This is a genomic window from Acinetobacter sp. TR3, assembly GCF_027105055.1.
Lineage (GTDB): Bacteria > Pseudomonadota > Gammaproteobacteria > Pseudomonadales > Moraxellaceae > Acinetobacter.
Map to the genome: position 1 here is coordinate 230686 of NZ_CP114264.1, position 57671 is coordinate 288356.

Genomic DNA, 57671 nt, shown 5'->3' on the forward strand with positions numbered 1-57671 from the left:
AATATTCGCTTGTAGTGCATAACGTTTAATCGCATACCAAAAATTTTGCCGACTCATGATGCCGCCATGTTGCGTCAAAAATAAATAATCCGTACTACTTTTATAGAGTTGTGGACGTGATTCAGTTAAATATTTTTCGATCCAGTCGCAAGCATGTTGTCCAAGTGGGACAAGCCGTTCTTTATTGCCTTTACCCGTAACCCGTAAAAAACCTTGTTTTAGATTAATCAGTTCTAAACGTAAATTCAGTAACTCTGTCACACGTAAGCCACAGGCATATAACACTTCGAACATCGCACGATCGCGTAGACCTAGCGCAGTATTGATGTCAGGTGCATTGATCAAAGCCTCAACATCTTGTTCTGATAAATCTTTGGGTAAAGCACGTCCAATTTTAGGAGAACGATGGTTTGCAACGGGATTATCATCTCTGAGTTTCTGTTCTCTCAGAAATTTATAAAATTGACGTAAAGCAGACAAGCAGCGTGCAATGGAGCGTGGGCTTTTGCCTGCTTTAGTGAGTGCAATTAATACATCAGCAATATCATCACTCGACCATTGCGTTAATGTCACATTTGGATGTAACTCAGCACATTGAATAAGATCTGATAGATAGGCATTACGTGTATGTGGACTCACGGTTTGCGCCACTAAATAATCACGGAAACCGTGTAAAAAACTGAGATGTTCTGGAATTGTGACTGCAGTTGGTATACGAGGTTTTTTATTTAACATAATCAGAAAAGTCCTTCATTCAACTGCACTGTAAAAGAAAAATGAATTGTTGTCGATCTGTCACAGAAGCGAATGCCATTGAGATTGTTTTTGGTAATTATTCTCATTTGTCTGTATACTCTAGGAGAAAAGAGTTTAGGGTTAGAAGCGGTGCGATTGTCAGCATTAAAAGTCAAGCAAACGGCGATGATTACTAAAGTGAATCGCTTAGTAGATGATGCCGAACAGCCAGACCTTGTGGCTATTCGTTTAGAGAGTTTAGGCTTTGTGCCTGGTACACAAGTACAGGTGATTACCAAAGGTATTTTTGGTGGTGACCCGATTCTAATCCAGATTGGTTTTACTCGTTTTGCATTGCGTAAAGCTGAAGCCGATAAAATTGAAATTCAACGTGAAGGAGCGCCTGCATGAGTGATGCGTTACGTGTTGCCCTTGTGGGAAATCCAAACTGTGGTAAGACCTCTTTATTTAATCATCTGACAGGAACACGTCAGAAAGTTGCCAATTATGCAGGCGTTACGGTTGAGCGTAAGGTTGGGCATTTTCAACTCCCTTCTGGAAAAGCTGTACGTGTGCTGGATTTGCCAGGCACTTATAGTTTACAGGCAACAAGCCCTGACGAAGAAATTACCCGTGATGTGTGTCAAGGCAAGATTGCTGAAGAAGGGCAGCAAGATGCATTTTTATGTGTCATTGATGCGACTAATTTAAAGCTTCATCTCGGATTGGTGCTAGAAATTATTGAGTTAGGTCGTCCCATCCTTGTTGTGTTAAACATGATGGATGAAGCACGTCGTCGTGGAATTCAAATCAATACTCAAAAATTATCAGAGCGATTGGGCGTTCCCGTGGTCGAGACAGTCGCTGTGCGTAACTCAGGTATTGAGAACTTACTGCACGCATTAGATCAACAAAAATATACAGTGCCGCATACCGAACTCAGCGGATTAACGGGCGAGCATCATCAGAAAATTCAAGTTATTTTTAAAGATGTCGTTCACTTTGTTGATCAGGAAGATAAGCGTACTGATTTTCTCGACAAAATATTTTTGCATCCTGTATTGGGCTTATTAAGCCTTGCTGTGATGATGTTTATTGTGTTCCAAGCTGTATTTGCTTGGGCAGCTCCATTTATGGATGGGATTGAAAGTCTTTTTGGATGGTTAGGTACGACACTTGGTGCCCATATTTCACAGCCTTTACTCCATAGTTTAGTTGTTGACGGGATTATTGCGGGTGCAGGTGGCGTTGTTGTGTTCTTGCCCCAAATTTTGATTCTGTTCTTCTTTATTTTAGTGTTGGAAGAGTCTGGGTATTTACCACGCGCAGCTTTTTTGCTCGACAAATTAATGTTTAAAGCAGGCCTCAGTGGTCGTGCGTTTATTCCGTTACTTTCAAGCTTTGCGTGTGCAGTGCCGGGCATTATGGCAACACGTAGTATTAGTGATCCGCGTGATCGTTTTACCACGATTATGGTTGCACCATTAATGACTTGTTCAGCACGATTACCCGTCTATGCTTTATTGATTGCTGCTTTCATTCCAAGTCAAATGGTATGGGGGATTTTTAATCTACAAGGCTTGGTACTCTTTGGCTTATATATGTCAGGGATCGTAAGTGCATTGTGTGTTTCGATTGTGATGAAATTTCTACAAAAAGATAAATCACAACATGCGCTATTACTTGAGTTACCAAGTTATCGTATTCCAGATTTAAAGAGCGTTGGGATTGGTTTACTTGATCGTGCCAAAATCTTTTTAAAACGTGTGGGTGGGATTATTTTTGCTCTTTCGATTTTACTTTGGTTCTTATGTACTTTCCCACAAGCCCCAGAGGGTGCGACACAACCTGCAATTGATTATAGTTTTGCGGGGATGTTAGGTCACTTGATACAACCAATTTTTGCCCCAATTGGTTTCAACTGGCAGATTTGTATTGCATTGATTCCAGCAATGGCAGCACGTGAAGTAGTCGTTGCAGCATTAGGTACAGTCTATGCTTTATCTGGCGCTGATGATGATGCAGTGGCACAAGGCTTATCACATCTGATCAGTATGGATGGTACAGGTTGGTCGCTGGCAACGGGTTTATCTTTATTGGTTTGGTTTATTTATGCGCCACATTGTTTGGCAACCTTAGCAACGGTACGCCGTGAGACGGGTTCATGGAAACATGTCGCAGTGATGACGACTTATTTATTTGGCTTAGCGTATTTAATGTCTTTCTTTACTTACCAAATTGCATCACGCATTTGGGGTTAAGCAAGCAATCTCACCGTGAGTTGCCATAACGGTAGCTCATCCCTTTAAAACGGGAGCTAATGATTGGAGAGTGGTTTATGTTTGAATACTTGATTATTGCTGTATTGGTGCTGTGGAGCGCGCTTGTTGTCTTTAAAAAAGTGTTCCCTAAAACCGCAAGTTCGAGCTTTCTTGCCTTATCGAATCTCTGTCAGCGTTTGGGTTGGCACCGTTTGGCAATGTGGTTAAAGCCTAAAATCGTGGTGGGTTGTGGCGGAGGTTGCGGCTGTACTGTCGATGATAATAATGAACCCAAGAAACAAGAAACTATTCAAGCGGTCAAATGGCGTTAAAAGATAATGAGTGCTCATATTCTAGGGTATGGGCAATTTTTTAATGACCTAAGAATTAAAATAAAGAGTCATCGAATGAATCAACTAGAAAATATAGAAACAAAAGTATTAAGCCTTAAACATAAGTTAATTTTGTTCGGTTTCATCGTATTGCTGAATATTTTTGCTATTCTAAATTGGTCGTAAACTCATCATTTAAAAGCAATTTTATCCAAATAGCCGTAAAACCTCGCCCTTCAGGGCGGGGATATAAGGCTGCAATCCGCTAGTCCCCCTTGTGAGGGTGAGGAACGATTAAAGTTCCGCAAGAGGATTGCTAATGCGGTGTCTGTGTTAACACGTCAACTGGTGTCGTATTAGTGTGTTTTAGATTGATGATTTAGTACAATAATTGCTAAAATAACGTTATGAAAACACTTAAATTACGTATAAAAGACAAACATTGCAAGATGCTAGACCAACTAGCATCCGAAGTTAATTTTGTCTGGAACTATGTCAATGATTTGTGTTTCAAGCACCTACAGCGTAAACAACAATTCTTTTCAGCATACGATATTGCTCAATACACCAAAGGCACATCAAAAGAATGTAACTTGCATAGCCAAACCATACAGGCAGTGACAGAAGAACTCATCACAAGGCGTAAGCAGTTTAAAAAAGCTAAATTAAAATGGCGTGTCAGCAATAAGAAATCAGCAAGACGCTCACTTGGTTGGATACCTTTCAAAAAAGTTGCTGTGAAGTATGCTGATGGTTATGTTCAATATGGCAAGCATCAATTCAAACTATGGGATAGTTACGGACTATCAAAATACAATGTCAAAACAGGCTCATTTGTAGAAGATAGTCGTGGACGTTGGTATGTATGTCTTGTGGTTGATGCCGTCAAAACAGAAAAAACCACTGCTAAAACCTCAATAGGCATAGATTTAGGCTTAAAAGATTTAGCCACTTGTTCAGATGGCGTAAAACTTAAAGCTCCTAAAATCTATCGACAATATGAACAAAAACTAGGAATTGCACAGCGTGCAAGAAATAAAAAGCGTGTCAAAGCAATCCACGCCAAGATTAAAAATATACGTCAAAATATGCTGCATCAATTCAGCCATAAACTAGTCAATGAACATGCAGCCATCTTCGTTGGCAATGTGAATGCCAAAGCACTAGCACAGACAAAATTAGCCAAGTCTGTATTAGATGCGAGTTGGACAACACTAAGAACCATGCTCAAGTATAAATGCGAGAACGCAGGGGTATGGTTTGAAGAAGTCAATGAAGCCTATACCACCCAAACTTGTTCGTGCTGTGGCTCACGCTCCAGTAGTCCGAAAGGTAGAGTAGGACTTGGAATAAGAGAATGGCAGTGCATGGAGTGCGGTACACTCCATGATCGAGATATAAACTCGGCACTGAATATTCTTGCGCTCGGACATGAGCGTCTCGGAGGAGGAATCCCCGTTCTTTAGGTCGGGGAGGATGTCAAGGTTAAGACCTGAGATTATTCATTTTCAGCTACGAAATGCCACAGCCAAGAAAATTGATGGGATAATGTATGTTGCGATCATCTTATGGGTATTTTCTTATTTTATCCCTGATTAATTGGGAATGGTGAGCATTTTAGTCACAGCCCTACAGAGAACCATTGTTGTTGTCACTGCGTTATCTTTCTTCATTCAGAATGACTAAATCTCACGAAACGTATTTTTATCTCAAAATTTTGCGCTATACGGTTCATATTGCAAACATCTGTTGAATGTGAACAATTCTCTATACACGATATAGATTCACTTTTACGCACTGACACAAAAAAGCCTGAATAAAACGAAAACTGAAAAAGCATTTAAAACAGTAAAGTGCTAACATTTTTGCCATTCTGTAATCTGCAAAAAATGGGGCAAAAATGTTAATACAACGTGGTGGATTAAAAGTTGTGGCTGGTTTGGGAATTTCGGGTGTTTCAGCAGTCAACTTCCTACATGAACAAGGCTACCAAGTTGCAGTAACGGATTCTCGGGAAACACCGCCAGGGCATGATCAAATCCCTACAGGTGTGCGTACCAGTTTTGGGAAATTAGATACAGAACTTTTATTACAAGCAGAAGAAATTATTCTTAGTCCAGGGCTTGCACCTCAGTTGCCTGAAATTCAACAGGCGATAGAAAAAGGTATTCCAGTTGTTGGTGATATTCAACTGCTACGCCGTGCTACAGAAGTCCCCATTGTCGCGATTACAGGCTCAAATGCAAAAAGCACCGTCACCACTCTCATTGGGCTGATGGCGCAGGATGCAGGTAAAAAAGTGGCGGTTGGAGGCAATCTTGGACGTCCAGCATTGGATTTACTCAAAGATCAGCCTGAGTTGATTGTTTTAGAGCTATCGAGCTTTCAGTTGGAAACAACTTCACATTTAAATGCAGAAGTGGCTGTTTTGTTGAATATGAGTGAAGATCATTTGGATCGTCACGGTGATATGTTTGGCTATCACAAAGCCAAACATCGAATTTTCCAAGGTGTAAAAAAGGTTGTTTATAATCGTGATGACAATTTGAGTCGTCCGCTTGTACCTGATGTTACACCAATGCAAAGTTTTGGTTTAAATGCACCTGATTTAAATCAATATGGTGTGTTGCGTGATGCAGATGGCACGATGTGGTTAGCGCGTGGCAGAGAGCGTTTGATTCAAACTTCTGAAATGTACATTCAAGGCATGCATAACGTTGCCAATGCGCTTGCATGTTTGGCACTCGGTGAGGCGATTGGTTTAGCAACGGCATCTATGTTAGAAACACTTAAACACTTTAAAGGTTTAGAGCATCGCTGTGAATACGTCAAAACAGTTGCAGGGGTACGTTATTACAATGATTCTAAAGGAACCAATGTCGGTGCGACTCTTGCTGCAATTGATGGTCTAGGTGCTGCTATTGAAGTAAAAAAAGGCAAACTAGCCTTGATTCTAGGAGGTCAAGGCAAAGGACAGGATTTCAAACCATTACGAGATGCGATTCAAAAATATGTAAAATCAGCGATTCTGATTGGTGAAGATGCTGCTGTAATTGAACAAGCAATTCAAGGTACAACCTTGATTCAACATGCAGCAAGTTTAAAAGAAGCCGTTGCACTCGCTCAGAATGGCACACAAGCTGAAGATGTGGTTTTATTATCACCTGCCTGTGCGAGCTTTGATATGTTTAAAAGCTATAATGATCGCGGACAGCAATTTGTGGCATGTGTACATGCCCTGAATGAAAATAAAAATTAGGAACAGATTTATGGCTGATTTAGCCCAAAATACGGTACAAAAGATTTCGCAATTATTGAATCGGTTGCCCAAGCTTCCCGCAGAAATGACAGCACGTAATATTCTCATTTTTTGCGTCATTTCTTTGCTGTGTTTCGGTTCGGTCATGGTGGCATCCGCATCGATGCCATATGCCGAATATATTCATGAGAACCCATTTTATTTCTTGGTTCGTCATGGTATTTCGATTGTTGTTGCCTCCATCGTTGCATTTTTAACTTATAGAGTTTCTTTGAATTTATGGTTCAAGAATGCTTTTCCTTTATGGCTAGTAACGATGGTCTTGTTGTTGGCTGTACTGGTTGTTGGCTCAGAAGTGAATGGTGCTCACCGTTGGATTAAGGTTGGTGGTTTTACATTGCAGCCAACAGAGATTGCTAAAATTGTGATGGCAATTTTTACCGCAGATTATGTGGTTCGCCGTGCTAAAGAAGTTCGAACGCATTGGAAAGGTTTATTGCGTTTGAGTGGAGTAATGGCATTAACGGTTGGATTTATTGTCGCAGAACCAGACTTAGGGGCAACAGTTGTAATTGTACTCATGATGGTTGGTGTGTTTTTCTTGGCAGGCGCACCCGCAACACAATTCCTAATTATGTTAGGAGCAATTCTTGCAGGGATTACAGCACTTATTTTATTTGAGCCTTTCCGTTTTCAACGATTAATTTCTTTTACAAACCCTTGGGCAGACCCATTAGGAGTCGGTTATCAGTTATCAAATGCTTTGATGGCATTTGGACGTGGAGAGTGGACTGGAACAGGCTTAGGTCATAGTGTGCAAAAACTTTCCTATCTTCCTGAAGCACATACGGACTTTATGTTGGCTGTCCTTGGTGAAGAGTTTGGTTTTGTTGGTGTGACCTTGGTGATGGTTCTGTCCTTTACTATGCTGGCATGCTGTATTCGAATAGGACATCGTGCTTTGCAACATAATTACTTGCGTGCAGGCTATTTGGCATACGGTATCAGTATTATTTTTCTCATGCAGATTTTGGTAAATGCGGGGATGAATATGGGCTTAATGCCAACCAAAGGTCTGACTTTACCCTTCATTAGTTATGGGGGAACATCTTTAATGATGTGTGCTGCAATGATTAGTCTAATCCTGAAAATTGATGCATCAACGCAAGAACTCAATCCAGTTAAAGAAGAATCAAATTTCTAATCGTATCGAAAATAAAAAGCTCTACTTTAAGTAGGGCTTTTTTATGGCTTATAAGAAAGTACCTGTGAGATGGATGCCTCTAGGAATTAAATTGATATCCCATTGTTGAACAGCTTGTTGCAGCATGATACGTGGCTGGTCAAGTTCAACCAACGGTTGCCCTAAAGCTAAAATGGCTTGCTGTAATAGGTTTGATGCTTTGCTGATATCTAGTGCTTGTGCCAGATTTTGTTTAGACAGTTTTTGCCCTTGATCATTCATTGCAAGCGGTAAATGCATATAGCTGAGACTGGGATAATTGAGTAAAGAACCCAACCAGATTTGTCGAGCGGTGTTATCCAATAGATCTGCGCCACGTACCACATGAGTAATGCCCTGTAGATCGTCATCTACGACCACAGCCAATTGATAGCTCATAATGCCATCACGGCGCTTAAGTACGAAATCACCTAGATCATGTTTTAAGTTGGAAGATTGCTGACCTTGTAAGCGATCCTCAAAACAAATCAATTGATCAGCAACTTTCAAGCGAATAGCTTGATCATTGAAATCCAGATGTAAATCGCGGCAAGTACCAACATAAATATGATTTGAACCGAGCATTTTACGGGTACATTGACAGGCATAGATCGCATCTAAGTGTTTTAACTGCTCAAGAACTTGTGCATAAATATCTAAACGATCTTTTTGGCAAATAATTTCTGCATCGGGTTCAAACTGAAAGGCATCAATACAAGATCGGATGTGGTTTTCACTATTGGGATAGATACGAGGAATATCGGTATCTTCAATTCGAACTAGCCATTTGCCGTGGTTGGCTTTGGCATCACAGTAACTTGCGACTGCGGTGAGTAGGGAGCCAAAATGCAATGGGCCAGTTGGAGAGGGGGCAAATCGTCCGATGTAAGGCATAAAGATTTTATGGTTGTGTATTTCAATCCTTCTCCAGTCCCTCCTATAAAGGAGGGGAAATACTCGAATATCATAAATCTTTCAATTCGTAGTATTCCTCCCTTTTCAAAGGGAGGTTGGGAGGGATTATTAACCGTTATTTTGCTTTTCTTTGATTTCAGCCAAAGTCTTGCAATCGATACATAAAGTCGCTGTTGGACGTGCTTCTAAACGGCGCAAGCCAATTTCGATACCACATGTTTCACAGAAACCGTAATCTTCGTTTTGAATTGTTTCAAGTGATTGTTCGATTTTGCGAATGAGTTTGCGTTCACGGTCACGTGTGCGTAATTCAATCGCAAACTCTTCCTCTTGCGTTGCTCGGTCGTTGACATCAGGAAGTGCGCTTGATTCATCTTGCATTGTGTTCAATGTACGATCAACTTCAGACATTAACTCAGCTTTCCATGCATTCAAAATTTGGCGGAAATGCTCAAGTTGTCCTTCAGACATATATTCTTCATTTTTCTTCGGCTGATAAGGTGCAATTCCAAATAAGCTTGCAGTTGTACCACCTTCTGAAGCTTTTGATTTGGTTTTACGTACGCGTTTCACAGCCGATTTTTGATCGTCGATCACTTCTGTCTGTTCGTCCAAGACTTGATTTTGGTTGTCATTCGCCATATAGGGCATTCCTCATCTTACACGTACTATCTATACGCAAAAAATATGGTGATATGCAAGTGTTTTTATAGAAACCTAAGATGGTTTTTTCCATCAAGGGTCGACATCATATAGAGTTTTTCAGCAAGATGGTAGTCATTCCCGTCCAGATTTTGTGAGAAAACGATAATGTATTTTGTAATCAAAAGTTTAGTCATATCCCAAGACTTCAGAGCTATTCATTCGCTGTGAAGTTGATAAACGATAGACCTGAGTTTCGATTTCTCCATTTGCTTTAAGCTTAATAAAGCGGTAACCCGGATGTTCTTCATCAAGTGCAAACTTATCACTTTTAGGTTTGAACTGTATGCAGGTTGATGGCGTTGATAAAAATTGAATATCTTGCCATGTGTTAATAGAATCTTGGTGGACATGACCACAGATAATGGCTTTGATATTTGAAAAAGGTCGAATCGTTTCGAGTAAATCAGATGAGTTCTTTAGTTTATGTTGATCAATCCAAGCAGATTCCATCGCAAAAGGATGGTGATGGCAGGCAATCATAATATGGCGATCATGATGTTTTTTTAATAATTCTGTTAATTGTTCAAGGCCAGCCACTGCAATTTTGCCATCAATTCTTGTTGGCTGTGCGCTATTAAGTAAAATAATGCACCAATCGCCAATTTCTACCACAGTAGGTTGATGTGGATCTGCTCCATGAAAAGGGAAGTGAGATACATCATCATGATTGCCAGGCGTCTGAAAAAAGGGAATACCTATACTCTGCATATGCTTAAGATAGCGATCATAAGTCACAGTTGTTGGGTTTTGTGCTAAATCCCCAGTATGTACAATCATATCGATCTGCGGATGTTGTTGGCGCATCAAGTCAATTACTGCATGAAAGCTTTGTTCAGGGTGCATCCCGACAAACTCTAAATGCGGATACTCCAATAGATGAGTATCAGTAATTTGTATAATCACAAAATCTTTTTGTGATAATTTTGAGACTTGAAAAGTCACCGTCTTACCCCTTTCAGATTTATTGTCGTTGTATATGTTGACTAAGCCATTGTAATGCCATGATGACAGGGGCATTCTTCAAGCGATTATTTTTGAATAACATCGTGATTTCAGCGTAATCAAACAAATGGAGTTGAATATCTTCTCCTTCATCTGGAACGCCAAAGATGCCCCCACTGCTTGGTAAATCAACTTCTGCAGCATATAAATGAAAAAACTCAGCGCATGCGCCAGCAGAAGGATAAAAACTAAATAAATGCTGCAATTCATTAATTTCGCAGCCTGATTCTTCTAGACTTTCACGACGAATACAGGTTTCTGGAGATTCATTTCCATCCAGTACACCAGCAATAATCTCAAGTTGCCATGCTGACTCGGAGTCATTTAATGCACCAACACGAAATTGTTCAATCAGTGCGAAACGTTGTTGCTGATTGTTATAAAGTAAAACGCCAGCAGCTTCTGGACGATGTATAAGTTCACGCTGAATAATTGGTGAATATTCAGATCGATGAAATAGTCGGTGCGTAAGATTCACTTTCTCAACTTGAATGAATCCTCGGAATAAAAACTCTCGAGATTCTATCGTAACGTCGGATGCTGAATAGCTGGCGTGGTCAAGAATATTCATCTTCAATCAGGATGAGATTGTACATATCTCATCCTAACCGAGAATGATTCGTGGGCAAATCTTTTTTTAGTCGATTTACAGTTTGTGGTACAGTTTTTGACCATGTTCCTGATAAGCGGTTTTCATCGCATTGAGACCTGCTTCAACATCTGTTTCAGCATCATTTGATTGTTTGGCATTGTGCTGATTTTGGGCATAATCCCGCACATTCTGCGTGATTTTCATCGAGCAAAATTTTGGTCCGCACATAGAACAGAAATGTGCAGATTTGTGTGCTTCTTTGGGTAAAGTCTCATCGTGCATGCTACGTGCTGTATCAGGGTCTAAGCTGAGGTTGAACTGGTCATCCCATCGGAATTCGAAACGTGCTTTCGACAATGCATTATCACGAACTTGAGCACCCGGATGACCTTTGGCTAAGTCTGCTGCATGTGCTGCAATCTTATAAGTGATAATGCCATCCTTAACATCTTTCTTATTTGGTAAACCTAAGTGCTCTTTCGGTGTGACATAACAGAGCATTGCTGTGCCATACCATCCAATCATTGCAGCACCAATTGCAGAAGTAATATGATCATAACCTGGTGCGATATCCGTGGTGAGTGGGCCAAGTGTGTAGAATGGTGCTTCTTTACATACTTCAAGTTGTAGATCCATATTTTCTTTAATCATATGCATAGGCACATGACCGGGACCTTCAATCATGACCTGTACATCATGTTCCCAAGCACGATGTGTGAGTTCACCTAAGGTTTTAAGCTCGCTAAATTGAGCCTCATCATTGGCATCTTGAATACAACCCGGACGTAAACCATCACCTAAGCTAAATGAAATGTCATAGGCTTTCATGATTTCACAGATTTCATCGAAATGCGTATACAAGAAGTTTTCTTGATGATGCGCAAGACACCACTGCGCCATGATTGAACCGCCGCGAGATACGATTCCTGTTAAGCGGTTTGCGGTCATTGGGACATAGCGTAGTAATACACCTGCATGAATGGTGAAATAATCAACGCCTTGTTCAGCTTGCTCAATCAAAGTGTCTTTAAAGATTTCCCAAGTGAGATCTTCGGCAACGCCATCTACTTTTTCCAAAGCTTGGTAAATAGGCACAGTACCAATTGGTACAGGCGAGTTACGGATAATCCATTCACGGGTTTCATGGATATTTTTACCTGTTGATAAGTCCATGATGGTGTCAGCGCCCCAACGGGTTGCCCATGTCATCTTAGCGACTTCTTCATCAATTGAAGAACCAAGTGCAGAGTTACCAATATTGGCATTAATTTTAACCAAGAAATTACGACCAATAATCATTGGTTCAATTTCAGGATGATTAATGTTGGCAGGAATAATCGCACGACCTGCGGCAACTTCTTGACGCACAAATTCAGGTGTGATTTCTCTTAAATTCTGAGCACCAAAGTTTTGTCCTGCATGCTGACGCATGTCTACGCCGTCACCTTGGCGTTGATTTTCACGAATTGCAATATATTCCATTTCAGGCGTAATTATGCCCTGTTTCGCATAATGCATTTGCGTAACATTTTTCCCTGCCTTAGCTCGACGAGGGTTTTGAATATGAGCAAAACGAATGTCAGCCGTACGAATATCTTTTAAGCGGGCTTGACCAAAATCAGAACTTAAACTTGAGAGTACATCGGTATCATCACGTTCTTCAATCCAAGTTTGGCGGACAGAAGGTAAACCTTGATTTAAATCAATTTGTACATCAGGATCGGTATAAACACCTGATGTGTCATAAACCATAACAGGTGGGTTGTATTCACCCCCTAAACCTGTCGGTGTTTCTGTCAAGCTAATTTCACGAAATGGAACTTGGATATCGGGGCGAGAACCTTCAACATAAACTTTGCGTGAAGCAGGTAAAATACGGGTTAAATCTTTAGCATCTTGCTCATGTTGAGCGGAAATATCAGCAGAGGGAAGATTCGTTAATTGGTTCATGGCATGATCCTTATGTATTACATTAACGAATCAAGCACGAGCAAAAACGATAGCGAATTTATCTCTTTGATAAATAAAGGCGAGGCTTTTGTTGGGCTTGATTCCTACGCAGGTGTTAACCTGATCAGGTTCAACGGTACTCATCTTTAAATCTTGCGATTAAGATAATCTCAGCAGTTAATTAACTGCGCTCCGTCAAGCTATATATTTAGACTAACAGATTTTTAGATTTTTGTTTTATCAATTCACACCAATCGACTTTTGACTCAGCTGTGTTATTGTCATAAAAGTTTCATCATTGCTGTGTTTTAATCACCAATCATTTTCCCATGTGTCTAGTGGAGGCATACTGTGAGTCCAAGCAATCCTGTCTTAAGTCACCATATTTCTTCACAATTTAATGAAGACTTACAAGATGTACATACTAAATTTATGACCATGGGTGGTTTGGTAGAGCAACAGGTTGCGAATGCAATTCATGCTTTATTAGACACGGATGAAAATTTGGCGATTGATGTGCAATTTAAAGATAACGTTGTTAATCAATATGAGCGTGATATTGATGAAGGCTTAACTTTAATTTTAGCTCGTCGTCATCCAGCTGCAATTGATTTACGTATGGTAATCGCCATGAGTAAAGCCAATACCGATTTAGAGCGTATCGGTGATGAGGCAGCAAAGATTGCTCGCATTGCTCAGAATTTATGTGAAGAAGGTCAGTCACCACGCGGTTATATGGAAACACGCCATATTGGTAACCAAGTACGAGTGATGATTCACGATGCTTTGGATGCTTTCGCGCGTTTAGATGTTGATCAGGCTTTAAAAGTGGTGATGGCGGATGTAGACATTGATCGTGAATATCAGTCGGCAACGCGCACTTTAATGACCTATATGATTGAAGATCCACGCCATATTTCACGTGTGATTAATGTAATGTGGGTGCTACGTTCGTTAGAGCGAATTGGCGATCATGCCCGTAATATTTCAGAGCAAGTGATTTATATGGCAAAAGGTATGGATGTACGTCATACCAGTATTGAAGAAATTGAACAAAAAGTGAATCAAAAATAATCACCAAATAAAGATTTAAAGCTGCTACATAATGAGCAGCTTTTTTTATCCCGATACGTTGCATAAAGTCATCGGAAATGAAGTAATCATTAGGTAAATTTCAAGAGTAGTCATCCAATAACTTCTCAAAATCCTAAGATATTTTTATTGTAGGATAGGCGTAATTTGAACAATGTTGATGAGGCAATGTATTGTCCCAATATAATCGCGAATATAAATTTATATCATACAAATAAAAAAATCCCAGACTTCGGGGGAAAGTCTGGGAGAGAAATATCATGTGTTGCCTGAGACATCTAACTATCTCTTTGTGTTTCTGTTATTCAATATAAGCGGAGAGTGTCGATCTGTCATGTAGACAACTGTGTATACTCTGTAATCCTTTATTGCTTATGTAAATGTCACGTAAAAAGAGAGCTATATTCAGCTCTCTTTTATTCAGTAGTGTTAGTTGAAATGATTTACTTTTGTTCCGTCCAACCTTCTGCTTTTTCAACACTTTCGTCATTGTTGAAGAACTTCTCACGTTGCTCTTCAAGAAACTTCTTCGCATCGGGTTCGAATACATTGAGTCGTTTTTCATTAATAAGCGTGGTTTGGTGTTTTAACCATTCTTGCCAAGCCTGTTTTGAAACGGTTTCAAAGAACTCTTGACCTTTTGCACCTGGGAATGGCGCAAAGTCTAAACCGTCAAGCTCTTGTTTATATTTGCGGCAAAATACTTGTCTAGTCATGATTTATCCTTAAGCGTACAACTGTTCTAGGCGAGTGTGTGCACGAGTAATAGCTGCTTCAACTTGTTTTGGTGATGTCCCGCCGATATGATCACGCGCATTTACAGAAGCTTCTAAAGTTAAGGCTTTATCAAATACATCTGCTTCGATCAAATCAGAGAATTGTTGAAGCTGTTCCAGTGTCAATTCAGATAAATCTTTTTCTTCAGCCACACCAAGCGCAACTGCTTTACCTACAATTTCATGTGCATCACGGAAAGCAACACCTTTCTTCACAAGGTAATCAGCAAGGTCAGTTGCTGTAGAGAAACCACGAAGTGCTGCTTCACGCATAATTTCAATGTTTGGAACGAGTGCAGGCACCATGTCTGCAAAAGCCATTAAGCAACCACGAACGGTATCAATTGCATCAAATAAAGGTTCTTTATCTTCTTGGTTATCTTTGTTATATGCCAATGGTTGACCTTTCATTAGGGTCAATAAACTAATCAAATCACCAAACACGCGACCTGATTTACCACGCACAAGTTCAGGTACATCTGGATTTTTCTTCTGCGGCATAATTGAGGAGCCTGTGCAGAAACGGTCTGGGATGTTCACAAATTTGAATTGTGCCGAAGTCCATAAAATCAGTTCTTCAGACATGCGTGATAAATGCATCATGATTAATGATGCAGCAGCGTTAAATTCAATGGCAAAGTCACGATCGGAAACAGCATCAAGTGAGTTTTCAGAAACTGCTTCAAAACCCAATAATTCTGCTGTATATGCGCGATCAATCGGGTAGGTTGTTCCTGCTAAGGCTGCTGAACCGAGTGGCATGCGATTAACACGCTTGCGACAATCTTGAAGGCGTTCAGTATCACGAACCAACATCTCAAACCAAGCCAATAGGTGATGACCAAATGTTACTGGCTGAGCTGTTTGTAAATGAGTAAAACCTGGCATAATCGTATGCGTATTTTGACTTGCCAGACTGAGTAGGCCTTTTTGTAGGCGTAGTAATAAACCTAAAATGTCATCAATTTCATCACGTAAATATAAACGGATGTCAGTTGCAACTTGGTCATTACGGCTGCGGCCTGTATGTAATTTTTTACCTGTGATGCCGATACGTTGAGTCAAGCGAGACTCAATATTCATGTGTACATCTTCTAAATCAATACGCCATTCGAAATTACCCGCTTCGATTTCGGCTTTGATTGTATTCAAACCTTGGATAATATCATCACGTTCAGCTTCAGTCAGTACACCAACTTTAGCAAGCATGGTTGCATGTGCAATCGAACCTGCAATATCTTGTTTATAAAAACGTTGGTCAAATTGCACAGATGCGGTAAATTCTGCAACAAATGCATCTGTTGCTTCAGAGAAGCGACCGCCCCACATTCCAGAGGTTTGATTAGGGCTTGCTGAAGAAGAGGATTGAGAAGATGTGGTCATGGCGGCTCAGTAAAATAAAAAAGAGTATAGCAAATCCAAACGTAGTTGCTGAAATTCGACGCAAGAAGTTATCGAAAACACGTCAAATGAGTCCAGCAGGGTCCTATTTTTTTACGAAAATAAGGCAATCGCAACACTTATTGGAATTAATTGTAGCAAGTAATGTTTTGGCAATGGTACTCGCACTTGCAGAAGCCCGTTCTTGGCAAGCAGTGGAAAGTATCCGAGTTTTTCAATACATGCTTTTTATTAACTGGATAATTTTATCGTTTTCTGCTTTTGTTGACTATTTTCAAGAGTTTTTTGCCAAATTTAGTCAGAAAATGGCGTTAATTTTAGGTTTTATTTTTCTTCAACTTATTGTTTTACTTACGACTTGTGTCATTAATATAATTCAATATTGGGGTTCATCAACCAATGAGTTTTCTGAAGATATCTTATTTCAAGGTGTAAGTCTGCATTTGGGGTATGGCATCTTGCTTGGTGCTTTCTGTTTGCGTTATCTCTATATGCGAGAGCAATGGATGAATCAGCAATATAGTGAGCTGAATGCGCGGATTCAAGCCATGCAAGCACGTATTCATCCTCATTTCTTGTTTAATAGTTTAAATAGTGTCGTGAGTTTGATTTCAATTGATCCTGACAAAGCAGAAAACATGTTGATTAGTCTGTCACGTTTATTTCGAGCCAGTTTCCAAGAGCTAAAGTTGGTTAATTTGGCTGAAGAAATTGATTTATGCCAGCAATATTTAAGTATAGAAAAGATGCGCTTAGGTGACCGTTTACAGGTAGAATGGAATATACAAGCAACACCTATAGAATTAAAACGGGTCACAATCCCATTATTAACATTGCAACCTTTGCTAGAGAATAGTATTTTTCATGGGGTAGAAAAAGTTTTGCAACCCTCAACCATTAGTGTATTGGTTGAAATATTGCAAAATCAAGTCAGTATAGTCATTACTAACCCTTATTCTCACGATACAATAAAATCGAGACAAGGGAATGGTATTGCAATAGAAAATGTGAAGCAACGTCTAAAAGCCTATTACGGACAGACAGTGAAGTTTCAGGTTTATGGGGGAGTATCGTTATATACCACGGTGGTAAGTTATCACTATCGAGTAAAATAATAAGTTAAGTTAACCATAAAAATGACGGATGAAGTTAACGGTGACAAGGAGGAGAGGATGAAAGTTCTGATTGCTGATGATGAACCTCTCGCAGTAGAGCGTTTGTCACGTTTAGTGACCCAAATGGGTCATGAAGTGATTGCGACGGCGCATCATGGGCAGGATGTGTTAAACCATATAGAAAATGATTCGCCCGATGTTGTTCTATTAGATATTCAAATGCCTGGAATGAACGGATTGGAGTGCGCTGAGCAGATCAGTCATCTTCACCCTCGTCCAGCTATTATTTTTTGTACAGCATATGATCAACACGCATTGGAAGCGTTTAAGTTTCAAGCACAGGGATATTTGCTCAAGCCTATTGCACAACAAGATTTACAACAGGTGTTCAATAGTCTGACGCAACTTACACAAGCACAAATGACTGGTTTACAACAACAAGACGATATGTACGATACTAAAACTCAACGCCATCAAATTGCTGCGAAAACTTATCGCGGGGTCGAACTTATTCCAATCGAGAATATTTACTATTTTCTAGCAGATCAGAAATACGTCACTGTTCGTCATCGGAATGGCAGTGTATTAATTGATGAAACTTTGAAAGATCTAGAATCTGAGTTTTCAGATCGTTTCATTCGAATTCATCGTAATGCTTTAGTTTCTCTTGATTATTTAGAAGGATTGGAACTGATTGCGGCGGGTCAGTATCAGGTTAGATTGCGTGAGTTGGATGAGCGCTTATCTGTGAGTCGCCGTCATTTACCAAGCTTAAGAGAATGTATGCATCAATTATAAAATATTGAGCTTAAGTCAGATGAAAAATCAGTTTTTGCTTGCAATTTTAGGTGAGCAAGTTAAGTTTGAAACAATTGTTTTGATCCATGCTTAACTTGAATTTATGAAAACCTTAAAAATTGCGACTCGACAAAGCCCACTTGCACTTTGGCAGGCGGAGCATATTCGCTCCCGTTTAAACGTGCTTTATCCAGATTTAACGGTTGAGTTGCTTAAGTTTGTGACGCAGGGTGATAAAATTCTAGATACACCTTTGGCAAAAATTGGTGGTAAGGGATTATTCGTTAAAGAACTGGAAGCTGCTTTGTTAGATGGTCGCGCTGATTTGGCGGTCCATTCAATGAAAGACGTGCCAATGCACTTACCAGAAGGTTTAACGCTCGCTGTCACTTGTGAGCGAGAAGACCCACTTGATGCCTTTGTTTCGAATCATTACCAAAGTTTTGATGAGTTACCTCAAGGTGCCAAAGTAGGTACATCTAGTTTGCGTCGCAAATGCCAGATTTTACAAATACGTCCTGATTTAGAGATTATTGACTTACGTGGCAATGTGGGGACACGTTTATCAAAACTTGATGATGGTCTATATGATGCCATTATTTTAGCCAGTGCAGGTCTAAAGCGTTTAGGTTTAGCGGATCGAATTCGTCATTGTTTAGCGCCTGTTTTAAGTTTACCTGCTGTTGGTCAGGGTGCATTGGGCTTAGAGTGCCGTGCAGATGATGTGGAATTATTAAAAATTATCCAACCATTACAGCATGAAGAAACCTCAATTTGTGTGCGTGCAGAACGTGCGTTTAATGCCTATCTAGAAGGTGGTTGTCAAGTTCCAATCGCAGGATATGCAACTTTAGCCAATGATCAGCTCAGCATAGAAGGTCGTGTGGGAAGTGTTGATGGGAAAATCTTACTAAAACAACAATTGGTTGGAACTTCAGAAGATGCTGAACAATTAGGTGAACAACTTGCACAATGCTTATTGGAGCAAGGTGCAGGTGAATTGTTAAAAGCGCTTTATTAATGCTTTTTATTAATACGCGCCCTGAAGACCGTGCTGTGAACTTAACGCAAGCATTGTTGGAAGTGGGTCATCAGGTTATCAATCTGCCATTATTGGAACTTGTTGCTGAACCTTTTTCGTTGAATTTACGTGAACTGTATCAGCAACTTGAGCAGGTGCAAGTTATTGTTGTGGTCAGCCCGACCGCCGTTGATGTCGGTATGCAATATTTACAACAACAAAAGATATCCTTAGATCAACTCAAGCATGTGCAATGGATCGCAGTGGGGCAAGCAACGGCCCAAGCACTCGCAAAATTTAATGTAGACAGTCACATCCCCGAGGTTGAAAATTCAGAAGGTATGCTAGATCTCCCGATATTAAATCAACACGTGCATTTGGATAAAGTTGCTTTTTGGCGTGGTCTTGGGGGGCGGCAGTTTATGATGCAACGGTTGCAACAGCAAGGTGTCGAGATTCTTAATTTTGTTCTTTATCGTCGCCAATGCCCAATACAAAGTGTTACGCTTTTTCCAAAAATTTTAAAAAAAATAATGCCAAGTCAACCTGTTATGGTGTTGATTAGTAGTGAGGCGAGTTGGAATAATTGGCAGCAGCTTTGTGGTCAAAATAATATAGATGTGAAATGGATATATTTGGCGCTAGGTGAACGTTTAGCGCAGCTACTCAAAAATGCACGATTGCAAACACATCAAGAGATTAACATTATTCAGCTTGATAATTTATCTACATCAGAGATTATTCAACGTATCGGTGCTTGGCAAGGGCGTATATGAGAAAGATTGTTTACCTGATTTTATTACTAAGTTTATTATGGTTAGCCAAACTTAGTTATGACGTAGCACAATATTCTCAGATCGTTCCTCAACTCCAGCAACAGCTTACACAGCAGCAGCAACGTTATTCTTTGCTGAATGATCAATTTGTCGCTGTGCAGCGACAATTGCAAGATGCTCATTTATCTGACCCTTCAGAAGCTTCGAGCTTACCCAGTATGGTCACGGGTGTTGCTCCTGTTATATTAATCAAACAGCAATTAGAGTTAGTTCAATTCGCAATAGATCAACAACAGTTCATTTATGCGATTGATCAATTAAATCAAGTACAGCAGCATATTGTTCAATATACGGTTTCTCCTGCTTTACAGCATAGTCTGATGAAAGCGATCGAACAGGATAAACAAGCTATTCAACATTATGTGCTTATCCAAACCCAACAGCAGCAACAGATTGATACTTTATTGCAGCAGTTGGATCAAAAGCTTTTACAAGAAGTGCATAACCCAACTATTAAAATGCAAAAAGCTGAAGCTTCTTCATGGTGGTCTTGGTTCAAATTTGAAAAGGTGCAACGTACACAGCCTGATTTAATCAATCGTCATCTCATTTTAAAGGAAGCCCAGTTACGGTTACTGCTTGCTTCGCAGGCTTTACATCAAGGGCAGGCATCTGAGTATCGCAAATCCGTTCAAGAGGTAATTCGATTATTATCAATATTACCTGATCAAAACAGTCAAACGATCAAGCAAAAATTAGAAAAGCTGTTAAATCTTTCAGTTATTCCGACACCTAAATTAATGACCCTTGGTTTACTGGGGTAATGTAATTATGAAACAATTGGTGCTCATTTATTTACTTGTAAGCCTATTATTTTTTGCTATGTTTGCCATGCTGAGCTATGGCTACGGTAATGGCTATGTGTATATTTACTGGCGCGATTGGCAGTTCCAAAGCAGTTTATGGGGCTTAATCGCACTTTTTATTGTGATTAGTTTATTTGCACAGTTGTTATGGTTTGTGAGTCGCAGATATTTTGCGCGAGAACAGCGTAAGAAAGAAAATATTTTACAATTTAAAGATCTACATCCATATGAACAGCTCGGTATAGTCTGGCTGCTTGATGCGGCAAAAGAACAGCAAGAATTTATTGAGCGTGTTTTTACTCAATCAGGCTTACTGAGTAATATTGTTGATGCGCAATTTGATTATAAAAATGGTGACTATCAACTCGCTTTGCAGAAACTAGAGAAATCAGCACCGATGGCCTTTGAGCTTGCAGAACTACAGCGGATCGATATTTTCTTAGAACAACATGAAACAGAAAAAGCATTAACCCATTTAGAATTCCTTGCACAGCATCAACTTTCACCTTGGTTGGCTGAGATTGAAACTGCTTACCAACAACGTATTACTGTTTTGTGGGGCAAACTTGCCTTACAACAGCCTTGGTTATTTTTACAATCAATTCAGCATGGTTTATTAAGTGCAGAACATCGCGATCTTTGGTTGCAACAATTACTCATACAGTTTGATCAAGCATCTGTGGATGACTTAGCTGCACTGCAACAGCGATATATTGCTCTAGAGAATGAAATTCAAGCACGACCATATAGTAGTAAGGTTTTGTGGTTGAAATTATTAGCACGTATGCCAGAAATGGGATTGCAGCATGAGGATCTTGCATTGCATTTATTGCAAGAAAATTTCGATCCAGAGGTTTTTTATCTTTGGTTCCAACAGCAACTACTGAAGCAAATTCCCGATTATAGCTATGTTGAGCAACGTATTATTCAGCTAGAACAGCGTTACACGAGTGTTCCAATGTTGACCTTTGCAAAATGGCATATTTATGTTGCAACTCAACGTTCAGAAGAAGCTGAGCAATTATTAACTTTATATCCTGATAATATATTAATGAGCTATTTGCGGATTAAATCAACGCTTGGAGATAATCTGGATTTAATCAGACAGTTGAATTTAATCTTTGAAAATGATGTTAATTTTTTAAACTTTAAGATATGAGTGGAATATGAAAGAACTGTCTGTCTACCCTGTTGTATATCGACAAACAATTGCTTGGGGAGATATGGATGCTTTTGGGCATGTAAATAATGTGCAGTATTATCGTTATATTGAAAGTGCACGAATTGCTTATTTAATGGCATTAAATATTTTTGATCAAGATATAGTGACGGTGGTAGCCTCTAGTCAATGTAAATATTTAAAGCCAGTATTTTATCCTGATTTGCTGCATATTGGTGCACGTATTGAAGAGCTCAGAAATAGTGCTTTTCGAATGCATTATAGTTTATGGAGTGAAACACAAAACCAAATCGTTGCAACAGGAGAGGCGGTGATGGTTTGTCTTGATAAATTAACGTCCAATAAACAAGCTATTCCTGAATTGATTAAACAAAATATTATTGCTATTGAACAAAGTGTTGGAAATAATCTTGCATTAAAATAATTTTTATAAAGACTATTATGTCTATATTGATTCATTAAAGGCTTGGTTTTATATAATTGGCTTGCTTATTTAAGGATTGATTTAAAAATAAGATAAGCTTTTTATATGAAACTTATTGTCATAAAACCATCAAAAATTAAGAAAAAATTAATATTGATAAGATTTGGTAAGAACTGTTTTTTATAATCGAATTGAAATTAAATAGAGCCTGATTGATCAAATAATGCTGATATTTTTTGTTTTATTGTAAATATAAGATGATTTATGGTTATATTGTGATTAATTTGACTAATTTAATATTGATTATTTAATTGTATATAAATTAATATAGAATTGAATCTTTGAATTCATTTTTTATTTTGAGTGATATATTTCTTTTTGAGTTGGAGTGGTTCTCATGAAACCAGATATTAGTGATTTATCTGTGGAAGATTTAAAACGTTTACAGGTAGAAGCAGAAGCTTTAATTTTAAGTAAAAAAGATCAAGCAATTGAAGATGCTTATAATCAAATTATTGCGATTGCTGAAGCCGTTGGTTTTAGCGTTGAAGAATTATTAGAGTTAGGTGAGCAAAAGCGTAAGAAAACAACGCGCAAAGCAGTAGAACCACGCTACCGTAATAAAAATAATACAGAAGAAACTTGGACTGGTCGTGGTAAACAGCCACGTTGGTTAGTTGCTGAATTAGAAAAAGGCGCAAAACTTGAAGATTTTCTAATCTAAACAAGTTTTAGTCGTCATCGTTTTGTCATACGATGATTCTATGCTTCATTAAAGCCAAGCTTAAAAAGCTTGGTTTTTTTATATGAGAGAATTGGCGATGTTGAAAAAGTATGCATAATGTCATTCAGGGGCGAGTGTCTCTAAAAGGATGATATTTTGCATTTGGTAAGGGTGGAATGAAGAAAAATACCAAACAATGGAAGTGGTGGGTTTTTGCCATTTTTGCATTTTTAATTTTTATTATTTTACAAATTCCAGCAACATGGTTAATTGCGAAATTTTCTAAAGATAATCAAATCTTACATAATGTTAGCGGCAATATTTGGCAGGGACAAGCGGATTGGCAAAAAGGTCAGTTACGTGGTTCTGTGCATTGGAAAACCCGTCCTTTAGATTTATTAATGTTGCGTCTTGGTGCAAATCTCGATATTCACAGCGGGAATACCCAATTTAATGGCATTTTTGGTTACGGTTTAGGTCAAAAGATTTTGATCAAAGATTTGCAAGGTGAAATTGCACCAGAGACTTTAAAGTATTTTGCCAATTGGCAGTGGCCTGAGAATTCAATTCAACTTAAAGATGTACAATTTAATTATCAAAAAGAAAAAGGCTTTACTTCAACTCAAGGTAAATTGCACTGGGGTGGTGGTGAGTTGAATTATACCTTTGGTCAACGCCAAGATCGTATGAATATGCCTTCATTAACTGCAGAAATGAAAGATGAAAATGGACAATTGCAAATAGATGTTCGGGATCAGCAAAGTCAGAAAATGGCGAATCTAAGTTTAGACCCGAATCTTATGCTCGATGTTCAATTGACACAGCGGATGTTATTAAATGTACCATCTTATCAAGGTAAAGCGGGACTCGACACTTATGTGATTAGTTCTCGCCAACCATTGTTGCAAGGTGGTTTTTAATGAAAACAATAGCACAAAAACTACAACAGTTTCGTTGGCAGCAATTCGATAAAACAAGTGCTTTTATCCTAGCCTTACTAATTTTATGGTTGTGCTGGAAGTTAGCTTCTTTATTTTGGTGGGTGGTGGCTCCACCTCAGCCGATGCAGTTTGATCGTGTTGCATTAGGTTCACAACAGGCGCAAGTTCCTAATATTAGTTCTTTTGCACTATTTAATGAACCTGCTGCCACGACAGCACAAGATAATGTCAATGTGGAGTTGCAGGGCGTACTGTTGGGTTATCCAAGCTATTTGTCATCGGCGGTTATTAAGTTAAACGATACTGCTGAACGTTATCGTGTTGGTGAAACCATCGGTTCAACTTCCTATCAACTGGCGGAAGTGTATTGGGACCATGTCATTCTGAAGCAGGGTAATGGTGCAACACGAGAAGTTAAATTTAAGGGTTTAGATAATGGTTTATACCAGCCAATTACCCCTGTATTAAACCCTCAAGCTGCAACACCTCAAACACCTGCGCCTGCTCAAAACTCATCGCAATCTGCACTAGGACAAGCGATCCAACAAATGCAGGAAAATCGTGAGCAGTATTTAAAAAATATGGGAGTGAGTGGTGGTTCAGACGGTTACGAAATCTCAGATCGAACACCAACGAATTTAAAAAATACCTTGGGTTTGCGGTCTGGTGATCGTATTCTATCGATCAACGGTCAGACAGTCGGGCAGGGTCTTAGCGAAGTGCAATTATTAGAGCAAGTACGTCGTGAAGGACATGCCAAAATAGAAATAAAACGTGGTGATCAAGTGATGACCATACAACAAAGTTTTTAGTGATAACACGTCATCACATTAGTTAGGAATAAGTGCAGGTTATGGCTTTCTTGAATCATCAACGTCCACTTTGGGCACTACTTGCTGCCGCACCTTTGGTTGCGACCATCAGTACCAATGTGCAAGCACAAACATGGAAGATTAATCTACGTGATGCGGATTTAACGGCATTTATTAATGAAGTCGCTGATATTACGGGTAAGAACTTTGCAGTTGATCCTCGTGTGCGCGGGAACGTTACTGTTATTTCCAATAAACCTCTCAATAAAGATGAGGTGTATGACCTATTTTTAGGTGTATTGAATGTTAATGGTGTAGTTGCACTTCCATCAGGTAATACGGTCAAGTTAGTCCCCGATAGCAATGCTAAAAACTCAGGGATTCCTTACGATGCACGAAGTCGTGCAGGTGGTGATCAAATTGTTACTCGCGTCATTTGGTTACAAAATACGAATCCAAATGATTTGATTCCTGCGTTACGACCATTGATGCCGCAATTTGCACATTTGGCTGCTGTTGCTGGCACCAATGCTTTGATTGTTTCAGATCGTGCCACGAATATTTATCAACTTGAAAATATTATCCGTAATTTGGATGGTACAGGGCAAAATGATATTGAAGCGATCAGTTTACAATCAAGTCAGGCTGAAGAAGTTATTGGTTTGCTCGAAACCATGAGTGCAACAGGTGCCTCTAAAGATTTTATTGGTTCGCGTGTGCGAATTATTGCAGATAATCGAACCAATCGTATTTTAATTAAGGGTGATCCTGATTCACGCAAACGTTTACGCCAGATGATTGAAATGCTCGATGTTCCATCGGCAGATCGCTTGGGTGGTTTGAAAGTATTCCGTTTGAAATATGCGAGTGCCAAGAACTTAGCTGAAATTCTACAAGGTTTAGTCACAGGGCAGTCAGTTTCGTCCTCATCAAATTCTAGTGCTAGTAAATCAAACTCAATTAGCAATCTAGTTTCAAATAATCAAAATTCGGGTTCATCGACGGGAACTTCAACCTCTTCAATTTCCACACCGTCAATTAATCTTAACAATAACAGTAATAATAGCCAAAATAGTGGTGTTACAAGCTTTAATAGTGCTGGTGTGAGTATTATTGCAGATAGCACTCAAAATGCTTTGGTTGTTAAAGCTGATCCGCAATTGATGCGTGAAATTGAGGCAGCCATTCAGCAGTTAGATACTCGACGTCAGCAAGTCTTGATCGAGGCTGCTATTATTGAAATTGTAGGTAGTGATGCTGATCAACTTGGTGTGCAATGGGCATTAGGTGATCTCAATAGCGGCGTTGGATTAATTAACTTTTCGAATGTTGGCTCTAGTATTTCTAAGCTCGCAGCAGGTTATTTAACAGGTGGGGCGGCTGGTGTTGGTTCCGCACTTGGTACAGGTTCATCCATTATCTTGGGTGAATACAAGGAAGGTGCGAATGGCTCGCGTAAATTGTATGGTGCTCTCATTCAAGCGCTAAAAGAAAATAAAAAATCAAATTTATTGTCTACACCATCTATCGTGACAATGGATAATGAAGAAGCGTATATCGTAGTGGGGCAGAATGTTCCATTTGTGACCGGCTCGGTTGCGACGAATGGAAACAGTACGGTGAATCCTTACACAACCGTTGAACGTAAAGATGTGGGTGTTACTTTAAAGGTGATCCCTCATATTGGTGAAGGTGGTTCTGTTCGACTTGAAGTGGAGCAAGAAGTTTCAAACGTTGAAAATAGTAAGGGTCAGGCTACTGATTTGGTGACAAGTAAACGAGCGATTAAAACTTCAGTCCTCGCAGATCATGGGCAAACTGTCGTGTTAGGTGGCTTGGTTACCGATCAGACTGATGTTAGTCGTCAAAGTTTGCCTGTTCTTGGGGATATTCCTTATCTTGGTCGTTTGTTCCGTTCAGATAGTCGTGGCAATCAAAAACGTAATTTACTTGTATTTATCCATCCAACCATAGTGGGTGATGCTGAGGATGTGCAACGTATATCTCAACAACGTTACAACCAGCTATACAGCCTCCAATTGTCTATGGATAAAAATGGTAATTTTGCAAAATTACCTGAAAATGTTGCGGATATTTATCGCCCACAACCTGCTGTAAGTAGCTCACCATACCAAAAAGTTCCAACAACAACGCAAAAAGAGGCTGTGGTTATCACAAAGCCTGTCGTTGTGGTCGAGCCTCAAATACAAAGAAAAACGGTGCAGCTTCCAGCCAAAGCAACTGAACGCAGTAAAAATACAGTGACAACCACGACGATTCGTCCTGCGTCTTCACAGTAGATGCACAGAAGCGCTTATGTCACAATGTTATGATTGAAAGAAATTATGATAAGGATAAACATCTATGACTTGGAAATTACAAGCCATTACAGGTGAATTTACAGGGCAAGAGATTAGTGTTGAGCGTGATATGTTGGTGGGGCGACATCAGGATGCAGATATTTTATTGCAATCTGCGGATATTTCGCGTCGTCACGCAGCACTGCTACTCAAAGGAGAGCAGTTGTGGGTGCAAGATTTAAATTCTTCAAACGGTACGTTTATTAATGATACCCGTGTTGAACAAGAAGCTGCTTTAAATGATGGCGATATTTTACAATTCGCGAGTTTTGTATTTTTAGTTTTGGCAATTGTGCCAACACTTACAGAGCTACCAGAAATTGAAGTTGAGCCAGTAACGGCAACGAAGCACGATGCGGGCATGCCAACGCTTGCAGAGCGAGCTTCGGAAACTTCGATTAATCGAGATGGTATGCCGCAACAGGTTGGCATTCCAAAACCGGCACCAATTCCTGAAGGTATTGATGTTCAGGCTGCTGCTGAACAGCAACCGATCGCGATTGAAGAACCTATTTCTCGTGTCCAACAAGAAATTGAACAGCAAAAAAATGCATCGATTGGTTTAATTTCAATTGTTGTGCTCATCATTTTAGCTGTGATTGCTTGGTTATTCTTTAAATAATTATATTAAGCTTCTACAATCAAGGCATGCTCACATGGGCGTGCCTTTTTATTTCTTGAGTCGAAATCTATGTCTGTTGCTCAGTTACAACAACGAAATTTAATTTTATTTGATCTGGATGGGACACTTGTGGATTCGGCAGCTGATTTATATCGAGCAATGAATCTAAGTTTGGAAAAGCTGGCATTACCATTCGTAACAGAGGTGCAAATTCGAGCTTGGGTAGGCAAGGGTGCGGCTAAACTATGTGAGACTGTTTTGGAGCATTTGTTTGGGCAGATTGATGCCCAGCAGCAGAAGCAGTTGCTTGATACTTTCGTTGAGATTTATGAACAAGAATTATGTGTAAACACCAAAGTGTATGAAGGTGTTTTACCATTTTTGGATTACTGCCAAGAGCATAATATTACGATGGCTTGCGTAACTAATAAACCAGAGCATTTAGCGCAAGGTATCCTCAATATTTTGCAGTTAAGTCCATATTTTAAGATGGTGGTTGGTGGTGATAGTTTAGCTGAACGTAAACCCCATCCATTGCCTTTACTACACTGTATGCAGCAGCAAAATATTATAGCCTCACAAACTTTGATGATTGGTGATTCAAGTAATGATGTGGAAGCCGCCAGACGTGCAGGTATTGATTGTATTGTGGTCAGCTATGGCTATAATCATGGGGAAAGTATCTATGACTGTCAGCCACAGCAAGTGGTCGATAGTTTGGCAGAATTGATAGAAGATGATTTAGTCAGGAGACAAGCATGAAGTTTGTTATGGTTTTTCGATGGCGGGCTTGAAAAGGCACTACAGAAAAAACGCGCAGAAATTAAAACCATAGAGAAGATTCATGACGACCTTAGTACAATTTGAGCAATTAAAATCAGCAGGCTATAACACTATTCCTGTGTATCGCCAACGTTTAGCCGATACAGAAACCCCACTTTCTGTTTTTGCACGTTTTAAAGAACAAAAACAAGCTTATCTCTTTGAGTCCGTCGAAGGGGGCGAGAATTGGGCGCGCTATTCAATGATTGGTTTAGGGGAATCGATTGTTTTTTCCTGTAATGCAGGTGTATTAACCATTCAGCAAGCTGATGGTTCGCTTCGTCAGCAAGACTGTGCTGATCCGTTTCAATATATCCGCGATTTTCAAAGTCAATTTAAAGTACCAACTCAAGCTGAATTGCCTGAGTTACCAAGTTTTACTGGTGGCTTGGTTGGGTATCTGGGGTATGACGCGGTACGTTATATTGAACCAAAACTTAAAAACGTTCCCTCAGCTGATCCTGTGACCTTGCCAGATCTTTGGTTAATGTTGTCTCAAACCGTGATTGTGTTTGATAATTTAAAGGATACTTTGTTTTTAATTCATCATGCAGATTCGAGTGAGCCTGATGCCTATAATAAGGCTCAGCAGAAGCTGGATCAACTTGAGCAGTTGCTCGCTACGCCTGTCAGCTTACAAGCGAAACCTCATACTGCACCATATTTCGAATCCATTACGGGTAAAGAAAAGTTTTTAGAAACCGTTGAGAAAGTAAAAGAGTATATCCGTGCAGGCGATGTGATGCAGGTTGTGCCTGGTCAACGTATGGTATCTGACTTTGATGGTGAGGCTTTACAAGTTTATCGTGCATTGCGCCATCTCAATCCATCGCCGTATTTGTTTCTAGTGCAAGGACAAACCCTGACGGATCAAAAGCCATTTCATATTGTGGGTTCTTCGCCAGAAATTCTTTCACGCTTAGAAAATGGTATTGCAACAGTACGTCCTTTGGCTGGAACACGACCACGTGGTAAAACTAAGGAAGAAGATCTTGCCTTGGAGCAAGATTTACTCGCAGATGAAAAAGAGATTGCTGAACATTTAATGCTGATTGATCTTGGGCGTAACGATGTTGGGCGAGTTTCTAAAATTGGTAAAGTACAAGTGACTGATCGTATGGTGATTGAGCGTTATTCTCATGTTATGCATATCGTGTCTAATGTGCAGGGTGAAGTACGTGATGATGTGGATGCCTTAGATGTGTTTAAAGCAACCTTTCCTGCTGGAACACTTTCAGGTGCACCAAAAATCCGTGCTATGGAAATTATTGATGAAGTAGAGCCAGTTAAGCGAGGTGTATTTGGTGGTGCTGTAGGTTATTTAGGCTGGCATGGTGAAATGGACATGTCGATTGCGATTCGTACCTGTGTGATTCGTGATAAAAAGGTCTATGTACAGGCTGGGGCAGGCTTAGTTGCAGACTCAAATCCTGAATCAGAGTGGAATGAAACCCAAATAAAAGCTCGCGCAGTGATCAAAGCGGTTGAATTATCATCAAACGGATTGATTTTATGAGTTTTTAACGGTTTTTTTGAAAAAACCACTTGCATCGATTCAGAGTTTTGCTAAACTGCACACCGTTCCGATACGAAACGTACGAAACACTAAGAAAGAGCCGGCATAGCTCAGTTGGTAGAGCAACTGACTTGTAATCAGTAGGTCCACAGTTCGAATCCGTGTGCCGGCACCATCTTAAAAGTGTGGTAGTATAGAGTAAGGAACAGCACTGTGTAAGTGTGATATGGTGAGATTCCCGAGCGGCCAAAGGGGGCAGACTGTAACTCTGCTACGAAAGTTTCGAAGGTTCGAATCCTTCTCTCACCACCATCTAACTTCGATTGAAGTGGTAAGTACCAACATGCGGGAGTAACTCAGTTGGTAGAGTGGCAGCCTTCCAAGCTGCATGTCGCGAGTTCGATCCTCGTCTCCCGCTCCATCGAAGATGTCGCTCTTATAGCTCAGTGGTAGAGCACTCCCTTGGTAAGGGAGAGGTCTCGAGTTCAAATCTCGATAAGAGCTCCAGATATACAGCTTAGTAGAATTTCTACAAAATTTTTAAAGAAGCAGGCTATTATAGTCTGCTTTTCAAGTATTGGGTGTCTAGTTTTTTAGGCGAATGTCGATAAAGAAAGTTTTTCAGGGTTGTTTTTCTCTAAACTGGTGTCGACGTAAACGAGGAAAATCAAATGGCTAAGGCTAAGTTTGAACGTAATAAACCACACGTAAACGTGGGTACAATTGGTCACGTTGACCATGGTAAAACAACTTTAACTGCTGCGATTGCAACTATTTGTGCAAAAACTTACGGCGGTGAAGCGAAAGATTACTCACAAATCGACTCAGCTCCTGAAGAAAAAGCACGTGGTATTACAATTAATACTTCACACGTAGAATACGATTCTCCAATCCGTCACTACGCTCACGTAGACTGTCCTGGTCACGCCGATTATGTTAAAAACATGATTACTGGTGCTGCTCAGATGGATGGCGCGATCCTTGTATGTGCTGCGACTGATGGTCCAATGCCACAAACTCGTGAACACATCCTTCTTTCACGTCAGGTTGGTGTACCATTTATTCTTGTATTCCTTAACAAGTGTGACCTTGTTGATGATGAAGAATTACTTGAATTAGTAGAAATGGAAGTTCGTGAACTTCTTTCTACTTATGACTTCCCTGGTGATGACACTCCAATCATCCGTGGTTCAGCGCTTCAAGCATTAAACGGTAATGACGGTCCTTACGGTGAAGCATCAGTTCTTGCACTTGTTGAAGCGCTTGACTCTTACATCCCAGAACCAGAACGTGCAATCGACAAAGCATTCTTAATGCCAATCGAAGACGTATTCTCTATTTCTGGCCGTGGTACTGTTGTAACAGGTCGTGTTGAGTCTGGTATCGTTAAAGTTGGCGAAACAGTTGAAATCGTTGGTATCCGTGACACAGTTGTAACGACTGTAACTGGCGTAGAAATGTTCCGTAAACTTCTTGACGAAGGTCGTGCGGGCGAGAACTGTGGTGTTCTTCTACGTGGTACTAAGCGTGAAGACGTACAACGTGGTCAAGTACTTGCTAAACCAGGTACAATCAAGCCGCACACTAAATTCGATGCAGAAGTATACGTGCTTTCTAAAGAAGAAGGTGGTCGTCATACTCCATTCCTTAACGGTTACCGTCCACAGTTCTACTTCCGTACAACTGACGTAACTGGCGCAATCAAGTTACAAGAAGGCGTAGAAATGGTAATGCCTGGTGACAACGTTGAAATGTCAGTAGAGTTAATCCACCCGATCGCAATGGACCCAGGTCTACGTTTTGCGATCCGTGAAGGTGGTCGTACTGTAGGTGCTGGTGTTGTTGCTAAAGTAACTGCATAAGCCCAATATTGTATACATTCAAATCGGAAGCTTCGGCTTTCGATTTGCTTCATAGGCTAGTAGTTCAATTGGTAGAGCGTCGGTCTCCAAAACCGAATGTTGGGGGTTCGAGTCCCTCCTGGCCTGCCACTTTTTTTAAATAAAAAAGCTTAATTCTGGCTAAGTTGTCATATAATAATTCGCGAATTCTACGACGAGTAAAAAAATGTCGAATGATAAATCGCGTGACGCATTAAGCGACGCGCCAATCCCTCAAAGAAATAATGCTGCAGAAGTTATAAATGCAAGTTCTCCGCTTGATATTGTCTTGTGGTTAATTGCAATTGTTTTGTTAGTTGGTTCAGCATTGGTAAATCAACATTTACCAGCCTATTGGGCACCTGCAAATGATATTTGGGTGCGCGTTGGGGTAATTTTGGCTTGTGTCGTCGTCGCTTTAGGTTTATTATACGCCACCCATCAAGGCAAAGGCTTTGTGCGTTTGTTGCAAGATGCGCGAATTGAACTGCGTCGAGTGACTTGGCCAACAAAACAAGAGACGATCACGACATCGTGGCAGGTGCTTTTGGTTGTGGTTGTTGCATCATTGGTTTTATGGTGTTTCGATTACGGGTTAGGTTGGTTTATTAAGTTAATTATCGGGTAAGAGTGCGATGAAACGTTGGTATATTATTCATGCCTATTCAGGTTTTGAAAAACAAGTGATGCGTTCACTTAATGACCGAATCCAGCGCAGCACTGTTGCTGATAGTTTTGGTGAAGTCCTTGTTCCTACTGAAGAAGTAGTGGAAATGAAGGATGGTAAGAAGCGTAAGTCTGAGCGTAAATTCTTTCCTGGCTATGTATTAGTCGAAATGGAAATGAATGATGATACTTGGCACATCGTTAAAGAGTGTCCAAAGGTTCTAGGTTTTATTGGTGGTACACCAGAAAAACCAGCGCCAATTTCTCAACGTGAAGCTGATGCAATTCTTGCACGTGTACGTAATACAGGTGAAGCACCTCGTCCTAAGACAATGTTTGAGCCTGGTGAAGAATTACTCGTAGTTGATGGTCCGTTCACTGACTTTAAAGGGGTCGTGGAGGAAGTGCAATACGAAAAGTCACGTTTAACGTTGACGATTAATGTATTTAATCGACCAACGCAAGTTGAACTCGAATTTCGACAAGTCGAAAAAACGATTTAATTTGAGTTGGTTGGTAAGCGCCCGATTTGATCGGGCATTGTTGTTCTAACACTTCGGTGTTGTTTAATTTTTTGGGGAGCCTAGCGGCGACTGTACCCAGAGGTAATTTTCAATGGCTAAGAAGATTGACGGCTATATCAAGCTGCAAGTTCCAGCTGGTAAAGCAAATCCATCTCCACCAATTGGTCCTGCTTTAGGTCAACGTGGTGTAAACATCATGGCATTCTGTAAAGAATTCAATGCTGCTACACAAAAACTTGAAGTTGGCTTGCCAATTCCTGTCGTGATCACTGTGTACAACGATAAGTCGTTCACATTCATCATGAAAACTCCACCTGCATCTATTCTTCTTAAGAAAGCTGCTGGTATTCAAAAGGGTTCTTCTGTACCTAACAAAACTAAAGTTGGTAAGTTGACTCGTGCTCAATTAGAAGAAATTGCGACTACTAAAGAACCAGATTTAACTGGTGCTGATTTAGACGCTCGTGTGCGTACCATTGCTGGTTCTGCACGTTCTATGGGCTTGGAAGTGGAGCTATAAGACATGGCAAAGTTAACTAAACGTCAAAAAGCCATTGCTGCTGCTGTAGAAGCAAACAAAGTTTATACTTTGGAAGAAGCAGTACAAGTTCTTAACAGCCTTCCAGCTGCGAAGTTCAAAGAATCATTAGACATCTCTGTAAACCTTGGTGTTGATCCACGTAAATCTGATCAGGTTGTTCGTGGTGCGACGACTTTACCTGCGGGTACTGGTAAAACTGTACGTGTTGCAGTATTTGCTCAAGGTGCTGCTGCTGAAGCTGCGAAAGCTGCTGGTGCTGATGTTGTTGGATTTGATGATCTTGCTGAAAGCATTCAAGGTGGAAACCTTGATTTTGACGTCGTAATTGCTGCTCCTGATGCAATGCGCGTTGTTGGTAAGTTAGGTACAATTCTTGGTCCACGTGGCTTAATGCCAAACCCTAAAGTGGGTACAGTGACTCCAGATGTTGCTAATGCAGTTAAAAATGCTAAATCTGGTCAGGCACGTTACCGTGTAGACAAGGGTGGTATCATCCATGCTGCAATCGGTCAACTTGGCTTTAGCGAAGAAGCTGTGCGTCAAAACGTTGAAACTTTAATTGCAGATTTAAAACGTTTAAAACCTGCAACGTCTAAAGGTGTATACGTTAAGAAGATCACTTTGAGCTCAACTATGGGTCCTGGTTTGATCGTTGACGTAAACAACGTTTCTAAGTAATTAGAAAGAATTTTGAAGTCTTAGATTTTTTCATTGGAAAAATCTAAGCAAACTTTGAATTGATAAATGAATGTTTATCAGCGTCAAAGACCTCAGGCGAGGCAGTTCTTAGGGTTTGCTTCTTAAAATACCAGTCTGAGTAGACGCGGTGGTGTGATTTGTTGCTCCTCCGCGTGTAAGTCGAAAGACTTACGAATTGGGAGTGTACCTGTGTAGGTACATAAATCACCGTTAGGAGGTTTTACGATGGCTCTTCTTATCGAAGACAAAAAACAGATCGTTGCTGAAGTAACTGAAGTTGCTTCTACAGCGTTCGCTGCCGTTGTTGCTGACTACCAAGGTTTAACGGTTGAGCAATTAACTGCTCTTCGTGTTGAAGCTCGTAAACTAGGTGTTGCTACACGTGTTGTACGTAATACTTTAGCTAAACGTGCTCTTCAAGATACGCAATTCTCTATCTTGAATGACAATCTTGTTGGTCCAACAATCTTAGCATTCTCAACTTCTGAAGACGATATGGGTGCAGCTGCACGCTTGTTCGAAGAATTTGCTAAAACTAACAAAGCATTTGAATTAAAAGCTGCTGCATTTGACGGCAAACTTTATCAAGGTGAAGAAGTTAGTATTATTGCGAACCTTCCGAACCACGAAAAAGCGCTTACTATGCTTGCCTCTGTTCTTCAAGCTCCTATTTCGAAATTGGGTCGTTTACTTACAGCGCTCCAAGAGAAAAACGAGTCAGAAGCTGCTTAAGCTTAAATCTACTTTCACACCATTCAATATCCATTTGGAGTTATTCTCATGGCTTTAACAAACGAACAAATCTTAGACGCAGTTGCTGAATTAAAAGTTATCGAACTTGTTGACTTAATCAAAGCATTTGAAGAGCGTTTCAACGTATCTGCTGCTGCTGTAGCTGTAGCTGCTGGTCCTGCTGCTGCTGCTGTTGAAGAACAAACTGAATTCAACGTTGAGTTGACTTCTTTCGGTGCTAACAAAGTTGCTGTAATTAAAGCAGTTCGTGAAGCTACTGGCCTTGGTCTTAAAGAAGCTAAAGATCTTGTTGAAGGCGCTCCTGCAGTTCTTAAAGAAGGCGTTTCTAAAGAAGACGGCGAAGAACTTAAGAAGAAGCTTGAAGAAGCTGGTGCTACAGTTACACTTAAGTAATGCTGTAGGGAGTCGATTTTTTCAAAATCGGCTCCAAAAAATGGCTGATGGCTCTTGGGTCATCAGCCTTTTTGCGTTACAATAATCGGCTCGTTTTTTGATAGTTTTACGTTTATTGTGCGTATTATTTAAACAAAATTCATGAAATCAAACGCTTACCAATATTTTTTTGCTTATAAAAATATTGTTAAGCGTTTTAATACCACTAAAAATTGCAGCATTTGTAAACAGTGGTGGCCATATCGGCCTGCGTAATTCCTTCTAGACCCGTTCTGCAGGCGGGTTTAGTTTACTTTCCGAGGACTCCAGATGGCATACTCATATACCGAAAAGAAACGGATCCGTAAGAATTTTGGTAAATTGCCCCACGTAATGGAAGCACCGTACTTACTGTCGATTCAGGTCGATTCGTACCGTACATTCTTACAAGGCGGTAAAACTCCAAAAAATCGCGAAGATATCGGTCTCCAAGCCGCATTTCGTTCAGTTTTTCCTATTGAAAGTTATTCTGGCAATGCTGCTTTAGAATTTGTTGAGTATAGTCTTGGTAAGCCTGAGTTTGACGTACGTGAATGTATTTTACGTGGTTCAACTTATGCAGCACCAATGCGCGTAAAAATTCGTTTGATCATTAAAGATCGTGAAACGAAATCAATTAAAGACGTGCGTGAACAAGAAGTATACATGGGTGAAATGCCGCTCATGACTGATAACGGTACTTTCGTTATCAACGGTACTGAGCGTGTCATCGTATCTCAATTACACCGTTCACCAGGTGTATTCTTTGACCATGACAAGGGTAAAACCCACTCAAGTGGTAAAGTGTTGTATTCAGCACGTATTATTCCTTACCGTGGTTCATGGCTAGATTTTGAATTTGATGCTAAAGATTTAGTATTCGTACGTATTGACCGTCGTCGTAAGCTGCTTGCAACGGTGATTCTACGTGCCTTGAATTACAGCAATGAACAAATCTTGAATTTGTTCTATGAAAAAGTACCTGTATATCTTGATATGGGTAGCTATCAAATTGATCTTGTTCCAGATCGCTTACGTGGTGAAATGGCACAATTTGATATCTTAGACAATGATGGTAAAGCGATCGTTGAACAAGGTAAACGTATTAATGCACGTCACGTACGTCAAATGGAAGCTGCGAACTTAGCTAAGCTTTCTGTACCTGATGAATATTTATATGAGCGTATTACGGCTGAAGATATCACACTGAAAAGTGGTGATGTGATTCCTGCGAATACCGTTCTTAGCCATGACATCATGGTGAAGATCGCTGAAGGTGGTGTTAAACAGTTTAACATCCTGTTCACGAACGACATCGATCGTGGTCCTTTCGTTGCAGATACATTGCGTGCGGATACAACAACAGGTCGTGAAGAAGCACTTGTTGAAATCTATAAAGTAATGCGTCCAGGCGAGCCGCCAACGAAAGAAGCTGCTGAAAACTTATTCAACAACTTATTCTTCTCTTCTGAGCGTTATGACCTTTCTCCAGTAGGTCGTATGAAGTTCAACCGTCGTTTGGGTCGTCCTTACGAAGTGGGTACAGACCAGAAGTCACGTGAAGTTGAAGGTATTCTGTCACACGACGATATTATTGATGTATTACGTACATTAGTAGAAATTCGTAACGGTAAAGGTGAAGTCGACGATATCGATCACTTGGGTAACCGTCGTGTACGTTCTGTTGGTGAAATGACAGAAAACCAATTCCGTGTTGGTTTAGTTCGTGTTGAACGTGCTGTGAAAGAGCGTTTAAGCCAAGCAGAAACAGATAACTTGTCTCCGCAAGATTTAATCAACGCGAAACCAGTTGCTGCCGCAATCAAAGAATTCTTTGGTTCAAGCCAATTGTCTCAGTTCATGGACCAAAACAATCCATTGTCTGAAATTACACACAAACGTCGTGTATCTGCGCTTGGTCCTGGTGGTTTGACACGTGAACGCGCGGGCTTCGAAGTACGTGACGTACATCAAACTCACTATGGTCGTGTTTGTCCAATTGAAACGCCTGAAGGTCCAAACATTGGTTTGATCAACTCGCTTTCTGTCTATGCAAAAGCGAATGACTTCGGTTTCTTGGAAACACCATATCGTAAAGTTGTTGATGGTCGTGTGACTGATGAAGTTGAATACTTATCTGCAATTGAAGAAGTAGGGACTGTTATTGCACAGGCCGATTCTGCAGTGGATAAAGATGGTACTTTAACTGAAGAAATGGTTTCTGTACGTCATCAAGGTGACTTCGTTCGTATGTCGCCTGAGCGCGTAACGCATATGGACGTTTCTGCTCAACAGGTTGTATCTGTAGCAGCATCATTGATTCCATTCCTTGAACACGATGATGCGAACCGTGCATTGATGGGTTCAAACATGCAACGTCAGGCTGTTCCTACCTTGCGTGCTGACAAGCCGCTTGTTGGTACAGGTATGGAAGCAAACGTAGCACGTGACTCTGGTGTGTGTGTGATCGCTGACCGTGGTGGTGCGATTGAATATGTTGATGCATCTCGTATCGTTATTCGTGTCAACGAAGATGAAATGATCGCGGGTGAAGCGGGTGTAGATATCTATAACCTGATCAAATATACACGTTCAAACCAAAATACATGTATCAACCAAAACGTTATCGTAAACTTGGGTGACAAAGTTGCTCGTGGCGATATCTTGGCTGACGGTCCATCGACTGACATGGGTGAACTTGCGCTTGGTCAAAACATGCGCGTCGCGTTCATGACATGGAACGGTTATAACTACGAAGACTCGATCTTACTTTCTGAGCGTGTTCTTCAAGAAGACCGTTTAACGTCAATTCACATTCAAGAATTGTCATGTGTAGCACGTGATACTAAGTTAGGCGCAGAAGAAATTACTGCCGATATTCCTAACGTTGGTGAAGCTGCACTGTCTAAATTGGATGAGTCAGGTATTGTTTATATCGGTGCTGAAGTGACTGCAGGTGACATCCTTGTTGGTAAGGTAACACCTAAAGGTGAAACTCAGTTAACACCTGAAGAAAAATTACTTCGCGCAATCTTTGGTGAAAAAGCGGCTGACGTAAAAGACTCGTCTTTACGTGTTCCGTCTGGTACCAAAGGTACGGTGATTGACGTTCAAGTCTTCACACGTGATGGTTTAGAAAAAGATGAACGTGCTCAAGCAATTGAGAAAGCTCAGCTTGACGCATACCGTAAAGACTTGAAAGAAGAATACAAAATCTTCGAAGAAGCAGCACGTGAACGTATTGTTCGTTTGTTGAAAGGTCAAGAATCTAACGGTGGTGGTTCAACTAAACGCGGTGATAAACTTTCTGAAGACGTATTGTCTGGTTTAGAGCTTGTTGATTTACTTGAAATCCAGCCAAATGATGAAGCAATTGCTGAGCGTTTAACTCAAATTCAAGTGTTCTTGAAAGAGAAGAGTTACGAGATTGACGAGAAGTTTGCTGAGAAGAAGCGTAAACTTTCTACAGGTGATGAGTTAACAACTGGCGTATTGAAAGTTGTTAAGGTTTACCTTGCAGTTAAACGTCGTATCCAGCCTGGTGATAAGATGGCGGGTCGTCACGGTAACAAGGGTGTTGTATCAAACATCTTGCCAGTTGAAGACATGCCACATGATGCCAATGGTGTACCAGTCGACATCGTATTGAACCCACTAGGTGTACCGTCACGTATGAACGTGGGTCAGATTCTTGAGACTCACTTGGGTATGGCGGCGAAAGGTCTTGGCGATAAGATCGAAAAAATGTTGAAAGAACAACGTACAGTGATTGAACTGCGTGAATTCTTAGACAAGATTTATAACAAGGTTGGTGGTGAGCAGGAAGAGCTTGATAGCTTGACTGACGCAGAAATCTTGGCGCTTTCAGGTAACTTGCGTGCTGGTGTTCCATTAGCAACTCCAGTATTTGATGGTGCTGAAGAAAGCCAGATCAAAGACTTACTTGAATTGGCAGACATTTCTCGTACAGGTCAAACAGTATTGTTTGATGGTCGTACAGGTGAACAGTTTGACCGTCCTGTAACTGTAGGTTACATGTACATGCTCAAATTGAACCACTTGGTTGATGACAAGATGCATGCGCGTTCAACGGGTTCTTACTCACTTGTGACTCAACAGCCGCTTGGTGGTAAAGCACAATTCGGTGGTCAGCGTTTCGGTGAGATGGAAGTATGGGCACTTGAAGCATACGGTGCTGCATATACGCTCCAAGAAATGCTTACAGTGAAGTCGGATGACGTCGAAGGTCGTACACGCATCTATAAGAATATTGTAGATGGAAACCATTATATGGATCCGGGTATGCCTGAATCGTTCAACGTATTGACCAAAGAGATCCGTTCTTTAGGTATCAACATTGAACTGAAAAATGGTGACTAATTAGTTCCATTTAATCCCCCCAATCCCCTTTGAGAAAGGGGGAGCTCCCACTTTAAAAGAGTAGGAGCTTCCCTCCTTAGAAAAAGGAGGGATTGAGGGAGGATTGTTCAGTAAAAACAATATTTGTGACCCAGTCGGGTGAGCGTAGCTCCTCGACACACGGAGAAAAAAATTGAAAGACTTGCTCGATATCATGCGTAAGAAAACGGATTCAGAAGGTCATGCACCTGTTGAATTTGACCGTATCCGTATTGGTCTTGCGTCACCAGAGATGATTAAGTCATGGTCTCACGGTGAAGTTAAAAAGCCTGAAACCATTAACTACCGTACTTTTAAACCTGAACGTGACGGTTTGTTCTGTGCCAAAATTTTTGGTCCAGTAAAAGATTATGAATGCTTGTGTGGTAAATACAAGCGTATGAAATATAAAGGCGTCATTTGTGAAAAATGTGGCGTTGAAGTAACAACTGCAAAAGTTCGTCGTGAGCGTATGGGTCATATTGACCTTGCTTCTCCAGTTGCACACATCTGGTTCTTGAAATCATTACCGAGCCGTATCGGTTTACTACTTGATATGACATTACGTGATATCGAGCGAGTATTGTATTTCGAATCTTATGTTGTTACTGATCCTGGTATGACTCCGTTTGAAAAGTATCAACTTTTAACAGACGAAGAATACTACAATGCACTTGAAGAACACGGTGATGAATTCACTGCGAAAATGGGTGCAGAAGCAGTTCAGGATTTATTAAAAGATATCGATCTTGAAGCTGAGATTGCGCGTTTACGTGAAGAAATTCCACAAACAACGTCTGAGACGAAACTTAAAAAAGCGTCTAAACGTTTGAAATTGATGGAAGCATTCAAAGACTCGAACAATAAGCCTGAATGGATGGTGATGAACGTACTGCCAGTACTTCCACCAGACTTACGTCCGCTTGTACCACTTGAAGGTGGTCGTTTCGCGACTTCAGACTTGAACGATTTATATCGTCGTGTGATTAACCGTAACAACCGTTTGAAGCGTCTTCTTGACCTTGCTGCGCCAGACATCATCGTACGTAACGAAAAACGTATGTTACAAGAGTCTGTTGATGCGTTGCTTGATAACGGTCGTCGTGGTCGTGCGATTACAGGTTCGAACAAACGTCCATTGAAATCTTTGGCAGATATGATCAAAGGTAAACAAGGTCGTTTCCGTCAAAACTTACTTGGTAAGCGTGTTGACTATTCTGGTCGTTCGGTAATTACCGTAGGTCCTACTTTACGTCTTCACCAATGTGGTCTTCCGAAGAAGATGGCACTTGAACTCTTCAAGCCATTTATTTTCGCGAAACTACAAGCATCTGGCCAGGCAACAACCATTAAAGCTGCGAAGAAAATGGTTGAGCGTGAAACCCCAGAAGTTTGGGACGTTCTTGCTTCTGTAATTCGTCAACATCCAGTCATGTTGAACCGTGCACCAACACTTCACCGTTTAGGTCTTCAAGCATTTGAACCTATTCTGATTGAAGGTAAAGCGATCCGTCTTCACCCACTCGTATGTGCTGCGTTTAACGCCGACTTCGATGGTGACCAAATGGCGGTACACGTTCCATTGACACTTGAAGCACAGTTAGAAGCGCGTGCGTTGATGATGTCAACCAACAACATCTTGTCACCTGCAAACGGTGAGCCAATCATCGTTCCTTCTCAGGACGTTGTCTTGGGTCTTTACTACATCACACGTGATGCGGTAAATGCCAAAGGTGAAGGCATGGTGTTTGCGGATACACACGAAGTTAACCGTGCGTTGGCAACGGGTAAAGTTGCGATCCATGCGCGTGTAAAAGTACGTGTACACCAAACTGTTATTGATGAAAACGGTAACCATGAAAAGCAAACCATCATTGTTGATACAACACCAGGTCGTTGCTTGTTATGGGAAGTTGTTCCACAAGGTTTAAGCTTTGAATCGATCAACCTTGAGATGACCAAGAAAAACATCTCGAAGTTAATCAACTCTTGCTACCGTAAACTTGGTTTGAAAGATACCGTTATCTTCGCTGACCAATTGATGTATTTGGGCTTCCGTCAAGCGACGCGTTCAGGTGTATCAGTCGGTATGGAAGATATGTTGATTCCACCAAATAAGCACACCATTATCGACAAAGCTGAAACTGAAGTTCGTGAAATCGAACAACAGTTTGAACAAGGCTTCGTTACTGCGGGTGAGCGCTATAACAAAGTGGTCGATATTTGGGCTCGTACCAATGACCAAGTTGCGAAAGCGATGATGGACAACTTGTCTTATACCCTTGTGAAAAACAAACAAGGTGAAGACGAGAAACAGAAGTCATTCAACTCAATTTATATGATGTCTGACTCGGGTGCCCGTGGTAGTGCAGCGCAGATTCGTCAGCTTGCTGGTATGCGTGGTTTGATGGCGAAGCCAGATGGCTCGATCATTGAGACCCCAATTAAAGCAAACTTCCGTGAAGGTTTGACAGTACTTCAGTACTTCATCTCAACACACGGTGCGCGTAAAGGTTTGGCCGATACCGCATTGAAAACTGCGAACTCTGGTTACTTGACTCGTCGTCTTGTAGACGTAGCACAAGATTTAGTTATTACTGAATCTGATTGTGGTACAGCGGGTGGCTTAGTGATGACACCATTCATTCAAGGTGGTGACGTGATCGAGCCATTACGCGATCGCGTATTGGGTCGTGTAACTGCTGAAGATGTACGTCGTGCATCTGATGATGAAGTTGTACTTCCACGTGGTACGTTAATTGACGAGAAAATTGCTGCTGAGCTTGAAGAAGCGGGTGTCGATGAAGTTAAAGTACGTTCAGTAATTGCATGTGAATCGACATTCGGTGTATGTGCGCGTTGTTATGGTCGTGACCTTGCACGTGGTCACTTGGTGAACCCAGGTGAATCAGTGGGTGTAATGGCTGCACAATCAATTGGTGAGCCAGGTACACAGTTAACGATGCGTACCTTCCACGTGGGTGGTGCTGCAAGCCGAACTTCTGCTGCAAACAGTGTTCAAGTACGTAACAAAGGTACTGTACGTTTCCATAACGTGAAAACTGTACAACATGCCAAAGGTCACTTAGTGTCAGTTTCACGTTCAGGTGAAATCGGTATTGCGGATGATTTAGGTCGTGAGCGTGAGCGCTATAAACTTCCTTACGGTGCAAGCATCTTGTTGAAAGATGGTGAAGCTGTAGAAGCTGGCGGTATCGTGGCGACTTGGGATCCACATACACATCCACTTGTTACCGAAGTTGCTGGTAAAGCGCGTTTCAGCCAGATCGCTGATGGCGTAACTGCAACCTCTAAAACTGATGATGCAACAGGTATGACTACTGTTGAAATCTTGCCTGTAACAGCTCGTCCTGCTTCTGGTAAAGATTTACGTCCTGCAATTGTGTTGGATACAACAGATGGTGGCGAACAATTCTACTTCTTACCACAAAATACGATCGTAACCGTTCGTGATGGCGCAACGATTGGTGTCGGTGATGTACTTGGTCGTGTACCACAAGAAACTTCACGTACCCGTGATATTACCGGTGGTCTTCCACGCGTAGCTGACTTATTTGAAGCACGTAAACCGAAAGAACACGCGATTCTTGCAGAAGTATCAGGTGTTGTAAGCTTTGGTAAAGAGACTAAAGGTAAGAACCGCTTAGTGATTAGCCCTGATGATGGTTCTGAGATCTACGAAGAATTGATTCCAAAATGGCGTACCATTAACGTGTTCGAAGGTGAACATGTGAACCGTGGTGAAACCATTTCTGATGGTCCACAAAACCCACATGACATCTTGCGTTTGAAAGGTGAAGTAGCATTAACTAACTACATCGTGAACGAAGTTCAAGACGTTTACCGTCTCCAAGGTGTAAAAATCAACGATAAGCACATTGAAGTTGTTGTACGTCAAATGTTGCGTAAAGTTGATATCACTGATGGCGGTGATACAAGCTTCATCAAAGGCGAGCAAGTGGATTACATCCGCGTTGTTCAAGAGAACCAAGCTGTCTTGGCTCAGAACAAGTTCCCAGCGAAGTTTGAACGTCAATTGATGGGTATCACCAAAGCGTCGCTTTCTACTGACTCATTCATCTCTGCTGCATCGTTCCAGGAAACAACACGCGTGTTAACTGAAGCTGCTGTAACAGGTAAAGAAGATGATTTACGCGGCTTGAAAGAAAACGTTGTTGTAGGTCGTCTGATCCCAGCAGGTACGGGTCTTGCGTATCATTTAGAACGTCGTCGTCAAGAATCTGAAGCTGCTGAATTTGAACTTCACAATGATTTCAGTGAAGTTGATCAAGCATTTAGTCAAGCATTAAACTCAGATCAGTTCTAAGTCTTAACGAATTAAAAAAGGCACCTTAGGGTGCCTTTTTTATGTTTGAAAATAGCAAAATGATTGTATTTAGAAAACGAAACTAAGTTTTCATAGGTATAAATTAGTGGGATTCTATAAAGTGATTCACTTGTTGTGTATATTTATTATCTTCTCCCAAAGATCTATTTATTTCACGATGTGAAAGTGGGAGTGATAATAATTGTGCGGATGTCCCAAGTTTTTGTACTTGCTGAATAAATTGTTGAGCCTGTATACAGGGTTGATCAGGGCGAGTGGTTGAGCAAACAGCGAGAAATGCAGGTAAACTTTGATGTAGTTGTAAGATCGGAGATAGGGCTTTCCAGTTCTCAGGTTGTTGACCAAAGGCTCGATCATAAAATCGAGCATGCCGATTTTGCATGATCTTTTCGATATCGTAAGCAGCACTATCTAAGGCAATGGTTGCTCGCCAAGGTTGCGGTTGTGGAGTTAACCACGAGGGCCGTACAGTAACCAAGCTAACTAAATGTGCACCAGCAGAATGTCCTACCAAAATAAGCCGTTTTGAGTTTGCATGCCAATCATTTGCATGTTTTTGAATATAGAGTAAAGCGTTTGATATATCTTGAGTCTGTTGCTGTACGGTTGCATTTGGAACTAATCGGTAATTAACGGAGATCAAAAGCCACCCTTGTTTACACCAATAATCGACTTTATTTTTCACTACAGCAGCATTATTTTTATCACCGATACTCCAAGCACCACCATGCACCATAACGATGATTGGAGCTAGATTATTATCGGTGTGTGGTTTAGATGGGAAATAGATATCCATCATTTGTTGGGAATCATGACCGTAAGCAATATTTTTAAGTGATTCTACTTTTGCTAATGTTTGGAACTTGAAAAAATTTGCCTGAGTTGCTGAATTCAAACTCATCAAGATCAACATGGATAGCATAAATCTTGTCATTTTTTCGCCCCTGTTAAATTGTATTTCTACATTGAGTCACACATTTTGTTTTCATGCTGATTAGATTGGAACTTTGACTTCGTTTTTAATAACCTAATTCAATCAACAGTGTAGTACTGTATTGATCAAATATTCTTCCATTTAGTTTATTTTATTACAAAAAGAAAAGAATGCACTTAGAGCAATTACATAATCTGATTATTTTCTAACAAAAATCAGATTATGCTTAGACTATAAAATTGAGGAGTTTTGGATATGAAAAAAACAATTGGTTTAATTTCAACATTAGTATTATCTACTTTAATGTTTACAGGCTGCCAAAACATGAGCGCATCTGATCAGCGTATTGGTGCAGCAGCATTGGGTGGTGCAGTTGGTGGTGGTGTTGGTAATCATGTAGGTGGTGGCTTAGGAGCGGGTGTAGGTGCAGCAGCAGGTGCTGGTGTAGGTGCAAATGCCAAGGGTGGTAGTAGTAATTCAACCACAAGTAGTGCAATTGGTGCAGGTATTGGTTCTGTAATTGGTAAGTCTATTTTTGGTGGCGATACTGGTGCAGCGATTGGTGGTGCAATCGGTGGTGGCGCAGGAGCTGCAATCCAAGAAAAGAAAAAGTAATATGAATTAAAGTTTTAATAAATGCCTGCTATGATTTGCAGGCATTTTATATTTAGGTTCATCCCAAAGAACTTGCTTTGGGCTTCTTCCGGCGTATATATAAAATTTTTTCAACCTCTGCAATTCGTGTTCCTGCATCATCTAAAATATTGAGCGTGTAATGACGTAAAACAGGTTCATAATTTTCTGATAATCGTTTGATTTCATCAATTTCATTTTTACTCAGTTTAATGTCGGCAACGACCTCACTACGACCAGGTGACAGGAAATTAATAGAAGCACTTTTATCCCAAACAATATATTTATGCCCTAAATGATGCATGAGAATCAGCATATAAAAGGGATCAACCATCGAATATAAACTGCCCCCAAAATGTGTCCCGACAATATTACGATTTTTTCTAGTCAGTGGCATTTTGACACGAATGAAGTAACGATCAAGATCAAATGTTTCGATTGCAATGCCTGCACCACGGTAAGGGGAGTAATGATTCAGCATAAATTTAGAAATCGCTGGAATGGTTCGAATTTTTTTTAAAAAATCTTTCATGGTCAATTTTTTTTCTTGCAACTCTATTCATACTCCATAAGTATCATTTTTAGTGCATCGCTGGCAATGGCTGTTTTATAACCAAGCCGATAGAAAACAAAATGGGAAAGAATTATGCAAGCACAAGTAAAAACAGTAACCACTTCTGACCAACAAAGCCTCTGTGTCAAAACATGGGGTGATGAAAAGAAAACACCATTAGTGTTAGTACATGGATATCCAGATAATCAGGAAGTATGGGAGCCGATTATTGAGCAATTGGTTGATGACTATTATGTCGTTACTTACGATGTTCGTGGTGCAGGTTTGTCATCAATTCCAAAGCGTATTAAAGACTATCGATTACCGCGTTTATCTTTGGATTTGCAAGAAGTCGTTGATGAAGTGTTACCCAACCGCAATTTCCATATGGCAGCGCATGACTGGGGTTCTTTACAGTCTTGGGAATCAGCAACTGAACCTAAGTTAAAAGGCCGTTTACTATCTTATACAACAATCTCAGGTCCTTGCTTGGATCATGCTTCTTTATATTTGCGTGAAAAGTTTAAATCTGCACCAAGTAATGTACTGAAAATGCTGACTAAATCTTGGTATATTGGTGCTTTCCATTTGCCATTAGTTGCTCCAACCGTATGGACTTTCTTTAGTCCAGAAAAGTGGGGGAAGATTTTAAGTGGCTTAGAGAAAAAACAAAACTTGCCATTAAATGCAAATATTGTGTCAGATGGTAAATACGGTATTAATCTGTATCGTGCTAACTTTATTCCTTCACTGACTCAACCACGCCAACGCTATGCTCAATGTCCTGTACAGGCAATTGTATTAAAACGCGATGCATTTGTTAGCCCAGAGTACATTACAGAATCGATGCCAAAATGGGTTGAAAACTTTGAATATGTTGAACTTGATGCCAATCACTGGGCGGTTCTAAGTCAGCCAACCAAAATTGCTGAACTAATCCGTCATTTTGTAAAACGCCAGACTGTTTAAGGCTTTAGCGGATTAATCAAAATAAAAATCACTTAAAACAGATTGCAATTTGGCGACATTTTCAGCTTCTATACAATGAATCTGCTAGAATGTCGCCTTTCTTTTTGCTCCTAAATTTTGTCCATGAATGCTGTCGTAATTGCGATTGCCGTGATGTTTATTTTATCACTGGCACGCGTTTCTGTTGTTCTCACTTTGGTCATATCAGCCATTATTGGTGGTTTGGTTGCTGGACTGAGCCTTTCTCAAACTGTAGAAGCTTTTAATGCAGGATTGGGAGATGGTGCTGAAGTTGCTTTGGCTTATGCTGTTCTAGGTGCTTTTGCCTTAGCATTATCTAAATCTGGTTTACCAGATTTACTTGCACATAAATTGATTGGTTTATTAGGAATGGAAGCCAGTAAAAATCAAGAAAAAAAAGTGAAATATCTTTTATTAACGATTTTACTCATCGCTGCAATTTTTTCTCAAAATCTAATCCCAGTTCATATCGCTTTTATTCCTGTATTGGTTCCGCCATTGTTAAAAGTGATGAATCACCTCAAGCTTGATCGACGTGCGGCAGCATGTGTACTGACGTTGGGTTTAGTTGGAACATATATATTCTTACCTGTGGGCTTTGGTGCCATTTTCCTTGAACAAATTTTGATGGGAAATATCAATAAGATTGGGGCTGCATATGGTTTGCATGTAGAACGTGGCATGATGCCTATGGGCATGGCGATACCTGTTTTGGGTATGGTTTTAGGTACTTTAGTCGCTGTGTTTATTAGTTATCGTAAGCCGCGTGAATATGTTGATCGATCAATTTCACCTGTTACAAGCATTGATTTGGATAAACCACTACGAGCAACAACACAAGCTGAATATGACCTCAAGGTGGATGCTGAAGAGTTGAAGCATGAAGCTGAAAATGTACCTTATATTTCCAAAAAAACCATGCTCATGGCTTTACTTGCAATCGGTTTAACTTTAGTCGCACAGTTGTATTCAGGTTCGATGATTTTAGGTGGTCTTGTTGGTTTTGCTGTGTTATCCGCTTCTGGCATCTTTAAATGGCAAGAAGCCGATGATGTGTTTGTGCAAGGGATGCGGATGATGGCCTTAGTTGGTTTTATCATGATTTCTGCGGCAGGTTTTGCTTCAGTCATGACGCATACAGGCGACATTGCTCATCTAGTGAATGGAGTTGTACATATTATTGGTGATAATCATGCTTTAGCTGCGTTCTTGATGCTATTTATTGGCCTGTTTGTCACGATCGGTATTGGTTCATCTTTCTCAAGTGTGCCTGTGTTGGCAGTGATTTATGTGCCACTCTGCGTACAATTTGGATTCTCACCTTTAGCAACAATTGCATTGATTGGCACTGCTGCTGCATTAGGTGATGCAGGTTCGCCTGCTTCAGATTCAACATTAGGACCTACAGCAGGACTAGGTGTAGATGGTCAACATGATCACATTTGGGATACTGTAGTGCCAACATTTATACATTTTAATATCCCGCTACTTATTTTTGGCTGGATCGCAGCAATGGTTTTATAATAAAAAGGCTCAATATGAGCCTTTTTTGTTGAGTATAAAAAATATCAAGAAGTGACATTTTTTGTCTGTTTTTTAATCTAATTTTATAATATATTCTAAATAGAAATTTATATGTAATTTAATTTTTAAATTAATCTTAATTTTATTTTTTCAAAAACTTCAGCTAAATTTTAAACAATAAATCTTGATAAAAATACTAGGTTTTATAATGATTTAAGTTGATTGAATTGGTCTGAATTATTTTATATTACATATTTTAACAAATATATTTTTTTATTATTCAATATATTACAAAATCAATCAAAAAGGTTGGAATTAATATGTATTGCATAATGTAAAAACACGTGTTTATTATGTTGAACAAGAACATAATTTTTTAAAAGAGGTTGTTTAAATGCTAAAAAATGTATTAGTTGTTGCATTATTGGGGTTATCATCAACTGCGTTTGCAGGTGGTTTTCAGGTTAAGGTCGGTGGTAGTGTTATTGCGCCAACAGATGAAACAAAAATTGCGGGTGTAGGTACCTTAAAAGGTGACAATGAGTTTGCTTTTACACCTTCAGTAGAATATTTCTTTGGTGATACGCCATTTTCAGCAGAGCTATTACTTGCAACACCTATTGCACATGATGTTTTGCTAAATGGTGAGAAAGTAGCGAAAATTAAGCATTTACCACCAACAATAACATTCAAATATAATTTGAAGAATTCAACAGGTTTTACACCTTATATCGGTGTTGGTGGCTCAGCATTTCTTGCTTGGGATGAACAAACAACAGGTGGATTGACTGGTAAAGATTTATCAGTCAAAGAAGATTTTGGTTTTGCAGGTCAAATTGGTTTTAATTTTAAACCTGCTGATGCAAAGAACTGGGGTGTTTTCTTTGACGCGCGTTACGCACAATTAAGCCCAGAAGTTAAAATTAATGGAACTAAGCTGACGGATTTAGATATTAATCCTATGGTCTATACCTTGGGTTATAGCTATAAGTTCTAAGGCGATTTAGATTTAAAGAAACCTCACAAATCGTGAGGTTTTTTATTTTGCAATCGTAATATAAAACAGATACAAGCCTGAAACAGAGCGTGCGGTAAGCTAAGAACTAGTTTTTAATAAGTTGTGATCGGTGATGAAAAAATTATTAAGCTCAGCATTATTTCTTATGCCATTACTCATTTTATCTCAAACCCATGCCGCTAGTTTCCCATGCAAAGCTGCAAAATTAAAATCGGAACAACAGATTTGTAACGATCTTGGTTTAAATGATGCAGATGTAAAACTGGCAACAACTTACCAGATTATTTTGCACGCACTCCCTATGGGAGGACGTGATGCAGAAAAAGATAAGCAATTCCAATGGTTGAAACAGCGTAATTCATGTGCAGCAAATACTCCCTGTCTTCGTCGTGCTTATGCGCAAAGACAACAGCGATTGGATCAACTTCTACAAACACGTATATTGAGCCAAGGACCATTCTAATTGTTCTTTTGTGCATTTTTTAACTGAAAAAATAAAACACAAGGATTGAAATATTCAAGATATGCACCATTCATAAATCATTCCAAATATATAAACCTCAAGATAAGGAGTGATTTATGAGTGAACAAGTCGCACAAAATTATAGTTTCCAAGCTGAAGTTGCTCAGTTATTACATTTGGTGACACATTCGCTGTATTCCAACCCAGAAATTTTCTTACGTGAACTGATTTCAAATGCTTCGGATGCTTGCGATAAGTTACGTTTTGAAGGGATTAATCACCCTGAATATTATGAAAATGATGCCGACTTGCATGTTCGTGTGAGCTTGGATAAAGAGAATAAAACACTCACGATTTCGGACAATGGTATTGGTTTAAGCCAGCAAGAGGCGATAGAGAATCTTGGTACGATTGCAAAATCGGGCACTAAAGATTTTATGTCAAAGTTAAGTGGTGATCAGAAAGCCGACGCACAGTTAATTGGTCAATTTGGGGTGGGTTTTTATTCTGGATTTATTGTAGCCGATAAAATTACGGTTGAATCACGCCGCGCTGGCTTAGAGACTGCTGAAGGTGTACGTTGGATCAGTGGCGGTACAGGTGAGTTCGAAGTTCAAACGATTGAGAAAGCAACCCGTGGTACCGATATCATCTTGCATTTACGTGATGATGCACTCGACTATTTAGAGTCGTGGAAAGTTAAACAAATCATTAATAAATATTCTGACCACATCAGTTTGCCAATCGAAATGCAAAAAGAAGTGTGGCAAGAGGAAGAAGTCGCTGAAGGTGAAGAACCGAAAGGCGGTCAAATGGTGAAGACGGATGAATGGGAAGCGATTAACTCAGCAAGTGCGTTATGGACACGTAATAAGAGTGAAATCACTGATGAGCAATACATCGAGTTTTATAAAAACCTGAGCCACGATTTTGCAGAGCCTTTGGCATGGGCGCATAACCGCGTGGAAGGTAGCACTGAATATACGCAATTATTGTATATCCCAAGTCAAGCCAAACAAGATCTGTTTACACGTGAAGCAAAAGCGGGCATCAAATTGTATGTGAAGCGTGTATTCATTTTGGATGAAGCAGACAACCTCATTCCAAACTATTTACGTTTTGTACAAGGCGTGGTCGATAGTGCTGATTTACCATTAAATGTCAGTCGTGAATTACTTCAAGAAAGCCGTGATGTAAAAACCATTCGTGAAGGTAATGCACGTCGTGTATTGACCTTACTGGATGGCTTGGCAAAATCGGAAGATGAAAAAGACCAAGAGAAATTCAAAGCTTTCTATACTGAATTTGGTTCGGTGTTAAAAGAAGGTTTAGGCGAAGATACGGGTAATCGTGAGCGTATCTTGAAATTATTGCGTTATGCAACTTCTAGCAATGATGAAATCTCGACTTCATTTGCCGACTATAAAGCACGTATGAAAGAAGGGCAGAAAGCGATTTACTATGTGACTGCTGATAATCTTACAGCCGCGAAAAATTCGCCACAACTTGAAGTATTCAAGAAAAAAGGTATTGAAGTATTGCTCATGGCAGATCGTGTTGATGAGTGGGCAATGAATTTTGTCTTTGAGTTTGATGGTACGCCACTACAAAACGTATCTAAAGGCGCTGTTGATCTTGGTGACTTGCAGGATGCTGAAGAGAAAAAGGCTTTAGAACAAGCGGCTGAGCAGTTCAAGCCTGTGGTGGACCGCTTAACGACATCGTTAAAAGACAAAACCAAAGAAGTGCGTGTTACGACGCGTTTAGTTGATTCACCAGCATGTTTGGTAACGAGTGAGGGTGAACTTTCTCCGCAACTGATCCGTATGCTGAAACAAGCAGGACAGGCTGTGCCAGAAATCAAGCCGACTTTAGAGATCAATCCAGAACATCCATTGGTGAAAAAATTAGAAAGCTCTGCACAGTTTGATGATCTTGCGAATGTGATCTTTGATCAGGCGGTAATTGCTGAAGGTGGCTTACCAGAAGATCCAGCAGCCTATGTAAAACGTATCAACAGCTTGTTATTACAATAAGTGATTTGACCTAAAAACCTCTGCTTCGGCAGAGGTTTTTTATATCTATGGATAACATTTAAGTTATCCACAGTTGTGTTGGTCTTTTGATCAAAACTGTGCTTCAAACTTCATTTGATAGTTGAAAGAATATCCTTGTTCACTCGTTGGCATGTTTACATAATTAATGTCATTTTGCATAAAGACCCAATTATGCCAAATTGGTCTTTTCCAAGAAAAATATGGCCCCCACTCATTCACACGAAGCGCCTTGTTTTCATAATCACCTGTACTCAAAATTCCATAGGTGAGATTGTTTTGAGATAATAGATTTAATTTCTGAAAAGTGCGATTACTCCATACATATTCTGAGTCTTGAGTTTTAGAAAAGTTAAATTGCGTGGAAATTTGTGCTTGTTGCTGAAATTTTTGGGTTAAATCTAAGTAGGTTTCCGCATAGTTTTTACTGCTTGAACCGTAACGAAAGATTTGAGTTGTATTGAGCCGTAGCCCTGAATGCAAGATCCAGTTTTTCTTTGCTAGAAATTGGACATAAATATCTGTATCTGAATTTGATCCTAAATCTAGATCATTATGAAAGGGCAATAGATTAGAAATGGTTGACCAACTTGCGCTGAGTGGATTCGGCGTGGGAATTGTTTTGTGGGCATTGTGCTTGGTATTTTTGCCTAGTTTTTTAGGCGGTTGAGTTTGTTGAGCACGTTGCCATAAAGTGTCATGACCAAAAACCTGCATAAGTTCATCGGCAAGTTGTTGATCATTGCTGACTGCATAAGTTTCATCTGTAATCATAGCCGTACATTTTAAAATATGATGTACTTGCGAATGTGGCTGTAAAAAAGATTGATGAGCAAGATGCGTATGATGTCTATTGATTGGGATCAAAAAAGGAAAAAAGGGGAGCAGTAGGTAAGCTAAATATAGATTTCCTATAATCAAAACATACACAAGTATGGCGTATCGATGATTCATGCATAAAAGAAAAATTAAAGAATCAAATAATAATAATCAAAGCTTAATTAATTATTTATTTTATAAGATTGTTTAAAAGTGAAAATGCTCAATCTAAATTTAAATTGAGCATTCAGATCATTTAAATGAATTTAGAATAGGGTTTCAAGACGAACGAAAGTACTAACGAAATGACTGCGATCTGAACGATGATCATTGAAATAGTTGAGATCACCTTGTACATAGAACCACTCACGCCATAAAGGTTGTCTCCAAGAAACAAAAGGCCCCCAACTATTTAGACGTAAGTCATTATTGTTGTAATAGCCACCTGTATAGAGACCGTAATTAAAATTGTTATGCGCAAAGAATTTGTGTTGGCGGAAAATTCGATTGTCCCATAACAAATCATCATCTTGCTTGTCAGCGTAAGTTAAACTGAATTGATTTGAAAGAAAAGGTTGGTTGGGTCGAGCATGTATCAATTCTAAATTTGTACGCAAATAGTTCTCACTTTGACTACCATATCGATAGATTTGTTCAGCATTAAAGTGGAAATCATTGTGCAAATCCCAATGCTTCTCAGCTCTTAGACGTAAGTAAACATCATCACCAGAACGAATACCAATATCTGCATCTGTTTCAAATGGTAGTTTTTTGGAAAAATTAGACCAACGTAATGCAAGAGAACCATTGCTGTCACGTGTTTGTTTAGAATCAAGTTTTTTATTTGGATCTTGATTTGGTTGTGTATTGGTATTGGCAATATTATTTTTAAATTCGTCATCTAGAGAATCATCACCAAAAACTAAGCTAAGTTTTTTTTCTAAAGTTGGAAGTTTGATTTTTCCTCGAATACGAGGTTTAACTTCATAGTTATCATATTCATTCCAATAATTGTCCAACATAAAACGAATCGTTGCTGAAGCTGGTTTTTCAGGGTCGACATCACCAAACCAGTCATCAATCTTAACCGAGGTTCGATCAGCCCAGTTGCGAATATCACGCTGTTTACGATCAACCCATGTTTTATTCTCAGTTTCAGCGGTTGGAGGAACAATAGATTGATCAGATTGTTCAGGAAGAACGGTGGGGCTCGCATCTACCCATTTAGGAATATAGTCTAAGAAGTTTTCTTGATTTGATGTTTCCGCTTTGGGAATATTATTCTCAGTTTGTTCAACCAGTTTAGTTGCTGCACTAACAGTTGTTGATAAACCGAATGGAAGTGCAATGAGCGTATATAAAATATATGATGGTACCGTTTGATTTAAAGTCGTCATAGTTAAAACTTATATATTTTTCTTCATTTAATTCTTGATTATTCAAGCAATAAAATCAAGCTAAAGACACAAAAAACAGCAATTTAACAATGCTTTTGAAAATTTGAATGAGTATTTATGAAAGTCCACCATGAAACTTGCAATAAGCAATCACAAGTTTGATGGTGGATTAGATGTATCTTAAAAATGGATATTTAGGTCGCTGAAACATCTGCATTTTCGAGTGCTTGATAGAGATCATGAACTGAAATTGGTTGAGGGAGACGGCTAATCACTTGACGTATTAATTGCCATGTATAGCCGTCTGCACGATCTAACAATAGATACGGATAAGCTTGATCTTCGCTCGATAATTTTACCCGTTCTGCGCCGTGTAGCACTCTGATTTTTTGACGCTCTTTGAGTAGGATGACTGGCGTCAGAAAAGTCGCTGCTGTTTCTTCAAAAGGAATAAACTTTTGCGTGTTAATAAAGGCAGCAGGAATATAAGGGTAAGATCGCTCATTACGCTGCCAAACTTGACTACCATTCATGATACATTCATTAAATAGTGTTTCATGTTGGTGGTAGTGTTGTTTAAAAATAACCCAGTCTGTTTGATGAATCGAGCTTGTTTGAGTATGACGTTGGTCTGTATAAGCTTGTAAGATTGTTGCAGCATATTCGACACTATGAGTACCAATAAGTACGACATAATGTGAAAACTGTCCTTGAGCATAAAGCTGTTCAGCAACAAAGATTTGAGCTGTTTCCCAAACAGGTTGAACGTCATTCTCAGCTTTTAAATATAACCAATCAATTTTAATATTTTGATCAATCTCATCGTGTAGCTCTACACGATATAAAGATGGAAATGTTTTAGGATCGATACGCTCTAAGCGACATACGAGTCCATCTAAATTAAAATCTTTTAGCGCAACAGGTTTAGCTTTATTTAGATTTGCAACAGGACGCACATTTTGTCTAAAACTTGGTTTAGGCTTTGCGGCCGTTGAAATACTTGGTGTTGGAGTATTGGGTACAGATTGAATTCTTTCCTGAATAATTGCTTCGAGTTGTGCTTCAAAATTCGCAGTTTCTTCTCTCATAGCAGATAATCTGTCCTTGTGAATTGTCTGATTTGAATCTAATGATAAATTTGTTGAACTTTGATGAATTGGCTCTAAAACAGGAATAAGGCTTTTGAGTTCATCATCTGTTTTTATATAATCACTTGTGCTCGTTTGAATCCATTCAAGTGCTTGTCGAGTAGATGTAAACCAAGGGCTCTTTATAAAAGACAATGCAGGGCGAATAACCCAAATTTGCCAATGCTGTGACTGACGTAAAGCTGCCCATCCCATGTCGCCTGATGCAAATAAAGCATGTTCAACACGCCCCATAAATTTAAATGTTCCGCGATAAGTGAGTGCATACCCAAAGCTTTCTAATTCTTCAGCCGGAAATTCTTCTTGTTGAATAAATTCTTTAAATGGAGTGAGTTGTTCTTGAAACAATGGATCGTCACAAGAAGAACAAATATCCTTAATACGTTGCTTTGATTTTGCAATCTCAAAAAGTGAGTTTTTATCGTTGTTTAGCCCAACAATCAGATGTTTGAGCTCATCAACCAATAATGCTTTCTCTAATACGTCCATTGATAGTTTCCTTAGAGATAGGCTTGAGCCTGTTTTAAATAATAAATAAGTACAATATTCACAGCATCATCTAACAGTTTGTATTCAGGTGTATTCGTCAAATTATGCTGTCTAGCCAAAGCTACAAGTTGCTCAATGCATATTTGTTCGGGTTGAATCTGACCATTTATTAGGGCTTGTAACTCTTGAATTTTCATAACAAAAGAATGTCACTTTATGACGATTATAGAAGAAAACTATGCAAAATCTATAGACTGCAAGTTAGTAAAAAATCTCATTTAGGTATTCCAAATAGAGATTTTGATCATGTTTTGGCTTTCAAAATATCAACACCGTAAAACAATAAATCGGATAAATAGATAGTTATGCGAAAACATATCTATAAATATATCATCAATATGTGACTCAAGTCGCATATTGTTGAGTTAAAAGTTGATCAATAAAGATGGTTACTTTGTTACAGGATTTTCTGCTCAGATAAGCGGTATTCTTTTTGGGATAATAGGTGAGGGCATAAGAATTGTGGTTTTTGAAAATGTCCTGAACAAGCTCCAAATTAATCTTGAAGCTTGTGATTTAGTAAAAATAGTTAGGGATGAATGTCACACTGATCATCGTTACATTGAGCTGCATTGGTTTGCTCGATTTCTTGTGTAGATGCTGATTGAGCTTGTTGTAATGCTTGTAAGAAAATCTCACGCGGTTGTGCACCTGAAAGTGCTAGTTTTTGATCAAAGACAAAAAAAGGCACGCCAGTAACATTCAATTGCTCACGTGCAATTTTTTCATCGTGACGCACAAAATCTGCCAACTCATCTGAATCCAGCACATACTCAACCTCAGCATGGTCTAGACCAATCCGTGAAGCGATTTCTTCAACCACTTCACGTTCACCAATTGCAAGACCTTCAGTCATATAAGCATGAAAAAAGGCTTCTTTTGCTTCGTTACCTAAGCCTTTACTTTGAGCAAGATGAATGATCCGATGAGCATTAAAACTATTGCCTGAATTGGCTTTTTGCCATTGGAAGTCGATGCCTTCAACTGCTGCCATAGCAGCGACATTACGTTCCATTTCTTCCATTTCAGCAAAGCTACGCCCATATTTCTTTGCTAAGCGCTCCGTATTTGAAGTCTCGTGTTTAGCTGGAGCATCTGGATCGAGTTCAAAGCTATGCCAATGAATATC

51 protein-coding genes, 5 tRNA genes and 1 riboswitch (2 of these 57 only partly in view) are annotated in these 57671 nt (G+C 39.9%); of the genes, 41 read left to right on the top strand and 15 right to left on the bottom strand.

Translation table 11 applies throughout. The annotated features are described in order from the left end of the window. On the bottom strand, positions 1-735 hold the 5' portion of the coding sequence (xerD, locus tag O1449_RS01115; RefSeq protein ID WP_269238927.1) for a site-specific tyrosine recombinase XerD. 186 nt of this gene lie to the left of the window's left edge; only the first 735 of its 921 coding nucleotides appear in the window; the start codon lies at positions 733-735; the stop codon falls past the left edge of the window. A gap of 150 nt (positions 736-885) precedes the next feature. Here xerD and O1449_RS01120 point away from each other — a divergent pair, with 150 nt between their 5' ends. The 6 genes from O1449_RS01120 to ftsW all read left to right on the top strand — a co-directional run bounded on the left by O1449_RS01120 (position 886) and on the right by ftsW (position 7791). Next, positions 886-1146, top strand: a complete 261-nt coding sequence (locus O1449_RS01120; RefSeq protein WP_018679148.1) for a FeoA family protein — start codon at positions 886-888, stop codon at positions 1144-1146. Next, on the top strand, positions 1143-2996 hold the full coding sequence (gene feoB / locus O1449_RS01125; RefSeq protein WP_269229045.1) for a ferrous iron transporter B: 1854 nt from the start codon (positions 1143-1145) through the stop codon (positions 2994-2996). Before O1449_RS01120 ends, feoB begins: the two co-directional genes overlap by 4 nt. A 77-nt stretch (positions 2997-3073) precedes the next feature. Beyond that, positions 3074-3328, top strand: a complete 255-nt coding sequence (locus O1449_RS01130; protein WP_269238929.1) for a DUF6587 family protein — start codon at positions 3074-3076, stop codon at positions 3326-3328. A gap of 407 nt (positions 3329-3735) precedes the next feature. Further along, positions 3736-4794 (top strand): RNA-guided endonuclease InsQ/TnpB family protein, encoded by a 1059-nt coding sequence (locus O1449_RS01135; protein WP_269238930.1) that lies wholly within the window; start codon positions 3736-3738, stop codon positions 4792-4794. Positions 4795-5228: 434 nt separating this feature from the next. Beyond that, on the top strand, positions 5229-6587 hold the full coding sequence (murD, locus tag O1449_RS01140; protein WP_269238931.1) for a UDP-N-acetylmuramoyl-L-alanine--D-glutamate ligase: 1359 nt from the start codon (positions 5229-5231) through the stop codon (positions 6585-6587). Between the two features lie 10 nt (positions 6588-6597). Further along, positions 6598-7791, top strand: a complete 1194-nt coding sequence (gene ftsW, locus O1449_RS01145; protein WP_269229041.1) for a putative lipid II flippase FtsW — start codon at positions 6598-6600, stop codon at positions 7789-7791. Between the two features lie 48 nt (positions 7792-7839). On the opposite strand, the gene gluQRS is transcribed toward ftsW, so the two are convergent. The 5 genes from gluQRS to thiC all read right to left on the bottom strand — a co-directional run bounded on the left by gluQRS (position 7840) and on the right by thiC (position 12973). After that, positions 7840-8703 (bottom strand): tRNA glutamyl-Q(34) synthetase GluQRS, encoded by an 864-nt coding sequence (gene gluQRS / locus O1449_RS01150; protein WP_269238932.1) that lies wholly within the window; start codon positions 8701-8703, stop codon positions 7840-7842. Between the two features lie 129 nt (positions 8704-8832). Next, positions 8833-9366, bottom strand: coding sequence for an RNA polymerase-binding protein DksA (gene dksA, locus O1449_RS01155; RefSeq protein ID WP_269229039.1), 534 nt, complete (start codon positions 9364-9366; stop codon positions 8833-8835). A gap of 189 nt (positions 9367-9555) precedes the next feature. Next, positions 9556-10371 (bottom strand): 3',5'-cyclic-AMP phosphodiesterase, encoded by an 816-nt coding sequence (gene cpdA / locus O1449_RS01160; protein WP_269229038.1) that lies wholly within the window; start codon positions 10369-10371, stop codon positions 9556-9558. A gap of 19 nt (positions 10372-10390) precedes the next feature. Continuing rightward, positions 10391-11002, bottom strand: a complete 612-nt coding sequence (locus O1449_RS01165; protein ID WP_005163115.1) for an NUDIX domain-containing protein — start codon at positions 11000-11002, stop codon at positions 10391-10393. Between the two features lie 75 nt (positions 11003-11077). Beyond that, positions 11078-12973, bottom strand: a complete 1896-nt coding sequence (gene thiC / locus O1449_RS01170; RefSeq protein WP_269238933.1) for a phosphomethylpyrimidine synthase ThiC — start codon at positions 12971-12973, stop codon at positions 11078-11080. Positions 12974-13057: 84 nt separating this feature from the next. Then, a riboswitch (TPP riboswitch) is annotated at positions 13058-13178 on the bottom strand. 146 nt (positions 13179-13324) lie between these two features. On the opposite strand from thiC, the gene phoU reads away from it, so the two are divergent. Next, positions 13325-14047: a phosphate signaling complex protein PhoU gene (phoU, locus tag O1449_RS01175; RefSeq protein WP_269229035.1), complete on the top strand. Its 723-nt coding sequence runs from the start codon at positions 13325-13327 to the stop codon at positions 14045-14047. A gap of 461 nt (positions 14048-14508) precedes the next feature. Here phoU and O1449_RS01180 read toward each other — a convergent pair whose 3' ends face one another. Further along, on the bottom strand, positions 14509-14781 hold the full coding sequence (locus tag O1449_RS01180) for an oxidative damage protection protein (RefSeq protein ID WP_004659388.1): 273 nt from the start codon (positions 14779-14781) through the stop codon (positions 14509-14511). 9 nt (positions 14782-14790) lie between these two features. Then, positions 14791-16224 (bottom strand): argininosuccinate lyase, encoded by a 1434-nt coding sequence (gene argH, locus O1449_RS01185; protein WP_269229034.1) that lies wholly within the window; start codon positions 16222-16224, stop codon positions 14791-14793. Between argH and O1449_RS01190 the strand changes: the two genes are divergently transcribed. The 28 genes from O1449_RS01190 (at position 16215) to rpoC (ending at position 44439) form a co-directional block, all read left to right on the top strand. After that, a complete protein-coding gene (locus O1449_RS01190) occupies positions 16215-17357 on the top strand; it encodes a sensor histidine kinase (protein ID WP_269229033.1) in 1143 nt (380 codons plus the stop codon). The genes argH and O1449_RS01190 overlap by 10 nt on opposite strands. 57 nt (positions 17358-17414) lie before the next feature. Then, positions 17415-18155, top strand: coding sequence for a LytR/AlgR family response regulator transcription factor (locus O1449_RS01195; protein ID WP_269229032.1), 741 nt, complete (start codon positions 17415-17417; stop codon positions 18153-18155). 103 nt (positions 18156-18258) lie between these two features. Next, positions 18259-19176, top strand: coding sequence for a hydroxymethylbilane synthase (gene hemC / locus O1449_RS01200; protein ID WP_269238934.1), 918 nt, complete (start codon positions 18259-18261; stop codon positions 19174-19176). After that, positions 19176-19952, top strand: a complete 777-nt coding sequence (locus tag O1449_RS01205) for a uroporphyrinogen-III synthase (RefSeq protein WP_269238935.1) — start codon at positions 19176-19178, stop codon at positions 19950-19952. Before hemC ends, O1449_RS01205 begins: the two co-directional genes overlap by 1 nt. Next, positions 19949-20776 carry a hypothetical protein gene (locus tag O1449_RS01210; protein WP_269238936.1) on the top strand — a complete coding sequence of 276 codons (828 nt, stop codon included), beginning with the start codon at positions 19949-19951 and terminating at the stop codon, positions 20774-20776. The genes O1449_RS01205 and O1449_RS01210 overlap by 4 nt, the downstream gene beginning before the upstream one ends. A 7-nt stretch (positions 20777-20783) precedes the next feature. Next, positions 20784-21977, top strand: a complete 1194-nt coding sequence (locus O1449_RS01215) for a heme biosynthesis protein HemY (RefSeq protein ID WP_269229028.1) — start codon at positions 20784-20786, stop codon at positions 21975-21977. Positions 21978-21984: 7 nt separating this feature from the next. Further along, positions 21985-22422, top strand: coding sequence for an acyl-CoA thioesterase (locus tag O1449_RS01220; RefSeq protein ID WP_269229027.1), 438 nt, complete (start codon positions 21985-21987; stop codon positions 22420-22422). Positions 22423-22819: 397 nt separating this feature from the next. Next, positions 22820-23146 carry an H-NS histone family protein gene (locus tag O1449_RS01225; protein WP_018679168.1) on the top strand — a complete coding sequence of 109 codons (327 nt, stop codon included), beginning with the start codon at positions 22820-22822 and terminating at the stop codon, positions 23144-23146. Positions 23147-23322: 176 nt separating this feature from the next. After that, positions 23323-24066, top strand: coding sequence for a type II secretion system protein N (gene gspN, locus O1449_RS01230; RefSeq protein WP_241306802.1), 744 nt, complete (start codon positions 23323-23325; stop codon positions 24064-24066). Next, positions 24066-24899 (top strand): type II secretion system protein N, encoded by an 834-nt coding sequence (locus O1449_RS01235; protein ID WP_269229026.1) that lies wholly within the window; start codon positions 24066-24068, stop codon positions 24897-24899. Before gspN ends, O1449_RS01235 begins: the two co-directional genes overlap by 1 nt. A 41-nt stretch (positions 24900-24940) precedes the next feature. Continuing rightward, a complete protein-coding gene (gene gspD / locus O1449_RS01240; protein WP_269238937.1) occupies positions 24941-27199 on the top strand; it encodes a type II secretion system secretin GspD in 2259 nt (752 codons plus the stop codon). Positions 27200-27263: 64 nt separating this feature from the next. After that, entirely contained in the window at positions 27264-27881 is a 618-nt protein-coding gene (locus tag O1449_RS01245) for an FHA domain-containing protein (protein ID WP_269229024.1), read from the top strand. A 69-nt stretch (positions 27882-27950) separates the two neighbouring features. Further along, entirely contained in the window at positions 27951-28643 is a 693-nt protein-coding gene (locus O1449_RS01250; RefSeq protein ID WP_269238938.1) for a phosphoglycolate phosphatase, read from the top strand. Between the two features lie 82 nt (positions 28644-28725). Then, positions 28726-30219 carry an anthranilate synthase component I gene (gene trpE / locus O1449_RS01255; RefSeq protein ID WP_269238939.1) on the top strand — a complete coding sequence of 498 codons (1494 nt, stop codon included), beginning with the start codon at positions 28726-28728 and terminating at the stop codon, positions 30217-30219. 99 nt (positions 30220-30318) lie between these two features. Then, positions 30319-30394 (top strand) — tRNA-Thr (locus tag O1449_RS01260). Between the two features lie 53 nt (positions 30395-30447). After that, positions 30448-30531 (top strand) — tRNA-Tyr (locus O1449_RS01265). Between the two features lie 33 nt (positions 30532-30564). Continuing rightward, positions 30565-30640, top strand: a tRNA-Gly gene (locus O1449_RS01270). Between the two features lie 11 nt (positions 30641-30651). Beyond that, a tRNA-Thr gene (locus O1449_RS01275) sits at positions 30652-30726 on the top strand. A 164-nt stretch (positions 30727-30890) separates the two neighbouring features. Further along, positions 30891-32081 (top strand): elongation factor Tu, encoded by a 1191-nt coding sequence (gene tuf / locus O1449_RS01280; RefSeq protein ID WP_269229021.1) that lies wholly within the window; start codon positions 30891-30893, stop codon positions 32079-32081. Positions 32082-32134: 53 nt separating this feature from the next. Further along, a tRNA-Trp gene (locus tag O1449_RS01285) sits at positions 32135-32210 on the top strand. A 76-nt stretch (positions 32211-32286) separates the two neighbouring features. Then, positions 32287-32727: a preprotein translocase subunit SecE gene (gene secE, locus O1449_RS01290; protein WP_004659360.1), complete on the top strand. Its 441-nt coding sequence runs from the start codon at positions 32287-32289 to the stop codon at positions 32725-32727. Between the two features lie 7 nt (positions 32728-32734). Then, the gene (nusG, locus tag O1449_RS01295) at positions 32735-33268 is read left to right on the top strand and encodes a transcription termination/antitermination protein NusG (protein WP_004659359.1); all 534 of its coding nucleotides are present in this window, start codon (positions 32735-32737) and stop codon (positions 33266-33268) included. Positions 33269-33380: 112 nt separating this feature from the next. Continuing rightward, positions 33381-33809 carry a 50S ribosomal protein L11 gene (rplK, locus tag O1449_RS01300; RefSeq protein WP_004637639.1) on the top strand — a complete coding sequence of 143 codons (429 nt, stop codon included), beginning with the start codon at positions 33381-33383 and terminating at the stop codon, positions 33807-33809. Positions 33810-33812: 3 nt separating this feature from the next. Beyond that, positions 33813-34508 (top strand): 50S ribosomal protein L1, encoded by a 696-nt coding sequence (gene rplA / locus O1449_RS01305; protein ID WP_269229020.1) that lies wholly within the window; start codon positions 33813-33815, stop codon positions 34506-34508. 246 nt (positions 34509-34754) lie between these two features. Next, positions 34755-35261 carry a 50S ribosomal protein L10 gene (gene rplJ, locus O1449_RS01310; protein WP_004659354.1) on the top strand — a complete coding sequence of 169 codons (507 nt, stop codon included), beginning with the start codon at positions 34755-34757 and terminating at the stop codon, positions 35259-35261. 48 nt (positions 35262-35309) lie between these two features. Then, complete coding sequence (gene rplL, locus O1449_RS01315; RefSeq protein ID WP_269238940.1) at positions 35310-35675, top strand: 50S ribosomal protein L7/L12; 366 nt, start codon at positions 35310-35312, stop codon at positions 35673-35675. A gap of 309 nt (positions 35676-35984) precedes the next feature. Further along, positions 35985-40073 (top strand): DNA-directed RNA polymerase subunit beta, encoded by a 4089-nt coding sequence (gene rpoB / locus O1449_RS01320; protein WP_004659349.1) that lies wholly within the window; start codon positions 35985-35987, stop codon positions 40071-40073. A 172-nt stretch (positions 40074-40245) separates the two neighbouring features. Next, entirely contained in the window at positions 40246-44439 is a 4194-nt protein-coding gene (gene rpoC / locus O1449_RS01325) for a DNA-directed RNA polymerase subunit beta' (protein WP_269229017.1), read from the top strand. A 103-nt stretch (positions 44440-44542) separates the two neighbouring features. Here the strand turns inward: rpoC and O1449_RS01330 are convergent, their stop codons facing one another. Further along, positions 44543-45394, bottom strand: a complete 852-nt coding sequence (locus O1449_RS01330; protein WP_269238941.1) for an alpha/beta hydrolase — start codon at positions 45392-45394, stop codon at positions 44543-44545. Between the two features lie 255 nt (positions 45395-45649). Between O1449_RS01330 and O1449_RS01335 the strand changes: the two genes are divergently transcribed. Then, positions 45650-46009: a YMGG-like glycine zipper-containing protein gene (locus O1449_RS01335; RefSeq protein WP_004659341.1), complete on the top strand. Its 360-nt coding sequence runs from the start codon at positions 45650-45652 to the stop codon at positions 46007-46009. 58 nt (positions 46010-46067) lie between these two features. On the opposite strand, the gene O1449_RS01340 is transcribed toward O1449_RS01335, so the two are convergent. Next, on the bottom strand, positions 46068-46559 hold the full coding sequence (locus tag O1449_RS01340) for a DUF4442 domain-containing protein (RefSeq protein WP_269238942.1): 492 nt from the start codon (positions 46557-46559) through the stop codon (positions 46068-46070). Positions 46560-46673: 114 nt separating this feature from the next. Here O1449_RS01340 and O1449_RS01345 point away from each other — a divergent pair, with 114 nt between their 5' ends. The 5 genes from O1449_RS01345 (at position 46674) to htpG (ending at position 52611) form a co-directional block, all read left to right on the top strand. After that, positions 46674-47549, top strand: coding sequence for an alpha/beta fold hydrolase (locus O1449_RS01345; protein WP_269238943.1), 876 nt, complete (start codon positions 46674-46676; stop codon positions 47547-47549). A gap of 123 nt (positions 47550-47672) precedes the next feature. Then, the gene (locus O1449_RS01350) at positions 47673-49094 is read left to right on the top strand and encodes a Na+/H+ antiporter family protein (protein ID WP_269229014.1); all 1422 of its coding nucleotides are present in this window, start codon (positions 47673-47675) and stop codon (positions 49092-49094) included. A 394-nt stretch (positions 49095-49488) separates the two neighbouring features. After that, positions 49489-50091, top strand: a complete 603-nt coding sequence (locus tag O1449_RS01355) for an OmpW/AlkL family protein (protein WP_269229013.1) — start codon at positions 49489-49491, stop codon at positions 50089-50091. 133 nt (positions 50092-50224) lie between these two features. Continuing rightward, a complete protein-coding gene (locus tag O1449_RS01360; RefSeq protein ID WP_269238944.1) occupies positions 50225-50575 on the top strand; it encodes a lysozyme inhibitor LprI family protein in 351 nt (116 codons plus the stop codon). A gap of 116 nt (positions 50576-50691) precedes the next feature. After that, entirely contained in the window at positions 50692-52611 is a 1920-nt protein-coding gene (gene htpG / locus O1449_RS01365; RefSeq protein ID WP_269238945.1) for a molecular chaperone HtpG, read from the top strand. Positions 52612-52701: 90 nt separating this feature from the next. Here htpG and O1449_RS01370 read toward each other — a convergent pair whose 3' ends face one another. The 5 genes from O1449_RS01370 to O1449_RS01390 all read right to left on the bottom strand — a co-directional run. Then, entirely contained in the window at positions 52702-53583 is an 882-nt protein-coding gene (locus O1449_RS01370; protein WP_269238946.1) for a selenocysteine synthase, read from the bottom strand. Between the two features lie 131 nt (positions 53584-53714). Next, positions 53715-54845, bottom strand: coding sequence for a hypothetical protein (locus tag O1449_RS01375; RefSeq protein ID WP_269238947.1), 1131 nt, complete (start codon positions 54843-54845; stop codon positions 53715-53717). Positions 54846-55039: 194 nt separating this feature from the next. After that, the gene (locus O1449_RS01380; protein ID WP_269238949.1) at positions 55040-56482 is read right to left on the bottom strand and encodes a hypothetical protein; all 1443 of its coding nucleotides are present in this window, start codon (positions 56480-56482) and stop codon (positions 55040-55042) included. 11 nt (positions 56483-56493) lie between these two features. After that, on the bottom strand, positions 56494-56679 hold the full coding sequence (locus O1449_RS01385) for a hypothetical protein (protein ID WP_269229007.1): 186 nt from the start codon (positions 56677-56679) through the stop codon (positions 56494-56496). Positions 56680-57071: 392 nt separating this feature from the next. Further along, a protein-coding gene (locus O1449_RS01390; protein WP_269229006.1) for a DsbA family oxidoreductase crosses the window boundary here: on the bottom strand, positions 57072-57671 show its 3' portion. The gene runs 96 nt beyond the window's last position; only the last 600 of its 696 coding nucleotides appear in the window; its start codon lies off the right edge, out of view; its stop codon occupies positions 57072-57074.

Excerpts from the sequence above, each read along its gene's own strand:
- feoB (WP_269229045.1), top strand. The coding sequence starts at position 1,143 with ATGAGTGATGCGTTACGTGTTGCCCTTGTGGGAAATCCAAACTGTGGT.
- O1449_RS01130 (WP_269238929.1), top strand. The coding sequence starts at position 3,074 with ATGTTTGAATACTTGATTATTGCTGTATTGGTGCTGTGGAGCGCGCTT.
- O1449_RS01135 (WP_269238930.1), top strand. The coding sequence starts at position 3,736 with ATGAAAACACTTAAATTACGTATAAAAGACAAACATTGCAAGATGCTA.
- murD (WP_269238931.1), top strand. The coding sequence starts at position 5,229 with ATGTTAATACAACGTGGTGGATTAAAAGTTGTGGCTGGTTTGGGAATT.
- ftsW (WP_269229041.1), top strand. The coding sequence starts at position 6,598 with ATGGCTGATTTAGCCCAAAATACGGTACAAAAGATTTCGCAATTATTG.
- gluQRS (WP_269238932.1), bottom strand. The coding sequence starts at position 8,703 with ATGCCTTACATCGGACGATTTGCCCCCTCTCCAACTGGCCCATTGCAT.
- dksA (WP_269229039.1), bottom strand. The coding sequence starts at position 9,366 with ATGGCGAATGACAACCAAAATCAAGTCTTGGACGAACAGACAGAAGTG.
- O1449_RS01165 (WP_005163115.1), bottom strand. The coding sequence starts at position 11,002 with ATGAATATTCTTGACCACGCCAGCTATTCAGCATCCGACGTTACGATA.
- thiC (WP_269238933.1), bottom strand. The coding sequence starts at position 12,973 with ATGAACCAATTAACGAATCTTCCCTCTGCTGATATTTCCGCTCAACAT.
- O1449_RS01180 (WP_004659388.1), bottom strand. The coding sequence starts at position 14,781 with ATGACTAGACAAGTATTTTGCCGCAAATATAAACAAGAGCTTGACGGT.
- O1449_RS01190 (WP_269229033.1), top strand. The coding sequence starts at position 16,215 with ATGTGGTCATGGCGGCTCAGTAAAATAAAAAAGAGTATAGCAAATCCA.
- argH (WP_269229034.1), bottom strand. The coding sequence starts at position 16,224 with ATGACCACATCTTCTCAATCCTCTTCTTCAGCAAGCCCTAATCAAACC.
- O1449_RS01195 (WP_269229032.1), top strand. The coding sequence starts at position 17,415 with ATGAAAGTTCTGATTGCTGATGATGAACCTCTCGCAGTAGAGCGTTTG.
- hemC (WP_269238934.1), top strand. The coding sequence starts at position 18,259 with ATGAAAACCTTAAAAATTGCGACTCGACAAAGCCCACTTGCACTTTGG.
- O1449_RS01205 (WP_269238935.1), top strand. The coding sequence starts at position 19,176 with ATGCTTTTTATTAATACGCGCCCTGAAGACCGTGCTGTGAACTTAACG.
- O1449_RS01210 (WP_269238936.1), top strand. The coding sequence starts at position 19,949 with ATGAGAAAGATTGTTTACCTGATTTTATTACTAAGTTTATTATGGTTA.
- O1449_RS01215 (WP_269229028.1), top strand. The coding sequence starts at position 20,784 with ATGAAACAATTGGTGCTCATTTATTTACTTGTAAGCCTATTATTTTTT.
- O1449_RS01220 (WP_269229027.1), top strand. The coding sequence starts at position 21,985 with ATGAAAGAACTGTCTGTCTACCCTGTTGTATATCGACAAACAATTGCT.
- O1449_RS01225 (WP_018679168.1), top strand. The coding sequence starts at position 22,820 with ATGAAACCAGATATTAGTGATTTATCTGTGGAAGATTTAAAACGTTTA.
- gspN (WP_241306802.1), top strand. The coding sequence starts at position 23,323 with ATGAAGAAAAATACCAAACAATGGAAGTGGTGGGTTTTTGCCATTTTT.
- O1449_RS01235 (WP_269229026.1), top strand. The coding sequence starts at position 24,066 with ATGAAAACAATAGCACAAAAACTACAACAGTTTCGTTGGCAGCAATTC.
- gspD (WP_269238937.1), top strand. The coding sequence starts at position 24,941 with ATGGCTTTCTTGAATCATCAACGTCCACTTTGGGCACTACTTGCTGCC.
- O1449_RS01245 (WP_269229024.1), top strand. The coding sequence starts at position 27,264 with ATGACTTGGAAATTACAAGCCATTACAGGTGAATTTACAGGGCAAGAG.
- O1449_RS01250 (WP_269238938.1), top strand. The coding sequence starts at position 27,951 with ATGTCTGTTGCTCAGTTACAACAACGAAATTTAATTTTATTTGATCTG.
- trpE (WP_269238939.1), top strand. The coding sequence starts at position 28,726 with ATGACGACCTTAGTACAATTTGAGCAATTAAAATCAGCAGGCTATAAC.
- tuf (WP_269229021.1), top strand. The coding sequence starts at position 30,891 with ATGGCTAAGGCTAAGTTTGAACGTAATAAACCACACGTAAACGTGGGT.
- secE (WP_004659360.1), top strand. The coding sequence starts at position 32,287 with ATGTCGAATGATAAATCGCGTGACGCATTAAGCGACGCGCCAATCCCT.
- nusG (WP_004659359.1), top strand. The coding sequence starts at position 32,735 with ATGAAACGTTGGTATATTATTCATGCCTATTCAGGTTTTGAAAAACAA.
- rplK (WP_004637639.1), top strand. The coding sequence starts at position 33,381 with ATGGCTAAGAAGATTGACGGCTATATCAAGCTGCAAGTTCCAGCTGGT.
- rplA (WP_269229020.1), top strand. The coding sequence starts at position 33,813 with ATGGCAAAGTTAACTAAACGTCAAAAAGCCATTGCTGCTGCTGTAGAA.
- rplJ (WP_004659354.1), top strand. The coding sequence starts at position 34,755 with ATGGCTCTTCTTATCGAAGACAAAAAACAGATCGTTGCTGAAGTAACT.
- rplL (WP_269238940.1), top strand. The coding sequence starts at position 35,310 with ATGGCTTTAACAAACGAACAAATCTTAGACGCAGTTGCTGAATTAAAA.
- rpoB (WP_004659349.1), top strand. The coding sequence starts at position 35,985 with ATGGCATACTCATATACCGAAAAGAAACGGATCCGTAAGAATTTTGGT.
- O1449_RS01330 (WP_269238941.1), bottom strand. The coding sequence starts at position 45,394 with ATGACAAGATTTATGCTATCCATGTTGATCTTGATGAGTTTGAATTCA.
- O1449_RS01335 (WP_004659341.1), top strand. The coding sequence starts at position 45,650 with ATGAAAAAAACAATTGGTTTAATTTCAACATTAGTATTATCTACTTTA.
- O1449_RS01340 (WP_269238942.1), bottom strand. The coding sequence starts at position 46,559 with ATGAAAGATTTTTTAAAAAAAATTCGAACCATTCCAGCGATTTCTAAA.
- O1449_RS01345 (WP_269238943.1), top strand. The coding sequence starts at position 46,674 with ATGCAAGCACAAGTAAAAACAGTAACCACTTCTGACCAACAAAGCCTC.
- O1449_RS01350 (WP_269229014.1), top strand. The coding sequence starts at position 47,673 with ATGAATGCTGTCGTAATTGCGATTGCCGTGATGTTTATTTTATCACTG.
- O1449_RS01355 (WP_269229013.1), top strand. The coding sequence starts at position 49,489 with ATGCTAAAAAATGTATTAGTTGTTGCATTATTGGGGTTATCATCAACT.
- O1449_RS01360 (WP_269238944.1), top strand. The coding sequence starts at position 50,225 with ATGAAAAAATTATTAAGCTCAGCATTATTTCTTATGCCATTACTCATT.
- htpG (WP_269238945.1), top strand. The coding sequence starts at position 50,692 with ATGAGTGAACAAGTCGCACAAAATTATAGTTTCCAAGCTGAAGTTGCT.
- O1449_RS01370 (WP_269238946.1), bottom strand. The coding sequence starts at position 53,583 with ATGAATCATCGATACGCCATACTTGTGTATGTTTTGATTATAGGAAAT.
- O1449_RS01375 (WP_269238947.1), bottom strand. The coding sequence starts at position 54,845 with ATGACGACTTTAAATCAAACGGTACCATCATATATTTTATATACGCTC.
- O1449_RS01380 (WP_269238949.1), bottom strand. The coding sequence starts at position 56,482 with ATGGACGTATTAGAGAAAGCATTATTGGTTGATGAGCTCAAACATCTG.
- O1449_RS01385 (WP_269229007.1), bottom strand. The coding sequence starts at position 56,679 with ATGAAAATTCAAGAGTTACAAGCCCTAATAAATGGTCAGATTCAACCC.